This window comes from Streptomyces sp. NPDC058674 (assembly GCF_042716505.1).
Lineage (GTDB): Bacteria > Actinomycetota > Actinomycetes > Streptomycetales > Streptomycetaceae > Streptomyces.
Genome location: NZ_JBHXSC010000059.1, coordinates 1 through 44,923, shown reverse-complemented (window position 1 = coordinate 44,923; position 44,923 = coordinate 1). Strand labels below are relative to the sequence as shown.

Sequence of the window (44,923 nt, the reverse complement as noted above, 5' to 3'; positions counted from 1 at the left end):
AACACCTTCTCCTCCATCGGAGCCTTCCTCCTCGGCGCGTCCACCCTGCCGTTCTTCTACAACGTGTGGAAAACCGCCAAGTACGCCCCCCGCGTGAGCGTCGACGACCCGTGGGGCTACGGCCGCTCCCTCGAATGGGCCACCTCCTGCCCGCCGCCGCGGCACAACTTCGTCACCCTGCCCCGCGTCCGCTCCGAGGGCCCGGCCTTCGACCTCCACCACCCCGAGATCGCGGCCCACGACCCCGGCAAGCACGGGAAGCGCGACATCCTCGACGAACCCGGCGCGGCCACCCATGAGGGGCCCGACGCCGGACGGAGCGTCTGACGGTGGGCGCGGCGGGACGGGCGGGACGGCAGGGGCGGCCCGATCCGCGGCCCCCGGGCGCGCCGAGGCCGCGGCGGGTGGCCCGCAGGGAGGCCGCCGAGGGTCTGGTCCGGCTCGAGGGATACCTGTGGAGCGAGCGGGCCCGGGCCGAGGGCGCCGAGGCGGGCCGTGCCTTCGCCGGTCGGCTCACCTGGCTGGGCCCCGACGAGCAGGCCGAAGTGGCCCGCCACTTCGCGCAGGTGCACGTACAGCTGCGTCGCCACATGCTCGGTGAGGCAGTGGTCCGGGCGCGGGAACTGCGCGGCGAGTACGGCCGGCGCTATGCCCGTCTGCGCCTGCGCCTGGCGGCCCTCTCGCTCTCGGCGGTCGTCGGCGCGGTGTCCGGCGGTTGGTACCTGTGCATGCGATGAGCACCTCGAGCGAAAACGGGAAGTCTGACCCGTTCTGCTTGTGTTTATGTCGGTTTTATGGGTAAGCGATGGGGTGCACACCTCACCTTCGGAGGCCATCATGGCGTCTACTCATCGCGCACCCATCGAAGAGCACCCGGACCTCATGGAGCTGCGGGAGCGACACGACCGCGCCGCCGCCACCCCCCGTGCTCAGATGGTCGAAGCCCTCGCTCTCCTCACCGGCCTCTACCTGGCGGCGTCCCCGTGGATAGCGGGCTTCAACGACTCCGTCACCCTCGCCGTCACCAACCTCATCGCCGGCATCGCCTACATGCTGCTCCTGGGAGGCCTCGGTTCGTCCTACGAGCGCACGCACTCCATGGCCTGGGCCGCGGCGGCCATCGGCATCTGGACCTGCCTCGCCCCGTGGGTCGTGGCGGGCGACGTCGCGCAGACCCGCTCCATCACCAGCAACCTGATCACCGGCCTCATCGCCACCCTCCTCGCCCTCGCTGCCGCATCGTCGGCGCGCGACCGCGCCGACCGGCCGCGCGGCGCCGGGGCGGGCGCACGAGAGCACCGCACCATGCCCGGCGACCGCTGAACGCCGGACCCGCCGCGGAGCCGCCGGGAGAGCTCCTCTCCCGGCGGCTCCCGGTTCCCGGCCCCCTATCGAGCTGAGCGGGCCGAGCGGGCCGACGGGGCCGCGCCGATCAGGCCGGGTTCTTCTGCTGGGGGACACCGGCCGTTCCCGTGATGCCGAGGTGCAGGGCGGCGAGCCCGGCGGCCAGGGCCTCGCGGCTGTCCGAGGACATCGAGTCGAAAGCGCGGGACAGGCTCTCCTCCCGGCCGGCCCGTATCCCCGCGAGGTGCGCCTCTCCTGCCGCGGTGAGCCGGAGGGTGAGTTCGCGTCCGCTGTCCGCGCAGGGATGGCGCTGGAGGAATCCGAGGGCTTCGAGGCGGTCGCACAGTCGGGTGATGGAGGGGGCGGCGGCGTCGAGGAGGTGCGCCAAGGCGCGCATGCGGATGCCCGGATGCCGCTCGACGACGTACATCAGGCGGAGCTGCACCGTGGAGGCGGGGGCGGCCGCGGTGGTCTGGCGGGCGTTCTCCCACATGACGTCGAGGAGCTCGACGATGCCGCTGACGGCTCGCGCCGCGTCCTCATCGGCCCGGTGCGGCCCGGGGGGTGGTGAGGGCATCTGCGTTCCCCTTACGCGAGCGAGTCGTCACGCGAGCGAGTCGTCCGGGGGCGCCGGTCGGACGCCGGCGTCCGGGCCGCTGGACCGGACGGACATCGGTTCCTCCGAAGCGGAGGGTCGTATCCCCGCCGCCGCGGCCGCCGCCGAGCCTGACCGGCCGCCCGCGCCCGCGCCGGTGAGGTAGTCCAGGGTACCGGTGACCTTCAGCATCCGGTCCAGTTGTGCGGGCCGGCCGTCGATGCGCAGGCGGACGCCCGCGGCGTCGGTCAGCCGCCGGACCATCAGCAGCGTCGACAGTCCGCTCGAGTCGACCGCGACAAGGCCGGCGCAGTCCAGGTGCAGCTCACGCAGGCCCGTGACCTCGGCCAGCACCCGGGTGGCGGCGTCGAGGAGAGCGCCCGCGTACTGGTAGTCGAAGTCGCCGCGCAGTGCGATGCGCACACGGTCGTTCGTGTCGACGCGCGTCAGGTCGAGCGGGCTGGAGGGCAGGTGCGTCATTGGGAGATCCCGGCGGAGGTGAGAGGGGCACAGGTCAGGCGCGCGGTGCCGGATCGCAGGACGGCGGCGCGGGGGAGGTCCTTCAACGCGCGGCCGAAGACCTCCAGGGCGGGCAGGAGACGGCCAGGGGCACCCGCCGTGCTGCCGGTGACCGGGATCTCCTGCGGGCTCGTGCGGCTCGCGCAGCTCATGCGGCTCATGCAGTGAACCTGCCCCGCGTGTGGCCGTTCACCGCGCTCAGGAGATTGGTGTGCGGAGCGGAGACCACCACGACGGCCATGTCGTCGTGCCGACCGCTGCCCACCCATTGGGCGGCGAGCATCTGCACGCGCTCCACCACGGCCTCGGCGGGCATGCCGGCGCACTCCGACAGGACCCGGCGCAGGCGCGCCTCGCCGAACATCGCGTCGCCCAGGGGGCCGCCGCGCGCCTCGGTGATGCCGTCGGTGTAGAGGAGGCAGATCTCGCCGGGCACGAGCGTCACCTGTACCGTCTCGGCGGTGACGTCCGGCAGCGCGCCGACCAGCGTGCCGCGGGTGGGCACCTCCTCGACGCGGCCGTCGGCGCGCAGGACCAGGGGAGCGGGATGCCCGGCGCTGGTCAGCCGCAGCCGTACGGTATTGCCCTCGCGGGCGGCCGAGGCCAGCACCATGGTCGCGAACCGGGCGTTGTGCGTGTTCAGCAGCGCGGTGTTGAGCAGGCTGAGCATGCGCAGGTGGTCGTCGGCCATCGGCAGCAGGGCGTGCAGGGTGTTGCGGATCTTCCCCGTCATCACGGCGGCTTCGAGCCCCTTGCCGCACACGTCGCCGAGCACGACCAGCGACGCGTCACCCTCCACGGCGGCGGGGTGGACGTCGTAGAAGTCCCCGCCGATCCGCTCGTGGTGCTGCGAGGGCCGGTAGCCGCCCGCGTACTCCACGCCCGACACCTGGTGCAGGGACGGGGGCAGCAGCTCGCGCATCAGCGTCTCGGTGATCGAGGCCTGCTCCGCGTACAGGCGGGCGGCCGACATCGCCGCGCCGGCGCGGGCCGCGAACAGACGGGCGAAGACCTCTTCGCCCTCGGTGAACGCAGCACTGCTCGCGGCCCGCAGGAGGACCAGGGCCCCCGCGGGAACTCCGTGTCCGGGCAGCGGGGTGATGACGATCGACCCCACCGCGCCGAAGCCCTCGGGGATCAGCCAGGCCGGAGCGGAGGCGGGATCGATCCAGCGGGAGGGGACCGGGGGAACCCCTGAAGGGCTTCCCCCAGCCCGGGCACCTCGTCCGCGGCGGCGGCCACACGGGACATCGACGGTGTTCCGCCGCGCAGACAGGTCACCACCGGGAGCTCGCGGCCGCGCGAAGGCGCGATCACCAGTGCCGCGTCCGCGAGGCGTTCCGCCGCCATCTGAGCCGTGACGTCCATGCAGCGGTCCGGATTGAGGGAGGAGAGCAGGAGGTTGGACGCGTGGGTCAGGAACGCGGTGCGCTCCCGCTCCATCCGCAGCGCCTCACGGGCGAGTCGGTGGTCGGTGTCGTCGACCAGCCACCACACCACCGTGCCGTCGCCGCGGACCGTCGGATGCGCCTCGTACGCACGGTCGCCGACCGGGCCCTGTGCGGGATCCGGACCGGTACCGGGTGGCAGCTGTGCGGGAAGGGGGGACAGGGCGCGGGCGTGCGCGCAGGACAGCCAGGGCGGCACCGCGCCCGCCATCGTCGAGCCGGTACGGACCTGGGGGAAGACCAGGCGGGCCGCGTCGTTGGCGAACACCACGAGGGACCGGGCGTCGGCCACGAGGACGGGGTACGGGCCGCTGCCCCACGGAACGTCCACTGCGGCCGGAGTGGAAGGGGTCTGGGTGGAGTTCACCACACGTTGAGGGCCCGCTGCGCGGACCCCTCACCTCAATTGCCTCGAAGAAGGAATACTTGCCCTGAGGCAACCATCCCCCAGGCGCCCTCCCTCTCGCAACCACGCCCCCTCGGCGCGTCGCCTCGCACCGCTCATCGGACGTCGCCGACCTTCGACCGCGGGACCTGCCACCGCCTCCCAGGGGTCGGCGACCGCGCGGACGGGCCGGGCGTCCCGCTGCGGGAATCCGCCCCCGTGCCTCGGCGCCCAGCGTGTCGTACTCGTGTGGTTCCATGTTCGGGTAGGCCGTACCGGACGGGACGAGGGGCACGCGGCGTGGCGATGGTGCGAGGAGGGGCGGTGCCCCCTGAGCGGGGCCCGCTGGACGGATGCCATTCCAGCGTGGTCTTCTCCGACGACCGGCAGTGGGCCGAACACCTCAGCGCCGTCGTCCGCGGCGGACTGGAAAAGGGCGAGCAGGTGCAGTACTTCGCGGACACCACCGCCCCCGAACGCGTCCTGCGTGCGCTCACCGATCGCGGCATCGACGCGGCGGGGGCCGTGACGCGCGGACAGCTGTCCGTTTCGGTCGCCGCCCAGACGTACCTCGCCGGTTCAGGATTCGATCCGGACGCGACGATCGGACGGTGGCACGACGCGGCGGCTGCTGCCCGCGCCGCGGGGTACCGCGGGCTGCGGGCGATCGGCGAGATGTCCTGGGGTGAAAGGGACATCGTCGGCGCCGACCGGCTGCTGGAGTACGAACTGCGCATCCACCGCGAGGTCTTCGCCCGGCTGCCGTTGACGGGGTGGTGCTTCTACGACCGCCGCCTGATGTCCGAGGCGTGCATGAGTGCGCTGGCGAGCGCCCACCTGACCCACAGGGGGGAACCGTACGCCGCACCGGCACTACGGGTGGCTCCGCTGTCGGACCGACCCGGCCTGCTGATGGCCGGATCGGCCGGATACGACACCCGGACCGCGGTCGCCGCCGCGGCCGCCGTCGTCTCAGGCGCGGCGGACCGGCAGATGGAGCTGGACCTCGCGGCCCTGCGCCACCTGGACGCGGCTTCGCTGGCCGCGCTGGCCGACGCCGCCGCCGGGCGGCCGGGCGGTACGCCCCTGAAGGTCCGGCACGCACCGCCGCCACTGCGCCGCCTACTGCAACTGTTCCCGGAGCTCGATTCCGCGGTGGAGGTCGTGAACCGATGACAACCTACGGGCCGACCTCGGCCGGCCCCGGCCGACAGGACGCCTTCTACCACCCGGCACTGTTCTACGGCACCCAGGACGAGTACCTCGACGGCGTCGGGACGTTCGTCCAGGACGCCCTGGACCGCGAAGACCCCGTGCTGGTGGCCGTGCCGGGCCCACGCCTCCCGCTGCTGCAGGATCGCGTCCAGGGCGACCGCGAGCGCGTCACATGGGTGGACATGCACGAGGCGGGGCGCAACCCGGGGCGCATCCTGTCGATGCTCCAGGAGTTCGCCGACCGCGCCGGGGACGCACCGCGGGTCTCGGTCGTGGGTGAGCCGATCTGGGTCGGGCGCACGCCGGCTGAGGCGTGGGAGGCGACGCGCCACGAGGCGCTCATCAACCTCGCCTTCACCGGGCGTCCGGTCTCCATTCTGTGCCCCTACGACACGGCGCTGCCCGGGGAGGTGCTGGCCCAGGCGTACCGCACCCACCCGGTGGTCGGCGATCCGGGGGCGTACCGTGCCAGCTCCCACTACACCGATCCCCACGAGGTCAGCCGCGACTGCGACATCCCGCTGCCCGAGCCGAAGGACGCCGTCGTCGTCCCGTTCGGCGAACGGCGGCTGGCGTTCGTGCGCGACGAGGCGGACCGCTGGGCGGCCGACGCCGGTCTGCCGCAGGCCCGCCGCACGGACTGGATACTCGCCATCGCCGAGGCGACCAGCAACTCGGTGCGGCACGGCGGCGGCCGCGGAATCCTGCGCCTGTGGTGCGCCGACGGTGAGTTCATCGCGGAGATCAGTGACCAGGGAATGCTGGCCGATCCCCTCACGGGCCGCCGCCGGCCCGACCCCCGGGGGGCGAACGGCGGCCGAGGCGTGTGGATCATGCATCAGCTGTGCGACCTGGTCGAGATCCGAGCGGGAGTGCAGGGGCTCGTCCTGCGCCTGCACATGGGACCCGGGTGAGGCGCGGGAGCTCCCCCGCGACGGACCGCATCCACCCCCGCTGACCCCCGGTTTCAGCGGGGGGCTGCCGCCCGGCGCAGGGCCGCGAGGAGTTCCCGGTTGCTCACGCCCTTGAGCACGTACGCGCACACCCCGGCGCTCATCATCTGCTCGACGGTGCCCCGGTCGTCGTACGCGGAGAACGCCACGATCCGGCTGGCCGGGGAACACCGTGCGATGTCCCTGGCAACGGACGGACCGCCCCCGGGGAAGCGGACGTCCAGGACGACGAGGTCCGGTTGACGGCGGCCGGCGAGCTGCCGGGCTTCCTCGCCGTTGCGCGCGGTGCCCACGACGTGCAGGTCGGGCTGTGCCTGCAGGACCTCGCCGAGGGACTCCAGGAGCATCACGTTGTCGTCACACAGGATCACGCTGAGCGGCGAGCCGGGCGAGCCGGTGCAACCGTCCGGTGGCGCCGCGGTCATGGCGCCTCGTCCGTCGATGCCGATGGCGATGCCGGCGACGGCAAGGGGAGCGGGTTCGGCACCCAGAACTCGACCGTCGTCCCCGTTCCGGGCCGGCTGTGCATGGACCACCATCCTCCCGCCGTCTCGGCCCTCTCCCTCATCTCGATGACCCCGAAGTGATCGCGGGCGCCGTCCCGGGCCGCCGGGGCGCCCGTTCCGTCGTCCACCACCCGCGTCACGATCCCTCCGTCGGCCGACGTGATGCGGACGTCGACCCGCGTCGCCCGTGCGTGCTTGTACACGTTCAGCAACGCCTCCTGGACGATGCGGAAGATGGTGATGGCCGTCTCGGGCGTCGGTTCGCGGTCCAGCTGGTGTTCGAAGGCGTAGGGCATCCCCCAAGAGCCCAGGACGTCGTCCAGGTGACTGGAAAGCCCTTCGACCAGGCCGTGCCTGTCGATCCCGGGCGGATGCAGCCGAAAGGTCAGGCTGCGGAGGCGCCCGATCGCCTCGCGCACCGACGCGTCGAGCCGCTGCAGTTCCGCGGAGTAGGGCTCCGGCACCCGCTCGGCCAGCAACTCCAGCCGCATCGCGGCGGCCACCATGGTCTGGATGGAGTCGTCGTGGACGTCCCACGCGATGCGGCGCCGCTCCGTCTCCTGCGCCTGGACCAGATGGTCGAACAGCCGCCGTCGCTCGCTGAGGGCGTGCTGTGCTGCCCGTCGCTCCGACATGTCACGGGTGACCTTGCCGAATCCCTGGAGTACGCCCTTCTCGTCCCACAGGGGGGTGATGACGACGTTCGCCCAGAACCGGGAGCCGTCCTGCCGGACGCGCCAGCCCTCGTCCTCCAGCCTCCCGTCTGCCACGGCGGTCTCCAGCTCCCACTGCGGCTTGCCCGACGACTGGTCCTCGGGCGGGTAGAAGACCGAGAAGTGCTGTCCGAGGATGTCCGCGGCCCGGTACCCCTTGATCCGCTCCGCCCCGGCGTTCCAACTGATGATGTAGCCCTGGGGGTCGAGCATGAAGATGCCGTAGTCCAGCACCCCCTGCACGAGCAGGGTGAAAGCCGCCTCCGACAGCGGAGCCGCCTCCTTGCGCGCCCAGGTCTGCTGGCCGGGCTCCCGCGTCACGTCAGGAGCCCTTCACGTCGCGCGATCGCCACGGCTTCCAACTGCGAACGCGCACCCAGCTTCTCCAGCACCCGCTGCACGTGGTTGCGCCCCGTGTTGAGGGCGACCCCCAGCTGATCGCTGATCTCCGCGGTGGTACGCCCTTCCTTTAGCAGGTCGAGAGCCTGCCGCTCCCGCGGGGTCAGGTTCGCGCCGAGCCCCGGCGCCCTGCCGGTCAACCGCTCCAGCACGTCGCCGAGCAGGTCCTGACTGAACACCACCTCGCCCGCGGCCACCCGGCGAACGGCGTCCTCCAGCTCGCTCAGGCCGCGGGCCTTCAAGATCAGGCCGGCTCCGCCGGTCTCCGCGACGCGCGCCGCCACCGACCCGCTGCCCTCGCCCGCCAGGACCAGGACGCGCACGCCCGGAACGAGTGCCAGCAGGTCGGCAATGGCGGCGACCCCGTCGCCGTCCGGCAGGCGCCGGTCCATCAGTACGACATCCGGCTCGCACCGGCGCGCGTCGGCCAAGGCCGACGCAACCGACGCGGCGCGTCCCACGATCCGCAGGTCGGGCGAGCGCTCCAGGGCGAGGCATATCGCCTCGGCCACCATGTCGTGGTCCTCGACCACCAGGATTCTGACCGGTCGGCTGTTCGGGGGAGGTGAAGGCATCGGTGCATCCTTGCAGGTGGCGGACCGCACGATCATGCCAGAAGGTCCCGGAGCGGTGACTGCGCGACGGTCGCCGCATCCGCATCCGCATCCGCGTCACGCCGGGTCGGGACCCCGCCGGAAGGCAAGGGCAAGGGCGGGGGCGAGGGCTCCGTGCCGGTGGTCGGGCCTCCCTCGGTGAGGACCTCGCCCGTCCCGGTCAGATCGAGCAGCCGTGCCAACGCCGTACCGATCCCTTCCGCGACGAGGTCCACGCCTGCCCGCAGGGCCGACGTCCGTACCTCGAGCAGGGCGCCCAGGCCGGCGCAGTCGCAGAACGACAGGTCCGTCAGATCGAGGCGGAGACTCGTCGGCCGCTCCGCCAGGCACGCCGCCACCGCGTTCCGGACGTAGGGGGCGGTGTCCCAGTCGAGTTCACCGGCGAGGGTCACGCGCGCGCTACCTGCCTGGACCACGGCGTGCGACGTGAACGGGCAAACGGTCACAGCGTCCCGCACCTCTCCGTGACCGCGCGGCGCGCACCGGCGCAGCGCGGGTCCCACGAGCATTCCTGCGGAAGAGTCCCTGTTGCCAGCTGCCGCATCACTACCCCATAGCGCGAGGACACCAGTGTCACTCTAGTGAATCTGCACTAGAAGCGGAAGTCAACACGGGCCAACGGCGACGCGCAGTTCGGCCCGTTGCCGGCGCGGTGCGGGTCCTGCGGCGGCCAGTACCACCGCGCCTGGCGGCGAATGTTTGCCGCCCAGCCCGTGCAGGGGCGGGCGTGCCCGGACCGTGTGGCAGCCGCGGTCACGGTCTCGGGCGGCGCCGTCCGGCCGCGGCGAGGCGCGACCGGGCGCGGCCTCCCTCCCCACCGAGTGCCGCCTCGCCGGGTAGCAGGCATGTCGGGGACGGTGCGGCTGCACTACCTTCAGGTGCCGACGGCGGTTACGCCGAACATCAGGGTGCGGCGGCTGACGTCGTAGTGCACGGTCGGCGTGTTGCGCAGGAGGTCCTGGAGGACGTCGGCGTCGTCGATGTCGACGGTCAGCACCTCTTCCCAGGCGCCTTCGTCGAGTACGAGTTGCAGGGTGAGGGTGCCTTTTGCAGCGGGCTCGCCGGCAACCCAGCTGAACTGGTAGTGGCTGAGTTGGCGGACCTTGATGCTGTCGTCCGTGACGGGCTGCGTCACCTTGGTCGTGGTGGCTCTGGCCATGGTGTTTCTCCTCGCGTGAATGATGTAGGTGGGGACGGGGCCTCCCCGGGCCCGCGGTCAGCTCGTAGCCGGTGTGCAGGGGTGCGTGACCAGCCCAAGGGTCAGGCCGACGCCTTCCCCGGGCCCGGCGGGTGAGCTCAGCAGCAGCCGGTCGTGGCGCGGTGGTGGCTCGTACGGCGTACGGCGGCCATACCGGTTCCTCCGGCCACTGCGCATGACCGTGTTGCGTTCAGACGTTTGCGTCCTTTCAGACACACGCGTCCCTGCGGTCGCAGGGCAGGGCACCGCAATCAGGCTCAGCGGGATCGGCCGCACCGGCCAGTCGAGACGCGCACATGGCCCAACCCCACCCCGTAAATCCCGGTGACGAGGGCTGCTGCCTGGCAGCCGCCGCCCAAACCAGACCCGTAAGGCCACGGGAGGTCCGGGATCCGGACCGTGCGTCAAGCCGGGTGGATTCGGATTCGGTGCTGTCCGAGCCGCTTCAGGACCCGTCATCTGTGGGCTTCCTGCAATGACGACACGAGCTGCATGTCACCCACGAGGCGCAGCCCGGAGCAGGCGACGTACAGCGGGAGGGGGGACCAGGCCGTGGTCGGGAGCCGTGAGCTGCTTCAGTCAAGCGGGCAGGCGGGCGGCGTAGCGGGTGTGCAGCACGGTCAGGCGGTGTGCAGGGTCAGCCCGTAGCGGCCGAGGATCTCGTTGACGGGCTGGAACCAGGTCTCGCCGCCGGAGGAGCAGTTGCCCCAGCCGCCGGAGGTCACGCCCTGAGCCTGGTCACCGCTGATAAACGCGCCACCGGAGTCGCCGCCCTCCGCGCACACACTTGTCTTCGTCATCTGGTGGACGGCGCCCTGGCTGTAATTGACGGTCTCGTTCTTCGCCAGGACGGCGCCGCAGTGCCACCGGGTGGTGGAGCCGGAGCGGCAGATCGACGCGCCCACGGGCGCCTCGGCGGAGCCGCGTACCAGTCGGTCCGGGACCGTGCCCCAGCCGAGCACCACCGGTACCGTCCACCAACCGCTGTGGACGCTCACGTACGCGTAGTCGTCGCCGGGGAACGAGGAGCCCTGGAAGGTGCCCATGGCAGATCCGTCCCAGCCTCGGACCGCAGCGCCCGCCCGTGCGCAGTGACCGGCGGTCACGAAACCGCCGTGTACGGAGAAACCGATCGAGCAGCGGACGTTCCCGGTGTAATACGGGTCCCCGCCGACGGTTCCGGCGGCGTATGTGCGGGGCGCGTCGGCGGTCTCGGCCGTGGTGACGGGGCCGATTCCGCGTGCCTTCTCTACGAAGGCGCGAACGGCAGGCGCTTCCTGCTCGGCCCGCACGACCGTGATGACGACGCTGTTGGAGCGCGGGTCGACGTGCCAGCCAGCTACGCCGGTGGGTGCGGAAAGCGTGTCCAACCGGGCCTTGGTCCGGTCCAGCGCCGCCTCGGTGTGCCGGACGATCCGGGTGTCGGCGCCGAGCGCACGTACCTCAGCCTCCTCAGTGCGGTCGGTGAGGGCGACGACGAGTCGTTCCGTGGTCGGCTCGTACCACGACCCGCCGTACGCGGCGCCCGCGGCCTGCCGGGCGGGCTTCTCGACGGCAGTGGCGGTCTTCTCCGCACGCAGCCGTTCCTCCGCCTGCGAGGGGGTCAATCCGAGGTCGCGGCGCAGGGCGTCGAGTAATCCGTCCGAGGCGGACGGGGAGGACGGTCGCGGCTCGGTCAGGGGGGCGCCGTTCGCGGTGCCGGCGGAGCCGAGGCTGAGGGCCAGCGTCAGCGCGGCGACCGCGGAACGAACGGGAGCGGTGTGTTTCACGAGACCTCCTGGGGCGGGGCACAAGAAGGTGGAGAGCGCAGACTGCGTTGAGAGCGCTCTCAGTGAGTTGGCGGCTCACAGTAGTCCCGGATTCCTGACAGGTCCATACCAAGGAAGCGCCGCTGGTGGCCCTCTCCGCCCGCCCGCAGGCGCTCGTGGCCCCCGGCGCGATCCGCAGCGCCAGGACACCGGGGGCCTCGAGCCGCCCGTCTCCCACTACCGGCCCCGCGGGCCGTTCTCTGCCAAGCTCGCCCACGCCTGCCACGCAGTCATGACTGCCGGCGCGGCAGGTCAAGGGGTGTCCCGCTCGATCAGTCTCGAGACCCCGCGCTCAGCTGATCCGCGCCTGGCCGAGTGCACGGGCTGGATCGGCCGATGGGGTTGCATGTGGCTTTCAGGCCGCTGATTCGGCCCATTGCCCGTGACGGTGGGGCGGCTGAGGCCGTTGTGGGGATGTCCATGCCGTACTTCTTGCGGCACCTGTGAGTTGAAGGAGATTTCGATGTCGCGTTTCGCCAAGGCCGTAGCCATTGCCGCTGCCGCTGGTGCTGTCCTGGCAGGCGGGGCTGGTGTGGCCGCCGCCGACGCCGCGGCCGAGGGCGCTGCCATCGGCTCCCCGGGCGTCCTGTCCGGCAACGTCGTTCAGGTGCCGATCCACATCCCGGTCAACGTCTGCGGCAACACCGTCAACGTCGTCGGCCTTCTCAACCCCGCCTTCGGCAACACCTGCATCAACAACGGCGGCTCGGACGGTTACCACAAGGCCGACCACCACGGCGAGCACTGACGCCCTCGGTTTCTGGACCGGGCGCGCAAACCGACCCGGTCAGTACCGCCCCGTGTGCCAGCCGCAGAGCACAGCCCGGTACAGACTGGCCTCCCTGCCCTCCAGGGAGGCCAGTTTCATGACCATAGAGTCCTGGCCCGCGATGTTGAAGCGGGCGTATGGGCCGATCGCCCCGCCCCGACCAGCCGCTCGCCTCGCCTCTGTGCCGCTCCTGGGTGTCCTACCGGGTGGAGCACCTGAACCGCCTCGGCGCGGCCGCAAGGCACCGGAGGTCCCCTGTCTGCTACGTCGCTGTAGCTCACGCGCATGATGGTGTCATTCATCAGGAACGGGTCCGGAGAGATCCGAGACGTCTCAGTCCGCCACGGCTGCAGGTAGAAGGCGTGCCAGATGCTCTTAGGGGATGCCGCTGTCATGGTGCTTTCTCAGGAGGGCCGCTGTGAACTTGTTCCCCCTGTCCGGAGCGGTCTCGCCCGTGAGGCCGGCGCCGGCGAGGGCCGTTCGCACCGTCCTGTGCGTTAGCGGGCTTGCTGTGCTCGTCGGCGGGTGCGCTGCGCCCGCAGCCCGGGTGGACGGGGCACGGGCTGCCGCTGAAGCGTCTGTTTTTGGCAGAACGCCCCGGGGCAGGCGGGCGGCATGGACCACTCGAAGGCATCGGTACTCGATGCGTTGGCCGCCTACCACGAAAGCGGCCAGACCCCTTTCACGCCCCCGGGACACAAACAGGGTCGGGGCGCCGACCCCCGTGTCCGGGCCGTGCTCGGCGAAGCCGTTTCCGGTCCGACGTCCTCGCCACCAGCGGCCTGGACGACCGCACGTCCTCTCACGGGATCGTGGAGGAGGCGCAGGCGCTGATGGCCGAGGCCGTCGGGGCGGACCACGCATTCTTCTCCACATGCGGCAGCTCCCTGTCGGTGAAGTCGGCGATGCTGTCCGTCGCCGGTCCGCACGAGAAGCTCCTCGTGGGACGGGACGCGCACAAGTCGGTCGTCTCGGGCCTGATCCTTTCGGGCATCCAGCCCGTCTGGGTCGACCCGCAGTGGGACGCAGAGCGCCACCTCGCCCACCCGCCGACCGCTGAGGCCTTCGAAGCGGCCTTCGAAGCGGCCTTCGCCGAACATCCCGACGCCCGTGGCGCGCTGGTGACCACTCCTACCCCCTACGGCACCTGCTCGGACCTGGCCGCCATCGCAGAGGTGTGCCACCGCCGCGGCCGCCCCCTGATCGTCGATGAGGCGTGGGGTGCCCACCTTCCGTTCCACCGCGACCTGCCGACCTGGGCCATGGACGCCGGCGCCGACGTGTGCGTCACCTCCGTCCACAAGATGGGCTCCGGCCTGGAGCAGAGTTCCGTCTTCCACCTGCAGGGCGACCTGGTCAAAGCCGAAGTCCTCAAGAGCCGGGAAGACCTGCTCGGCACCACCAGCCCCTCAGTCCTCATGCGCCCGGCATTCCGGCGGTCCTGCCGGGCGAGCGTCTCACCGCAGAGGTGCTGCGTTACCTGCGGACCGGGGTGGAGTCCGGCATGGTCGTGCCGGACGCGGTCGACACGGAAGTGACGAGCATCCGCGTACTCCGCGAGCGGTGAAAGAAGTCTTCGAACTCGTTCTCGTAGACCTCAGGGTGGCTGCGGCCGGACGGTTGAGCCGGCCAGCTCCAGCGCGGCACCTCCGACCGGATCCGCAACCGGCGTGTGCACGAGCGCACCGGCGACGAGGTCCGGTCTCCGACGTCAGCCGGGCGAGCTGCGCCGCCACCGCGGAGCGCAACCGCTCGGGCGGGGTCCGCTCCACGAGGGCGCCGAGGTCGAAGTGGCGTACGACGGTGACTGGGTGCCGCGCCTGCGGCACCTCGTCGAGGACCGGCGGCAGCAGCGCGCCGGCCAGTGGCGCCACCGCGTCGTCCGCAGGATCCCAGCTGATGCCGTCGTCCGCCGTCAGACCTGCCACCAGCCGCGCGTAGGCGGCCGTCGAGCCGGGCCAGGGATCACCTCGTGTCCCTGCTTCGCCAGCCGCACCACCCGGGTCCCGCGGGACAGCCGTCCCAGCACCTCGGGATGGCCGAACTGGGCGTCACCGCCCTTCTGCGTGGCGTACGACCACCCATCGCCGCAGGACCCGGCCCCGGACCACCCGGCGGTGCGCGCCGGCGGACAGCCGCGCCTGTTCCCGTCTGCGTCGCGGCCCGGCGGTCGCGCGCACGGAGCCCAACCGGTCCGGAAGCTCCCCGGGGTGGATGCCCGCCACGAACACGATGTCCGGCTGCACGAGCGGTGCGGGCTCGGGTCCGCCTAGTCCGCCGCTCTCGAAGATGAAAACGGCGTATGCCCCGTAGGAGTTCGGGACGGGCGGGGGTGGTTGTGGGGTGAATGTCGTTACCTGTCGGGGGCAACGGGCACCCATAGGCCCGTGACCGGTCCGCCTGAGCGGGGGGCCGGCCCGCACCCGTGCAGGCGAGGACGAAGGAGTACGGCAGATGACGAAGGCTCGCGACATCATGACGGCGGATGCGACGTGCATCGGCGCCCAGGAGACGGTGCTCGAAGCGGCGAAGAAGATGGCCCAGCTGCAGGTCGGCTCCCTGCCGATCTGCGGCACGGACGAGAAGCTCAAGGGCATGCTCACCGACCGGGACATCGTCGTGAAGGTCCTCGCGGCGGGCAAGGACCCGGCCGCGGTTACGGCCGGCGAACTTGCCCAGGGCGAAGCCGTCACCATCGGCGCCGACGACGACGCCGAGGAGATCCTGCGCACGATGGGCGCGCACCAGGTCCGCCGGCTGCCCGTCATCGATGGTCACACGCTCGTCGGCATCGTCGCCCTGGCCGACATCGCCCGCGCCCTGCCAGACACGAAGGTCGGCGACCTGCTTGAGGCGATCTCGCAGAACTGACCGCCCCGCCGCCCGGGCTCTTCGGCGGTGCGACATGCCGGGCCCGCGAAGAGCCGGTCTCCTTCCGGCCCTTCGCCTCGGCCGGCGCCGCCGGCGGGCCACGGCGGATGCGCCTGGTCTCGTGCATGACCGGGTAGCGCCGTGTGGGCCGTGTCCAGTTTCGATCGGCTGTGGCGCGGGGGACGTCTCCCGTCTGGGTGGCAGCTGTGGCGGTTGGCGTAGCCCCGTGCTTTGGCCGGGCGGGCAGCGGGCAGGGATGGCGAGCCGCGGCCCCGAACACCGGCGGCCTGGCGACCACCACCCCCGTCCAGAAGGAGAAGACCATGACTGAAATGTGGAGCTACAACCCGGAGTCGCATTACACGCCCGGCACCAGCCTGGCCGGCTTCAAGGTCGAGGCCAGCGACGGGCACATCGGCAAGGTCGACGAGGCCACCGAGGAGGTCGGCTCCTCCTACATCGTCGTCGACACCGGCCCGTGGATCTTCGGCAAGGAAGTTCTCCTGCCCGCCGGCACCGTCGTACGCGTCGACATGAAGGAGGAGGAGATCCAGGTCAACCTGACCAAGGAGCAGATCAAGAACTCCCCTGAGTACGACAAGGACAAGCACCGCGGCGATGCCGCCTACCGCGACGAGGTCGGCCAGTACTACGGCCGTAACATCGGTATCTGACCCCACGCCGTCGCTGCCGCCGGAGGGCTGCGTCGCAAGGGGCTGAACCGTTGGCAGGACGGTGGATTCCAGCGGGGGACCGGAGGTGTGACCGGAAGCGGGAGCCTGGCAGATCGGACACGCCACGTTGTCCCTGGTCAGTTCCGGTGGATCAGTCTCCCCGCGACGATGGCACCTCCTACCCCGTGATGGCTTAGGAGAGGCCTTACGCCGCAGCGGTCCAGCTGCCCGCGCATGATGTCGGGCATGATGTCGGGAGAGCCGACGACACGGCGCACGGCCGTCTCGTCCAGGACGACCCACAGGGCAGCGTACGGCGTGAGGTACGACCACCTCCGGGCTCAGGCCCTGATCCTGCCCGCGCCCGCCGGTTCGTCACGGCGGGGAAGCCACGGAGCCGCTGGATCGCTCCTCATGACCAACGCGGCCATCCCGGCGACCGGGCTGCGCAAGTCCTACGGCGACACGAAGGTCCTCGACGGCCCGAACGGCGTCGGCAAGACCACCGCCGTCAACATCCTCTCCACCCTCATCACCGCCGACGCCGGCGAACTGCAACGAACTGCACGTAGGCGGCCACGACCTGGCCGCCACCCCGGATGAGGGCACCACCCGGCGGGTCGTCAACTTCCGTCCGTCAGACTCCGGTCGATGACACCGATGAGCCGCGCTCCCGTGCGGTCGGTCCCGCGGCGCCCCTGCTTCGCACCCGCCGAGGCCATTTCCAGCCGCAGCCGCGCCGTACGTCCGCGCAGTGTCAGCGTCATCAACTGATTGCCGAACCACGGTCCGCCGCTGCGCTCCCACCGGATCACCGGTCTCGCGACCCGTCCATGGCGGGCGAGGAGATGCCCGATGCTGTTGGCGAGCCGGCTCCAGCCGAAACGGAATCCGGCCCGTATGGCTGTGGGCACCGAGTTGTGCAGCGGTGAGCAGGTGAACTGGAAGACGCGGGAGCGCGGCTGCTGTCCGGCGGTCCAGACGGGCTCTGCCACATACGCGTGGTGAACGTCCCCGGAGAGCACGCACACCGTCGCCGGGGCGGCGTCGGCCCTCCCCACCTCGGCGATCGTCTCCGTCAGCCTTTCGAACGACGAGGTGAACGCCGCCCAGTGCTCCAGGTCCGCCCGCCGACGCAGCCACTCACCGAAGCGCGCCCAGCGCGGCCCGCGTTCGCCCCGGCAGAGCGCCGCGTGCCAGCCCTCCGCGAAGTGGACCATCGGGGGCAGCAGCCAGGGGAGCGACGTCCCGACCAGCAGGTGGTCGACGCCGCCGGGGTCGTCGAACGCCTGCGTCCGCAGCCAGGCCGCCTCCTCGGCGTCCAGCATCGTCCGGTGCTGCTCCTCGAGCACCCGCGCGGCCCTGGTGTCGACCATCAGCAGCCGGGTACGACCGAAGTCCCTGCGGTAGCTCCAGCGCACCGTCGCCGGGTCGGCGTCGGCGCGTTCGGCGAATGCCCGCAGCACCTCCGTGCCGTCGCCGGCCGCCAGTACCGCCGCGTACACCGTGTCCTCGGCGAGCTCAGCGGGGGAGAGGTTCCCCAGGTGCTGGTAGACCCAGTACGACATCAGGCCGCTGGTGATCCGCTCGTGCCACCAGGGCGTTGCCCTCATGTCGGCCACCCAGGCGGCGCTGGTGTTCCAGTCGTCGATGACGTCGTGGTCGTCGAAGATCATGCAGCTGGGTACGGTCGAGAGCAGCCAGCGCAGTTCGGGGTCGCCCCAGGACTCGTCGTAGAGGTGGGTGTACTCCTCGTAGTCGGCGACCTGGTCCGGCGGGGCGGCGGAGCCGGTGCCGGCGGCCCGCCGATGCCGGGCGATCCAGGCGCGGGTGTCTGCGGACGTCTCGTCCGCGTACACCTGGTCGCCGAGGAAGAGGAGGACGTCCGGACGCTCGGCCTCCGGGTCGGCGGCGAGCCGGGCGGAGAGGGTGTCGAGGACGTCGGGGCCCACGGGATCGGACTCGCCCACGGCAGGCGCCGCCCACCGGCACGAGCCGAAGGCGACCACCGCGCCCGACGCCGGGACCGGCGGCGTGCGGATGGTGCTGGGCGGTTGGGACGAGTCCGCGAGGGGCCACACCCGCTCGCCGTCGAGCAGCACCTCGTACGTCGTGGCAGACCCGGGGGCGAGTCCGGTCACGACCACCAGCGCGTAGTGGTGGCCGACGACGCAGAACGTGGGAGCCGAACCACCGGCGCCGCCCGGGCACCGGACCTCCGCCGTGCACGCCCGGTCGGTCTCGACCCACACCGTCGCGCTCGTGCCCGACTCCCAGTCCACGTGCCGCAGGAGCGGGCCCAGCCTCAGACCGGCCATCGCAAGTCTCCTTCCGGTGCTCCGCACGGTACGGAACGGCCGCTCCGTACAGTACTGAACGATCGCCCGGCCGGTTCCGACCTCGTGGACGGCGTCCGGGCTAAACCTGCGGCTGGTCACCGCCGAGCACATCACGAGCGAACTCGCCCGCCATACGGGCAACGCAGCCCGCGGGTTCACGCCGTGGAGGTAGCCCCCCTCGCTGGGTGGGGTCCCGCCGGGACGTCGGTCACGGCGTTGCCCGGTGCAGGGCCAGGGCGAAGGCGCAGGTGGTGACGGTGAGGACGACGATCGGCGGAGGCGGCAGGAAGAGGGCGGATATCGCCAGGCCGACGACCGAGGCGCCGAGGAGCGTCCACCCGAAGGCGGTGCGCCGCTCGACCAGGGCCGGGGAGTGCCGGGCGGCGAACAGGGCGAGGAGCGCACAGGAGACGACGAACAGGGCCATGACGGAACTCATGCCGTGGACGACGTCGAGGGTGGTGCGTTCCAGTCCCAGCAGCGTGGTGCTCGTCGCCCGCATGGCTGCCGAGGAGGCTTCCTGGTCCGGGCTCGGGTCGCCCCAGGCCGCCGCGGCGACCAGGGCGAGGTGGCCCGCGCCCAGCAGCAGGAAGCCGCCCGCCCCCACCGTGAAGGGTCGCATCGGCCCGGGCTGGGGCGTGCGCCGGAGGACGGAGGGGGCGGTCGCGCTCATGGTGACTCCTCGGGTCGGGCCAACCTCCCTCTACATCCGTAGAGGGGGAGGTGCATCGCACTCTACACCTGTAGAGCCGCGGCGGGTTGCCGGGCCCTCAGCCCCTCCTGCGGAAACGCCCCGTTTGAGCCCGCCCCTCCCCGGTCATCAGATCCACATCCCGACCGAAAAGGCGGCCCGCCGCGGTGTCCGCCACCGGCACCCGAGCGGCCCCACGACAGAACAGACGAGGCCGATGCCCTCCCGCTCCGCCCAGGCCGACCCCGACACCGCCGTCGGCACACCGCCGCGCAAGGTCCTCACCACACGCCTGCTGTACTTCTTCATCCTCGGAGACGTCCTCGGCGCCGGCGTGTACGTACTCATCGGAGAGGTGGCCGCGAAGTCGGGCGGCGCCGTCTGGGTCCCCCTCACGGTGGCCCTGCTCCTGGCGCTCCTGACCGCCGCTTCGTACGCGGAGCTCGCCACGAAGTACCCGCGGGCCGGCGGTGCCTCGTACTACGCCACACGCGCCTACGGGCCCGCCGTCGGGTTCTTCACCGGGTTCTGCATGCTGGCGGCGGGCACGGTGTCGGTCGCGGCGCTCGCCCGGGGCTTCGCGGGCGACTACCTCACCACAATCGTCAAACTGCCGGTCGTGCTCGTCGCCGTCGTCTTCCTCGCCCTCCTCGCGCTGTTGAACGCGCGCGGCATCCGCGAATCCACCCGGGCCAACACCGTCGCCACACTCGTCGAGACGGGCGGACTGCTGCTCGTCATCGTGCTCGGTGCGTGGATCGTCCTCCGGGGCGACGGCGACATCGGAAGGCTCACCCAGCTGGGCACGGACTCCGCCTCGCCCGTAGCCGCGGTGCTGGCAGGAGCGGTGCTCGCCTACTACTCGTTCGTCGGGTTCGAAACCTCGGTGAACGTGGCCGAAGAGACCCTCGACCCGGGGCGGTCATATCCGCGCGCCCTGTTCGGAGCACTCGTCACCGCGGGAGTCGTGTACGCCGCCGTGGGCGCGGCGGCCTCCGCGGCCGTGCCCACCGGCACGCTGGCCGCCTCCGACGGCCCGCTGCTCGAAGTCGTCCACGCCGCCGGCGCCGTACCGCCCCGCCTGTTCGCCTTCATCGCCCTGGTCGCCGTGGCCAACGGAGCCCTGCTCACTGGAATCATGAGCTCGCGACTGGCCTACGGCATGGCCCGGGAAGGGCTCCTCCCCGCGTTCCTCACCCGCGTCCTTCCGGCCCGGCGCACGCCCTGGGCGGCGATCGCCGCGACGACCGCGGTGTCCGCGCTGCTCGCGGTCACCGGTGAGATCGACGTCCTGGCCGGCACGCTCGTCCTTCTCCTGCTGGCCGTCTTCCTCATCGTGAACACCGCGGTCCTCGTCCTGCGACGCGACCGGTCGGCGGCCCCCGCCACGACCCACTTCCAAGCGCCCACGGTCGTACCCGTCCTCGGCGCCCTCTCGTGCGTCGTCCTGGCCACACAGATCGAGGGGACCGTGTGGATCCGGGGCGGGGTCCTGATGGGCGTGGGAGTGGCGCTCGGCCTCCTCGTGCTGTGGCGGCGGCGCCGCGGGGCGGCGCTGCCGGACGGGCCGCCCCGGCCGGAGGGCGACCACTGATCCGCGGGGCCCGTCCGGCAGGCACCGAAGACGACGCGGACTCCTTCCGCGGTTCAGTTGCCCGAGCGCAGACGGGCCGTCCTGGCCGCACGGCGCTTGGCAGCGCGCCGCTCATCCTCGGTCATGCCGCCGCAGATGCCCATGTCCTGGTTGCCGTCGAGGGCCCACTGAAGGCACTCGGCCATCACCGGGCAGCGGCGGCACACCGCCTTCGCCTGCTCGGCCTGGACCAAGGCCGGACCGCTGGTCCCTATGGGGAAGAACAGCTCCGGATCCTCTTGCCGACAGGCCGCCTCGTGACGCCAGTCCATGGCCGTGCCTCCATTCAGGTTGCCGGATGATTCCCCGCTCGCCTGACCGGCATCGGCCGATCCATGCGGGAGGGAGGCCAGTTGTCCCGTCTTTCTTGTTTTGGCCGACCGCGGCTTCTATTGCGTTGCGCGCGGGGTAGGCGGGTCCCATGTTCACCCATCGACGTGTGCGTACGACCGTGGTACTCCTGCTCAGTTGGGCAGCGCTGACAGGAGTGGAGAGGTGGGGCGAGGACGCGTCCTGGCGGGCGGCCCTCTTCAGCGGACTGCTGTGGGCCGCCGTGGTCACCGGAGCCTGGTGGTTCGCCGAATGGACCCAGATCCGCCCCCGGGGCACCCGGCACGCACGCGGTACGGGCACCGCTGCCCGCCCGTACACGGCTGTAGCGGAGGACGACCACGCCCTCTCGGACCGGCAGTCGGCGCCCTGAGGCAGGCGACCCCGTCCGAGGCACCGTCCTGCGTCCCCGCCGCGCCCATCTGGAACCGGGTCGGATGCCACGGCCGGGCCTAGACTGACTCCGGCGGAAAGGTCCGTGATGTCGCGGCCCGAGCCCTGCGGTCCCCGGCCGCGTACGACCCGGCCATCGACACGTGGCGAAGGAGATGCGGCTCCGTGCAGACCTTCCTTCCCTACCCTTCGTTCGAGGCGTCGGCGCAGGCGCTTGACGCACGGCGGCTCGGCAAGCAGCGGGTCGAGGCCGTACAGGTCCTGCGGGGGCTGATCGTCCCGGGATACGGATGGCGCAGGCACCCCGCGGTGCGGATGTGGGCCGGCTACGAGGAGGCCCTCGTCCGGTACGGCCTGGACATGTGCCGGGTGTGGACGGACGAGGGCCGGTCCGACACGTGCTCCACGACCCTGCTGAAGGACTTCCGGACGTGGCTGCCGGGAGGGAGCGTACGCACCCAGGAGGAGTTGGCGGCCGACGGGGACCTGCCGCCCTGGCTGGGCACAGCGGACTTCCACCGGAGCCACCAGTCCGCCCTGGTCCGCAAGGACCACGCCTTCTACCGCGACCGCTTCCCCGGCGTGCCGGACGATCTGGCGTACGTATGGCCCGGCTCCGACCGGGATTCGCAGACCTGACCGGCGCCGGCGTGCTCGGCGGACCGCCGGCGTCGGCGCAAGCACCGCGGCCCCGGGCTTCGGCCGCGCGGGTTGCGGTGATACTGATCGGGGCATCAGCCCCGCCGTCGGGCGCCGGCCGCGGGTGCGGGCCGGACCGGCGGAAGTGCACCTGCGTCGACGTCTTCGAGGGGAGCCGTTCATGACGACGGCGAAAGACCTGTTCATCATTGCCATGGACTCGGGATCGAAGCATTCCGTCGGCCAGGGCGACCTGTCGCTCGCCCTCGCGGGAGCCGAGCTGATCGATCTCATCGGCGCGGGAGCCGTCGCCGTGGACGGCGACACCATCGTGCCGGGCGAGGGGCCCGCGCCGGACGACCGGCTCGTGGGCGAGGCTGCGGCAGGTCTCACGCGGCAGCCCCCCTACGAGCGGGTCGAGGACTGGTTGTGGCGCCGGGGCCGAGACCTCTCGGCCGCGTACCAGGCCGGTTTGGAGGAGGACGGCGAGCTGACGCGGAAGCGGAGCGGCCGGTCGCCCTTCGGCTCGGCACGCGTGGAACCGGTCGATACGCCCGCGCGCCGCCGGGCAGCCTCCCGCTGGGAGGAGGCGGAACCCGTCCTGGCCGCCCTGGCCTCGGCCGTGGGCATCGACGGCGGACGGCCGGACGACGAGCCCGGCTTCGACGACGAGGGGGTGACGACCGTGGTGGCCGCCGTCCACGACGCGGTGATGGAGCTGGAAGCCGTACGCCAGCGGCGGTCCATCGAGAACGCGGCCTTCGCCAACCTCTGGCGCGGACCGTGAACCGGCTGCCGTAGGCCCTCCGGCCCGGCCGACGCGAGGCGAGAGAGACGGCCGGGGCGCGCCACGGCCCCGCTCAGTGGGAGGGTCCCTTGCCCTTCCTGCCTTTGGCCTTCCCCGGGTGGTCCTTCGATTTTGCCGCGGGAGGACGTGCTACCGGATGAGCGCTCACCGGCTGCCGGATGTCGGCGCCGGCGGGGGCGGTCGACGGCGGGGGGTGCGCAGTGGCCGACGACGCCACGGCTGTCGGCTGCGGGCTTTCGGGCACCGGCGGTGAGGACGGCTCGGGCCGGGGGGCTGCCGCCTCGGCCTTCTCCTGCGCGGGCGTCTGGTGGCGGAAGGGGGTGGGCGGCGCTGTCTCCCCGGCCGGAAGACCACCCAGCAGCAGCGTGCAGGCGCCGGCGACGCTCGCCACCGTGAGGCCCAGCACGGCCGCACGCCGACGGGTCGGGGCCCGCCGCGCCACCGGTGCGGGCGGCTGTCCGCGCCGGGCGGCATGCCGGGCGGCCGCGTGGGACGGCAGCGGTGAGCGGTGAGTGGAGGTGTCCGAGCGAGCTCCGTTCCGAGGGGCGGGGAGCGGCCCGTCGGGACCGGACCGCTCGGGCCGGCCCGTAGGCGACCGCGTCGGCCCGGCCGTGCTCGCGGTGACCGTCGTGCCCGCCCCGGACGAGGCGGCCGGTGCGTGCGCGACGTCCTGCAGGAGAAGGTGGACACGGGCGGCGTCGGGGCGTGCCGAGGGTTCCGGGTCGGTCATCGCCGTGAGCAGCCTGCCGAGGCCGTCCGGCAAACCCGCGGGCACCCGGGGCGGGTGCAGCAGGTGGGCGGTGCCCACCTCCACGGGCGTCCCCTGGTACTCGCGGTGGCCGGTGAGTGCTTCCAGGAGGGTCAGCCCCAGGGCGTAGACGTCGCCGGCCGGACTCGCGCCGTGGCCGAGGAACTGTTCGGGTGCCATGTAGGCGAGCGTGCCGACCAGCGTCTCGGAACCGCTGCGGGACCGGTCGTGGACGGTCCTGGACAGCCCGAAGTCGGCCAGGCGCGGGGAACCGTCGTGGTGCAGGAGGACGTTGGAGGGCTTCACGTCGTGGTGGACGATGCCATGGGCGTGGACGTGGTCCAGGGCAGAGGCGAGGTCCACGCCGAGCCGTGTCACCTGCACGGAGTTGAGCGGGCCGGCGTCTATCCGGGCCCGCAGGGTGACGCCGCAGATGAGTTCCGTGACCATGAAAGCGCCCTGGCCGTGGCGGCCGGCGTCGTAGACGGTGACGAGGGCGCGATGGGAGAGCCGGGCCAGGGTGCGTGCCTCGTCGCAGAAGGTCTCGGCGGTGACCGTGTCCGTGCCGGGGCGGAACACCTTGACGGCCACCTCGCGCCCCAGCACCTCGTCGGTGCCGCGGAAGACGTCCGCCGTACCGCCGGACCCTATGGGGGAGTGGAGTCGGTAGCGGCCCGCCAGCAGGGCATCGCCGTCGAACTGTGCTCCGTACGCGGGGACGGTCCGGGCCGGCATGCGGGGTCCTCCTCGACTCGCGGGCAGTGCCGCCCGCCTACCCGACGGGTGGCGCACTACACGCCGGCCACAACGGTGCGTCCCTACGCGGCCATCTCACCGGGATGCCCGGCGCCGCCCCGCATCGCCTCCGATACCGTGCCCCATACGGGGAGCCTGCTGTGCGACAGGAGCTGGCGCCTGGCCTCCGGAGCGGAGGCGACGAGGTCCAGGGACGCCCCGAGCTCCCGGCACCAGCGTTCGACGCGCAGAACGATGCTCAGGCTCACCGGCCCGACCGGAAGGCCGGCCATCTCCACGACGACCTGCCGGGGCCGGTACCCGCGCAGGAGTTCCTCGATCTCCCGCAGGGCCGAACCGCGACTGCTGACGTCGAGGTCCTCGTGCAGGCGGATGGTCAGAACACCGCTGTCGACTGCGTGGGTGACTACCACTGTCGGCCCCCTCCGGACGCGCTTGATTGGCTACCCTTCAAATGCCCCGAATCCGAGCCTCCACACCCCGCAATCGGCGATGCCGGAGCGCGTGTTCCTTGGATAGTGGGACATGCCGCTCTCCGGCCACGACTCAGGGGGTGTCGCCGTCCCAGAGGAACGAGCCCTCGGGGTCCACCTCGGAGGGGCTGTAGAGCGCACGCCCGCCAGGGCCGAACAGGCCGCGATCGGTGGCCAGGAGCACGCCGTCGGCCCGCTCCTGGTCGGGCAGGTTGGTGACGTCCAGGAGCTGGCCGTCGAGAGGACCGCCGGTCAGTCTCACGTACACCCGTCCCGGGGTCGGCCTGACCCAGTGGCCTTCGTCACCGCAGTACACCCGCTCGTCCATCGTGCTCATCCCGCCTGCCTGCCCTCCCCGGGAGCCGGGCCCCGTAGGCAGGTGGACCTGCGCGTGCCCGCTCCCGGGCGAACGCCGCCAGGGTGGCGGCGGCCCCGCTTCCGGAAGCCATCCTCTCACCAGGTCCTGTCGTCGAAGTAGCGCCGGTCAGGCCCGCGGTGTCCGGCGCCGCGCACCGTTGGCGGCGGTCCCGCGGCCCCCGCGCGGTTCCTGCCACTCCTCCGGCCCCGGTTGATCGTCTCCCGCCGGGGTAGCGGAGCGGCATGGCCTCCGAGAACACCCCCGCCCCCGCGACCCGTTACGCGCAGCCCGAGATCGACGTGCCGTCGCTGACCGCGGTGCTCGACGGCGAGTACGCCGAGATCCGCGACCTCGTCCGTACCAACCTGGCGACCTACGCCTCCGTCCTCGAGGAGGCCGACGAGCTCGGCATCGACGCGTTCCGCGAGCGGGTGCGGGAGATCGTCGTCAAGATGGCCGCGACGGGCCAGACCGGGATGGGCTTCCCCGCCGCGTACGGCGGGGGCGGCGACGTGGGGGCCTCGATCGCCGCGTTCGAGACGCTGGCCTTCGGCGACCTGTCGGTCCTGGTGAAGGTCGGCGTGCAGTTCGGACTCTTCGGCGGCGCGATCCTGCACCTGGGCACCGGGCGCCACCACGACGCCTACCTCCCGGACCTGATCACCGGGGAGCTCATGGGCTGCTTCGCGATGACCGAGACCGGGCACGGCTCCAACGTCCAAGCGCTCGGCACCGTCGCGACGTACGACGCCGCGAACCGGGAGTTCGTCATCACCACCCCCGACGACCAGGCGCGCAAGGACTACATCGGCAACGCGGCCCGCCACGCCGAACTGGCCGTCGTCTTCGCCCAACTGGAAGTGGACGGCCTGACCCGGGGCGTGCACGCCTTCGTCGTCCCCCTGCGGGTCGGCGGCGAGCCGGCGCCCGGCGTCCGGATCGAGGACGCCGGCCGCAAGATGGGGCTCAACGGTGTGGACAACGGCCGCATCTGGTTCGACGGCGTGCGGGTGCCGCGCGAGGCACTCCTCAACCGGTTCGCCGACGTCACCCCCGAGGGCGCCTACGAGAGTGCGATCGACGACCCGAACCGGCGCTTCTTCACCATGCTCGGCACCCTGGTCCAGGGACGGGTCAGCGTCGCCGGCGCCGGGATCAGCGTCGCCAAGGTCGCCCTGGCGGTCGCCACGAAGTACGCCGTGCGCCGGAGGCAGTTCGAGGCGGCCGCGGGCGCCGGGGAGCAGGTGCTCCTGGACTACGGCCTGCACCAGCGCCGCCTGCTGCCCCTCATCGCCCGGACGTACGCCCTGCACGTCGCGCAGGACGACGTGCGGACGCAGTTGCACGCGGTCTTCTCCGACATCGAGGACGACGCGCAGGCGCGGCGCCGGCTCGAATCCCGGGCGGCTGGCCTCAAGGCGCTCGGCACCTGGCACGCCACCCGGGTCGTCCAGGAGTGCCGCGAGGCGTGCGGCGGCGCCGGCTACCTCGCCGTCAACCGGTTCGCCGCCCTCAAGAGCGACAGCGACGTCTTCACCACCTTCGAGGGCGACAACCACGTCCTGCTGCAACTCGTGGCCAAGGGGCTCCTCACCGATCACGCGAGCGAGTTCGAGGACCTCGACCAGCTCGGCATGGTCCGCTACGTCACCGGCCTCGCCGTCGAGACGGTCCTCGAGCGGACGTCGGCCCACAAACTGCTCGAACGGGTGCGCGACCTGCTGCCCGGTGGCGACGAGTGGGACCGGGAGGCCGGCCTGCTCGACTCGGAGTACCAGCTCGCCATGGTCCGCTTCCGCGAGGAGCACATGCTCGCCGGCCTCGCCCGGCGGATCAAGCACGGGATCGACCAGAAGCGCGATCCCGGCACCGTCTTCTCACAGGTGCAGGACCACGTGATCGCGCTCGCCCGGGCGCACGTCGAGCGGCTGGTGACGGAGGCCTTCGTCGACAAGGTGCGCGCGCTGCCCGAAGGGGGCGAGAAGGCGGCGCTCGCCCTGCTCTGCGACCTGTTCGCCCTGTCGACGATCGAAGCGGACCGCGCCTGGTTCATGGAGCACGGGCGGCTGACCGTCCAGCGGTCCAAGGCGATCACCCGCGAGGTCAACGACCTCTGCCGCAAGGTGCGGCCCCTCGCGGTCGACCTCGTCGACGCGTGGGGCATCCCGTCCTCCGTGCTGCGCGCGCCGGACCTCGTGGGCTGACCCGCCCCGCAGGCCGCTCCCCGGGTGCGCCGCCTTCGACGACGCCTGCAGGGAGCGCAACGGCGCCGGCACGGGTCCGGTCGGCTGACAGCCCCGCTCGCCACCAGGGGGACGAAGCGGTGTGTGGGCCCGCAACGTCCCCTTCGTGCCCGACAACTCGTCGGCTCTGCCAGCCGATTACCGCACCACATGCCGATTGTGGTGTGCGTCACCTGCCGTGAGAGTGGGCGCCCTCACGACAGGAACGAGGAGCCATGAGCACGGATACCGGTGCGGGCGGCCGCGCGGCCGCCAGCGCAGATTCCACCGGCACGCCCCCGGGCACGGCCGACACGCCGGGCACAGGCGACACGCCGAGCACGGCCGGCGGCCCCCCGGTCCAGCGACTCAAGGCCAACTCCGTCGGCCTGGTCGGCGTCGTGTTCATGGCCGTGGCCACCGCGGCCCCCATCACGGCGATGACCGGCAACCTTCCCATCGCCGTCGGCTTCGGCAACGGCGTCGGCGCCCCGGCCGGCTACCTCTTCGCGACCGTCGTGCTCACCGTCTTCGCCGTCGGCTACGTGGCCATGGCCAAGCGGATCACCGCCGCCGGCGCCTTCTACGGATACATCTCGCACGGGCTCGGCCGGATCGCGGGCATGGCCTCCGGGATGCTCGCGGTCCTCGCGTACATCGTCTTCGAGGCATCGATCGTCGGTGTCTTCTCCTACTTCACCAAGACGACCGTCCACGACCAACTCGGCGTCGACCTGCCGTGGATCGCCTACGCGGCCGCCATGCTGGCGATCACCGCCGTCCTCGCCCACTTCGACATCAACCTCACGGCCCGGGCCCTCGGCGTGATGCTCGTCGCCGAGATCGCCGTCCTCTTCGCCGTGGCCACCGCCGTCCTGATCGCCGGAGGCGGCCCGGACGGCATCCCGATCGAACCGGTCAACCCGAGGAACGCCTTCACCGGCGCCTCCGCCGGACTGGGTCTCTTCTTCGCCTTCTGGTCCTGGGTCGGCTTCGAGTCCACCGCCATGTACGGCGAGGAGTCCCGCGACCCGAAGCGGGTCATCCCCAAGGCGACCCTGATCTCCGTCGTCGGTGTCGGCGTCTTCTATATCTACGTGTCCTGGATGACCATCGCCGGCAACGGCCTCACGGCATCCGTGGAACTGTCCGCCTCCGCCAGTCCCCTCGACCTGTTCTTCGCACCCACCCAGACCTTCATCGGCGCCTGGGCCGTCGACGCCTTCCAGTGGCTGCTCCTCACCGGCTCCTTCGCCTGCGGCATGGCCTTCCACCAGTGCGCCGCCCGCTACCTGTACGCCATCGGACGCGAGGGGTTCCTGCACCCGACCCTCGGTCGCACCCACGCCGAGCACGGCTCCCCGCACATCGCGTCGCTGGTCCAAACGGCCATCGCCACCGCCCTGGTCGCGCTGTTCTGGCTGACCGGCCAGGACCCGTACATCCACCTCTACACCCTGCTGGCGATCCTCGGCACGATGGCGATCCTCATCGTCCAGACCCTGTGCTCCTTCGCCGTGATCGGCTACTTCCGCAAGAACCACCCAGAGGACCGGCACTGGTTCCGCACCTTCACGGCGCCCCTGATCGGCGGGATCGCCATGGCGGCCGTGGTGGTCCTGCTGCTGGTCAACATGAAGACCGCGGCCGGACTCGCCGCGGACTCGTTCTTCTTCACCCTCATCCCCTGGATCGTCGGCACCGTCTTCTTCGGCGGACTCGCGCTGGGCCTGTGGCTGAAGGTCAAGGCCCCCCACCGCTACGAGATCATCGGCCGCGTGGTCCTCGAAGACGCCGCCGAGCGCACCGATGCTCCCGCTCCCTCCTCCCCGCACATCTGAGAAGGAGTCACCGCCATGGCCCGTACTCCCCTGATGCACGCCCTGCGCAGCCTCGCTGCACAGCGCGCCGCCGCCGAACGCCTGCGCCTGCCCGTCGCCGACGTCCGCGGCTCCACCCGCCGCCAGCTCCTCGGCCGCGCCGCCGCGCTCGGCCTCGGCACCGCCCTCGCCTCCTCCACGGGCGCGAACGCCCACGCCGCCGAGGCACTCCCCGAGAAGAGGCCCCTCACCCCCGCCCGCGTCGCCGTCGTCGGCGCCGGCATCTCGGGCCTGACCGCCGCCCTCACCCTCAAGGACGCGGGCGTCGCCTGCACCCTCTACGAGGCGAACCCCAGCCGCGTCGGCGGTCGCATGTGGAGCCAGCGCTCCCTGTGGGCGTACGGCCAGACCTCCGAAATCGGCGGAGAGCTGATCGACACCAGCCACAAGAAGATCCTCGAACTGTGCCGGCGCTTCGACCTGCCCACCGAGGACTTCCTCGGCGGCGGACCCAACGGAGCCGAGGAGGTCCTCTGGTTCGACGGCACGTACTACCCGCGCGCACGGGCCGACGAGGACTTCAAGCCCGTCTACCAGGCCTTGCGCCGCGACCTCCAGAACGCCGGGGAGGTCACCTGGAACTCCTCGACCCCCGCCGGGACCGCCCTGGACACCATGACGCTGTACGAGTGGATCGAGACCCGCGTTCCGGGCGGGCACAGCTCGCAGCTCGGCCGCTTCATCGACGTCGCGTACACCGTCGAGTACGGGGCCGACACCGACCGGCAGTCCGCCCTCGCGCTCGTCCTGCTGATGGGATATCAGCCCAACCCCGGCCACTTCAACGTCTGGGGCCTGTCCAACGAGCGCTACCACATCACCGGCGGCAACGACCAACTCCCGCACGCTATCGCTCAGTCCCTGCCCGCCGACTCGCTCCTGACGGGCCGGGAGCTCATCGCCGTGCGCGTCGCCTCCGACGGCACCCAGACCCTCACCTTCAACGACGCGGGCGCCACCCGGACCGTCATCGCCGACCACACCATCCTGTGCCTGCCCCTGCCCGTCCTCCAGCGGATCGACGTCACCGGAGCCGGCTTCGACCCGCTCATGAAGAACCTGCTGCGCGACGCGCGCATGGGCCACTGCACCAAGCTCAACATGCAGTTCAGCAGTCGTCCCTGGCGCGGCGCCGGCCCGTGGCCGGGCGTGTCGGCGGGGGACTGCTTCACCGACAGCGACGTCCAGCAGACCTGGGACACCACCAAGGTGCAGCCGGGCCACGGCGGCATCCTGCTCCAGTACGGCGGCGGCGGGCTGGCCGGCTCCCTCACCCCGGCCACGCCCTTCGCCACCGACTCCGATCCGTACGTACGCGCCCTCGCGGGCCGGATGCTCACCGGCATCGACGCCTTCTTCCCCGGGACGAAAGCCTCCTGGACGGGGCGGGCCCAGTTGTCGGCATGGCACCGCGACCCGTACGCCCTCGGCGCCTACTCGTACTGGCCAACCGGCTACCTTCACCGGTACGCCGGGTACGAGGGCACCGCGCAGGGCCGCGTCCACATCGGCGGCGAGCACTGCAGCTACGACTTCCAGGGGTTCATGGAGGGCGGCGCCACCGAGGGGGAGCGCGCCGCCAGGGAGGTCATTGCCGCCCTGATGTGAGACGAGGCGCTGCCGCCGCGCGGGGCCGGGCGGCGGCGTCGTCACCGGGCGGCGTCGTTGCCGGGCAGCGTGTTGATCGAGGCACCGGGTAGAAGCGCTGTCGAGCCGATTCGACACCGAGGAGGAAGTCAGCTGATGAAGACTCATCCAGAAGGCCACCCCGCGCCGGACGTCGTGCCCGGGGATCAGAAGGTGTGCACGTGCCGACCCGCGACGGACGCGGCCGACCCGGCGAGGGAGGGCCGCCCCCCGCACGAGAACATCTACCGGGGCGAGGACTGAACCGCCCTCCCCAGGCCAGGGCGCCCCGGCCGTCACCACCAGTAGACGGGGTAGCGGGCACTGCCGGAACGGGCCCGCGAGAGGGCGCAGGCGACGAGGACGAGGAGCAGGGCGGACCCGGCGAGCAGCGGTACGAAGGTCGCCGGGTGGGGCGAGCTCACAACGATGACGACCGTGGTCGCGCAGGCGGGGGAGTGCGGGCTGCGGGCCACGGTCATCAGGGCCAGGCCGATCCCCGCCGCCACGGCCGCCACCCAGGGGGCGCTGCCCAGGGCGGCGAGGGCCGCATATCCGACGGCGGTGCAGATCAGGTGGCCCACGAGGACGCTGCGCGGCTGGGCCAGCGGCAGGCCGGGGACACCGTGGACGATCGCGGCGGAAGCCGCCAGCGGCGGTATCAGGACGGGTTCGTGGACCAGGGCACCGATGGCGACCAGTGCGAGCATGACGGCGGTGGCGCCGCCGGCGTTGTGGAGGGCGGCCCCCGGAGTCATCGACGCGGGGGCGCGACCGGCGATGCCCGGCCGAGTACGGGAGGGCGGCCTCTCGACCGCCTCCGCGGCCACCCCCAGTGACTGTTCGGCCGATGGCCCCGTGGATCCGTACCGGTCTGGTGTGGAGTGTCTCAACGTACCCGTCCTTCGGAGATCTCGCGGTCCGCAGGGAGGAACAGCGGCCCGCGCCGCACCCGTACGACGGAGGGGTCTACCCGGACCGGTCGCGGATCGCCCCGGAGCAACGAATAGCGGGAAACGGCGGGCAGTTCCCACGTCTTTCAGCAGCCGCTTAAACGAAGACCGTCCCCTCGTTCTATGCATCGGGGACGGTGCCGGACCGCGGGCGGCGTGCCGGGGTGAGGCACGGCCGGGACGGGACGCGCGCCCCGCAGTGAGTCAAGAGGGCGTGTCGCGGTGTCAACAGCCTTGACGAGTACGGGAGATGGCGAGTAGATGGGCACGGCGCGTTCCGTTTAAGTGATTCCTGAAAGAGATGGGTGCGCCACTCCGATCCAGGATATTCCTTTCTCCGAGGGTGATCCGCGGTCGATCCGAGGGTGATCCCCACCGTCGCACGGGAGTCCGGGCGCCGGTCACCCAACTCCTGGAGGAATGTCATGCGCCGTCGTCTCGTCCCCGTCCTCGCCGCCGCCGCGGCCGGCGTCCTCGCCGTCGCCACCCCCGCCTCCGCCGCACCCGCGGACAAGCCCCAGGTGCTGAGCAGCTGGACGCAGACGAGCGCGGCCAGCCACAACTCCTGGGTCGCGGCCCGCGGGAATCAGGGGAACTGGTCGGCGTACGCCTTCGACTGGACGACCGACTACTGCTCCAGCTCGCCCGACAACCCGTTCGGCTTCCCCTTCCAGACCTCCTGCGCCCGGCACGACTTCGGCTACCGCAACTACAAGGCCGCCGGCTCCTTCCCGGCCAACAAGTCCAGGCTGGACGACGCCTTCTACGCGGACCTCAAGCGGGTCTGCGCCCAGTACTCGGGCGCCAAGAAGACCTCCTGCGACGCCACTTCGTGGACCTACTACCAGGCCGTGAAGGCCCTCGGCGTCTCCCCGGAGAACACCCTGGTCGGCTGACCCGGCACGCCGGACTGCCCGCAGGCCCCGGCCTGCCGGGCAGTCCCGGCTCAGTCGCGTACGGGTCGGGCCGGCGCAGCGTCGGGAAAGACAGGGCGCGGGCGGGTCTCCAACAGGACCCACACCCGGCGGCCGTCCTCGGCGGCATCGGTGCCGCAGCCGGCGGTTCCGGTGACGGCGGCGATCCGGGGAAGGAGCGCGTCGTCCTCCGGGGCCGGTCCGCGGCGGTGGCTCAGGACGACGATCAGAAGCATGCCGTCCTGGTCGGCGGCATGGACACTGATGCGCCGGCCGTGATCTGCCACAGCGGCGCCGACCAAGAGCGCGGTGCACCGGCCGATCGTGTCCTCGTCCGGATGCCGGTAGCCCCAGGCGCGCACCGCCTCCACGATCCGGGAGGCGGCCTTCCCCGCTGCCCACCGGTCCGCGGGAACGGTCCAACTGGCCGCGCGCCGGTTGCGTACGGTCATCCGCGCGCGCTCCCGCGTGTCCGCCCGGCTGCCGCCGCCGGGAGCGGGCAGCGGCGGCGCCTCGCCCTCCGCGTGCGGGGCGCCGCGGCCCTTCGCGCGCGGGTCACCGGGGCCTTTCGCGCTCTGGGGTGCCTCCACCCTGCCCTCCCTCACCCGGCCGGTCGATCCCGTCCGCGCCCCATCATGGCAGGGGCCGAACGGCGGGACGGCCGAGTCGGGCATACCCGATAACCCGTCAGTCGACCCCGCCCCGGCGGAAGAAGGCTCGCCGAACCCCGCGACTCAGCGGCGCAGCAGGGCGCACACGAAGTCCTCCTGCACGTGGCGGACCCGCGCCAGGAGGTCGGGGTTCAGGGTGAGCGAGGTCTGCGTGGTGAGGGAGAAGGTGAGCGAGCGCCGCCCGTCCGCGGTGGCCGCCACCAGCTGCGTGTAGCCCGGCGTGTTGCCGGTGTGGCCGTACACCACCCCGCAGCGCGTCGTGTAGCGGTAGATGGCCAGGCCCGCGTCGGTGCGGCCGGGGCCGGGGGGCTGGGAGAGCGCGCCGGGGATGAAGGTGAACTGCTGTTCACGGGTCCTGTTCGAGATGAGCCCGCCGCCCGCGTAGCTGCGGATGAAGGCGGTCAGGTCCTTGGGCGTCGAGACGATGCCGCCGGCGGCCCATGCCCCCGAGGCACTCACGGCCTCGCTGACGTCGACGGGCTCGGCCGCCGGGGCGAGCTGGTAGCCGTGCAGGTAGGGCGCGGGCAGCCGGTACCCCCGGGGCAGGCTCGTCCGCTCCAGACCCAGCGGCTCGTACACCAGCTCGCGCAGGAGTTCCTCGTACCGGCGTCCGGTGGAGGCCTCGGCCATCAGGGCGACGGCGATGTTGTCGGAGTTGGAGTACTGGTAACGGCTCCCCGGGCGGAACGCGAGGTCCTCGTCCGCCACGAACTCCAGCAGCCTCCGGGGTTCGAACCGGTGGCGGGGGTCCTCGGAGACGATGTCGATGAAGCCCTGGGATCCCGAGTAGTCGGGCAGGCCGCTCGTGTGGTGGAGGAGTTGACGCAGCGTCACCCGGTGCCAGGCGGCCGGCTGACCGGGCAGCACCTCGCCGATCGTGTCGTCCAAGTGGAGCCGGCCGCGGTCGACCAGCCGGAGGGCCACCGCCCCGCTGAAGGCCTTGGCGACACTGGCGATGCGCATGTGGTCGCTCGCCTTCGGCGGCCGGCCGCTCTCGATGTCGGCGACCCCCGCCCGGTAGACCTCGGTGCGGTCGTGGTCCCGGAGTACGGCGATGACGCCGGGGGGACCGCCGGGGGCTCCGACCAGATCCCGCAGCTCCTGCCGGAGCGCGGCCGTGCGAGCGGGGTCGCGGCCGTCTCCGGCCTGCGCGGCCTGCGCGGGGTGCGCCAGAGCACCCACCACGGCGCCGCACACGGCGGCGGCCGCGGCCAGGAGCAGCGACGAGCGGAGCCGGCGGTCGTGACCGTACGTGCGTGGGGACAAGGGAGTACCTCCAAGGGGTGCGGGGCGCGGTGGACCACGATGGCAGCACCCGGTCCGCGCACCACGGCGACGCGGCCGCCGTGCGGCCGCCCGTGGCCCGTCCGGCCCCGGATGCGCTGCCGGGCCCGGCCCGCCGTCCCGCTCCGCCGTCTCAGGACTTCGGAGCGATGATCTGTGCGATCCGGAGGAAGAGTTCGGTCGCGTGGTCCTCGTCCAGGGTGGCGAACGACCGGTTCATCTCCACGACCACGGTGGCGCGGCTCTCCGGGTCGTGGAACATGGCGGTGTTGTAGCCGAGGATCGTGCCGTTGTGCCCGAGCCACCCGTTGAAGGAGCCGATGCCGAGCCCGTACGCGACCCGCACCGGTTCGGTGGCGATCGGTACGAGCCGCAGCCGCTCCCGCTGCAGCTCGGGGGTGAGCAGCTTGCTTCCGGTCGCCAGTTCCCGGGCCCAGACGCGGAGGTCCACGAGGTTCGAGAGCATCGCTCCGGCGCCCGCCGCGTAGGCCGGGTTGGAGCGCGTGGTGTCGACCATCCTGCCGTCCGCCGCGGCGGTGTACCCCGAGGCGAAGGGCGCCGGGACCGTGGAATCCGTCGGATAGGTGGTGGCCGCCAGTCCCAACGGCCCTGTGATCTCGTCGCGCATCCACTGGGCGAGGGGCTTGCGCCCGACCTTCTCGACGATGTCGCCGAGCAGTACGTAGTTGGTGTCCGAGTACCTGACGCCCTTGCCCGGAGCGAAGTCCGGGGCGTGCCGCCGCGCGATGTCGAGCGCGTCCTGCGTGCGGAACGGGGCGTCGGGGTGCTCGGTGTACCGCTTGAGCCAGGCCGGGTCGTCGGTGTAGCTGTAGATGCCCGCCGTCATGTTCAACAGCTGTCGGACGGTGATGTTGCCGCCGTTCGGCCAGCTGACGTACGCGTCCAGCGGGTCGTCGAGGCTCAGCCTGCCGTCGCGGACGAGTTGCAGCACGGCCGTGCCGGTGAAGGTCTTGGTGATGCTGGCGATGCGGACCCTGTCATCGGGAGCGATGGGCTTCTTCGTGCGCAGGTCCGCGGCTCCGACCGCGTAGCCCCACGCGCCCCGCCCCGGAACGTTCACGTCCACGCGGACGCCGGGGACCTTGTTCGCCCGCCAGGCCGTGTCGACCGCCTCCCGGAGCCGGCGTTCGACGTCGGCCGGGAGCCGTGCCCCGGCCGGTGCCAGTACCGTTGTCGCTCCCGTGCCGGTGGGCGCGGTGGCGCTTGCGGAGGGGCCCATGACCTCGCGAGAACCGCCGGGTGTGCACCCCGCCGCCACGCAGGCGAGTACGAGTACCGCAGCGCCGGCCCGGGTGACCGTCGGCCGAACCGTCCGTTCCACGTACGTACGCCCTCTTCCGTGGTCGATATGTCGCATATGTCCGCGACCATAGTCCACGATCGCCGCGGCCGGCCGGGGCCGCGAGCGCGGAGGGGTGATGCGGAGGAAGGGCGCGGCCGGGCCCCGCACACCGGCGCCGAGCCCGTGCGGGATCAGCGCCTGATCGTGACGGGACCGTGCCTGACCTGCGCCGGGACCGTGCCGGATCAGCGTCGGGTGAGGCCGCTGGTGATACGGCTCCACGCGGAGCGGGTCGCGCCGAAGCCGCTCTCGTGCACCCAGACGTGCGTGCAGCCGGGGCACTGGAGGTGGAGCAGGCTGCCGGTGTTGGTCAGCAGGTAGCGCCAGTGCTCCGAGCAGGCCCGCCGCTCCTCGCACGGTGCGCACCCGCGCGTGTCGTGGCAGTTCGGGCAGGCCGCCCAGGCGCGGCGCCCGATGTCGGCCTGCGGGTCAAGCGGCAGCACGGCCGCCTCCGCTTCCGGGGAGTACGCCCGCCGCCACGAGGTCGTCGTAGAGGCGCTGCTGTGCGGTGTCGAGGCCGGAGTACAGCAGTTCGTACGCCGCCTCCTCGCCGCGCAGCACCTCGATCGGGTCCCAATCGGGCCCGAGCGCAGCCATCACCTGGGCGCGGCGCAGGACCTCCTGGGAGGTGAGGTCGACGGCGAAGTCGACCAGCTCGGCGGAGGCCGGGGACGCACTGGTGGGGCCAGTGGGGCCAGTGGGGCCTGTGGGAGGCGTGGGGCTGTGCGGGCTCATGAAGCCGAACTTAGGTATGCCTTCCTTCTCCGGTCAAGGGAGGGTGGGCGGAGTCACAGCCGGTGGCGGTCGCGCCGCACGGGACTGGGGCCGTTGCATGCGTAGTGCTCGGGCTCAACGCCGCGGGCGCCGGGCGCCGGCGCCCGCCGCACCCACCACCGCCGCCGGAGCGGCCGAGCCGGTGTGCACCCCCCGCCCGTCCGTCCGCTCAGCGCCCGCTGGTGTCCCGGTCGGGGTCCGGGCTGCCTACCTCGCGGAGGGCGTACGCACGGTACCGGGGGAGTGGTCGAGGGTGAACAGACCTCCGTCCGGGTCGCGCACGGTGAGCAGGTGTTCCGAGCGGGGCCGGATGTCGTCGTCGGTGATGGTGCCGCCGTGTTCGAGGACAGCGGCCTCGGCGGCCCGGAGGTCGGGGACCTTGAAGTGGGCGAGCCAGCGGGGCCGTAGCTGGGGCTTCGGGGAGGCGCTCTCGACGGGCCCGCTGTTCAGACGTGCCACGGCCTGCCCGTCGTGGCGCAGGACGACCTGGTCCTCCTCGTAGGAGACCTCGCAGTACCCTTCGCCCTTCTCGGCGGCCCACTCCAGTACGTCGCCGTAGAAGAGAGCGGCGTCGAACGCGTTCTTCGTGTGGAGCTCGAGCCAGGCGGGAGCCTCACCGTCGCCGACGCGCCACTCGGACAGGACCCGGCCCTCCCAGATCCCGAAGGACGCGCCCTCGAGATCGGTGGCCAGGGCCGCCCGGCCGCGCGGCGGGTAGGAGACCGGACCGACACCGACGGTGCCGCCACGGGCGCGGATGCGGGCCACGGCCGCGTCGGCGTCGCCGACGGCGAAATAGGCGGTCCATGCGACCGGTACCGCGAATTCACCCGCGACGGCACCGATTCCGGCAACCGGCACCCCGTCCAGCTCCGCGACGCAGAAGCCCCGGCCGAGCCCCGTCGTGCGGAAGGTCCATCCCAGCACGGCGCCGTAGAAGTCCTGCGCCGCCCGCAGGTCGCGCGCCATCAGGCTCAGCCAACACGGTGCGCCGACCACGTCCGCCGTCATCTGCACGACGATCAACCTCCCACCTCTCCGCCCGTACGCCTGCCCGGGTGAGCGGTTGACCCACCTGGACCCGGACCCGGCGTCGCGGCGCCCCTGCACCGCGCGGCGGGCTTCCGCCCGGCTGGTGTCTGCCCGCCCGCGCCGTGTCCCATGCCGCACTCGCGCATGACCGGCCCCATGCCGCGGCCGGGCTCGACTGCCGGCGGAGGGGGTCTGGGTGAGCACCTGCACGGAGGAGGGGAGGTGCGGCAGGTGCTCACGCGCGGCGGCCGGGGCCGCTCACCGGGCCGACCGCCACCTCCAGCGTAAGGGCAGCGGGCGCGATGCGGCATCGTCACGCGATGCGGCATCGCCGTAGGGCGGTCGTGGCCGCTCACGTGCGGTGCGGGGTCAGTGCGCGGAGCGCGCTGCCACCCGCCGCGGGCCCGGGCCGGCCGGAACGGCCCGGTCGGTGCGGTGGCCAGTACGGCGGCGGTTCGGCGACGAAGCGAACGCCGCGCGGGGACGGCGGTGGCTTCGCGCGGTGGAGCCTTCGGCAGGCATGGGGCATGCAGGTGTGGGGGCATGCAGGCATGCGGGCGTGCCGAAGGGGCAGTCCCTGATCAGGACCAGCGGAGGCGGTGGTGATCATGACGGGACCGGGTGGGAGCCCGGGTCGCGGGCCCATGACCGCGGAGGGCCCGACGGCAACACGGCAGGCCGCATCACCGGTGAACTCGCACAACGAGTGGGACCCCCTCGAGGAGATCGTTGTGGGGCGGCTCGACGGCGCGACGATTCCGGCCAGCCATCCTGTGGTGGCGTGCAACATCCCTCCGTGGGCGGCGCGCCTCCAGGGACTGGCGGCCGGCCGGAAGTACCCCCGCGTCCTGATGGAGCGGGCGCAGGACGAGCTCGAGCAGTTCGTCGCCCTGCTGCTGAGCCTGGGCATCACCGTCAGGCGCCCGGACGCGGTGGAGCACCAAAAGCGCTTCAGCACGCCCGACTGGGCCTCACGCGGCTTCTGCAACACCTGCCCCCGCGACAGCATGCTCGTGGTCGGCGACGAGATCATCGAGACGCCGATGGCCTGGCCGTGCCGCTACTTCGAGACACACTCCTACCGGCCGATCCTCAAGGACTACTTCCGGCGCGGTGCCCGGTGGAGCGCAGCGCCTCGCCCGCAGCTGACGGACGAGCTGTTCGTGCCCGACTTCACGGTCCCCGGCCACGACGAACCCCTGCGCTACATCCTCACGGAATTCGAGCCGGTGTTCGATGCGGCGGATTTCGTGCGCGCCGGCCGGGACCTGTTCGTGACCCGCAGCAACGTCACCAACCGGATGGGCATCGAGTGGCTTCGCCGGCACCTGGGGCCGGGCTACCGCATCCACGAGGTGGAGAGCCGCTGCCGCACGCCCATGCACATCGACACCACCCTGCTTCCGCTCGCTCCCGGCAAGGTGCTGATCAATCCGGAGTACATCGATCCCGACCGCCTGCCGACGGCTCTGGCCTCCTGGGACGTCCTGGTCGCGCCCGAACCGGATCCGATCGGCCAGCGCCTGCTCCGGTACACCTCCCTGTGCGGCAAGTGGCTGAGCATGAACGTACTCATGCTCGACGAGCAGCGGGTGGTCGTCGAGCGCCACCACACCGGGATGCTGCGCGCGCTGGAGCGGTGGGGGTTCGAGCCGATATCCAGCGATCTCCTGCACTACGCCCCGTTCGGCGGATCGTTCCACTGCGCCACGCTCGACGTGCGCCGTCGGGGTTCGCTGCAGTCCTACGCATGACGGTTATGGTCCTATTTCGGATTATTCGTCATTAAATGTAGGGGTATGCGGTGCGTGGAATTCCCGTTGCTCTCACGTTGCTGGCCACTCTTCTCCCCGGCTCGTACCTGGGCTGGCACGCCGTCTCGGCCGGGCACCAGCCGGTGGGCGGAGCCGGCCGCGGTACGAACGTCCTGGTGGTGGGCATCGACAGCCGCGCCGGAATCTCCGCTGCGGAGAAGCGCCGCCTCCATGTGGGCGGCGAGGGGTGCAACTGCACCGACGTGATGATGCTCGTGCACCTCTCCGCCGACGAACGGCGGGCGAGCGTGGTCTCCATCCCCCGTGACTCCTACGTCGAGTACGCGGACGGCACTGCCCGCAAGGGAAAGATCAACGCGGCGTACAAGATCGGCGGAGGCCCCCTCGCGGTGGCCACGGTCGAGAAGGCGACGGGTCTGCACATCGACCACTATCTGGAGACCGGCTTCCTCGGCTTCGAGCAGACGATCGACAACCTCGGCGGCGCGACCGTGTGCGTGGACGCGCCGCTCAAGGACGAGAACTCGGGCCTCGACATCGGAGCCGGCCGCCACCGCACCGACGGAAACCAAACGCTGCGCTACGTCCGGGCCCGCCACGTCAATCTCCGGCCCGGTGACCTCGGCCGTGTCCGCCGCCAGCAGCACGTGGTAACCGATTTGCTGGAGCGTCTGTCCGCCGACGGGGCCCTGTCAGGTCCGGTCAGCACCGCGCGGACCGTCCGTACGCTGCTGAAATCCGTCCGCACCGACGAACGCACCAGCCTGGACGACCTGGTCCGGATCGGCTCGGCACTCGGCCGTCTGCGTGCGGACCGGACCGAGTTCGCGACGGTCCCGATCCGGATCTTCGACCACCGCGTCCCCGGAGTGGGTTCCACCCTGCTGTGGGACGAGGTCCGCTCCGCGGCGCTGTGGGACGCTCTGGGCGCGGACCGCCCGATCACGGGCGACGCTCGTATCCAGCCCGCCCTGGAGACCCCGGCCGTGACGAATCCGGCGGGCATCGCCGTCCGCGTGGACGACGCCGCCGTGGCCGCGGCACTGCGCGCCAACGGGTTCGTCGTCACCGACACGTCGCAGTCCGCGCCGACGGTTCGCCCCGCCGGGCCGCCGGTCATCCGGTACGCGGCCGACAGGAAAGAGGACGCGGCGACCCTCGCCGCCGCTCTGCCCGGAGCTCGTCTGCAGCCGGTCCCAGGGCACGGGCCGTTCTTCGATGTCGCTGTCGGCGCGCAACCCGTCGACGTCAAGACCGTCACCTTCGACCGCAACTTCGCCGACGGCGCACCGGTCACGGCGGACCGTCTCCGATGCGCCGTCCCGCAGGACCGGCCGGACGCCGCCCCCGCGCTCGCCCGTCGCTGAGAGCACACAGAACCGCACGGACACCGAGGCCACCGCCCGCCGGGCTCGCGGCCGCAGGGGAGAGCGCACCCGGGAAGGTCCGCCGACCAGTCGCAGGGACGGGGACACCCGCGGGCCTTCCACGCTCAGGTGGACGCGTCCTGTTCCTCGCCGACGGCCCAGTGGCGGGGAAGGAGCAGGGCGGCAACGAGGCCGATGAGCCCGACGCCGGCCAGGGTGAGCATCGCTGCTGCGTACGCGTGGCTGGTGAGGCCGGCGACGAGGATGGTGCCGGCCACCGCTGTACCGAGGGAGGAGCCGAGGTTGGACACGCTGCGGGACAGACCGGAGATCTCGCCCTGCCGCTCCTCGGCGAAGCTCGACTGGACGATGTTGACCGAGGGGGTGAGCATCACGCCGAGTCCGAGGCCGATGAGGAGCAGCCCGGGAGCGAACGCCCAGGGGCTGGGGGAGCCGCCGACCACGACGATTTCCCTGGCGCGGACCCAGCGGAAGAAGGCGGCCAGGAAGAGCGCGCCCAGGGCGAGGAGGACGAGCATCAGCCAGCCGTTGTCGTCGGCGGCCAGGATGCCGGTGACGACCAGGACGAGGCCGACGGCGGACAGGACGGTGTCGAACGGTCGTGTCGAGGTCCTCGCTGATGGCGTTGATCATCACGTTCATGTTCGAGCCTGCGAAACTGCAGATGAACTGGGCGAGGGCGAGCGGGGCGATGACGCGCCGCATGGCGCCAGGGGTGTTCGTGGCGGGGGTGGGGTCAGTCATCGGTGCCGCCACGTTCCGCCGTGTCGAACGACTCGTCGAGGGCGACGGCCCGGGGGGCGTGCACCACGAGTCGATCGGTGCGTCGGAGGACACCGACGCGGCGGTATGGAGACCACCGACCATCCCGTGATCGGCGATAGCCGGGTGGGTGCCCATGCGGATCTCCCGTCGTCGTGAGAGCCGTGGCGGGCTCCGGGACCGGGACCGGGACGAGGACATCAGGGCCTCGGAAAGCCTCCAGACCGGGAAACCCGGACCCGACACCGCCCTCGCGTCCGAAACGGGCCCACTTGTCCGGCCGCTCGATCACACCTCGGACGAGAGGCGACCCGACCGTGCCCGCACTGCACCACTGCTCGTCATGCCTTCGGGCATTCTGCCCGGAGATGTCCGGCAAAGCCCGGATGCCGCGCGAGACCGTTCGGGGTCGGGGTCGGGGGCGGGGTGCGGGAGGGGAGGTGCCGCGAGCCCATCGGTGCGTGCCGATGCCGGCGGCGCGGCCGGCCGGACCCGGGTCAGGGGGCCGACCGCGCCACGCCGGAGCACACCGGAGCACACCGCAGCATCAGGCGGTCGACGGCGCCGTCCGGTCCGGGGAGGGCTGGAGCGCGGCGTACGTCACCGACCCCTGCCGGTGCTCCTTGGTGACGAGCCCCTTCTTGGCGAGGCCTTCCAGGGTGTTGCGTACGGCCTGGACGGAGACGGGGCGGCCTGGGTTGGCCCGGCCGAGAGCGCTGGCGATTTCGCCGACCATGCGGGGATCGGTGGCGGCGGCCAGGAGGTCGAGGACGAGTTCGCGTAGCGGCGGTACCGCGGCCTGCACGGGTGTCACCTCGGCGGCCTTCCCGGCTGCCGCGGTGGCGGCCTTGCGCGTGGCCGTCCTGCCTGTCGCGGAGGTGGGGGCGGCTGCCGTGGCGGACGCGGGCGTGGCGGAGTCCTTGGCGGTCGGCGTCTGTGTCTGTGTCTGGGCCTGCGTCCGCGAAGACGTTGTCTTGCGGACGCGGGCCGCAGTGGTCACGGCGGGCTTCTTCCGGCGCCTGGGCGGAGGGACGGCGGAGACGACGGACGGGGCGTCAGGGGCGGCGGCCTCCGGCGGAGTCGGGGTCAACGTGTCCTGGAGGCCTCGGAGCCAGCCTTCATCGGACTTCAACTGGGCCAGGCGAGCGCTGAGTTCAGAAATCTGTGTCGTCAACCCGTCCTGCTCCCTGCGGTTGGCCTCCAGGTCGGCTGCGAATCGCTGTGCGTACAGGTTGTGAATGGGTACGGCTTCCAGCTCGTGGGCCATGGCGGCTCGCTCTCCTCGTACCTGATGTGATGCGTCGGCGGGACGGAATCCCCGCAGAGGGAACCCTTCGATCCGATGCCCTGCCGAGGCGTCCCCGTGCGGGGCCCGTATCTGACGCGGCACTGACAGAAACGATCCGTCGGTTGTTGGGTCACGCAATCCATGCCACGGGTGCTCCTCCGGTTGATGTGGTGGGGCGCCGAGGGGATGCCGGCCCGCCGGCCCGTGGGCAACGGGCCGACGTCATGGCATCCGGCTGTCCGGGGTGTGTGCGCGGGCACGATGACGGCAGACTTGACGCTCGGGCCCTGCGCATCGGGCGTATGGGCAGGTCGTGTTCAAGGGGTGGACAGGTGGAATTCGGTTCGGTGGTCATCGCGGTGGCGGGGGTCGCGGGCACGCTGGGAGCGTCACTTCTGACCCAGCGAGGTCTGGAGCGGGCCAAGCGCCGAGAGATCGAGCTCGTCCGCGGATACGAGGAGGGTCGTGAGAGTCATGCGTTGAGGCGTAACTGCTACGCCGAACTCAACAGGGATGCAAGGCAGTTCAACACGGCACTCAACCGCTATGTGCACATACTGAGGGAACGAGGAGTGCAGGACGCAGACCTCGCTGCGCTCGACGCCGCCAAGGACAGTCATCGAGACCGGTACTCAGAGGCACAGATGATCGCCCCCGACGCCGTATTGGTTGCGGCACGGGACGTCAACCAGGCCCTGAACGCGGTCTACGGTCAGCTCAGGCGCCTCGAACGCGATGCCGTCGCGTCCGGCGAGACACTGGAGGGCGCGGCCCAGGCCCAGAACGAGGTGTGGGAACGGATCCGGGTGATGAGGACCGCCATGCGCCGGGACCTCGGCGTGTCGCCCGAGGAGTGACCCGGAGCGACCCGGAGTGACCCACTAGTGGCCCGGGCCGTCGACGGGTCAGGGGGGCCGGCGGGGCCGGCTATGCGCTGGTGCCGTACGGCGGGGGTACGGGGCGCGGGTGGTCGGTCGCGCTGCGGAGGAGATCCGTTTCCGTGGTGGCGGTTCCGGTGTCCTGCCCCATGAGTGTCAGCTGGTCGCGGTACCGGGCCAGTGCGGTCGTGAGGAGGTCGGTGCGCTCCGGCTCCAGCGCGCACATGCGTCGAGCGGCGGCTACGGCCTCGGCCCGCAGGGCGAGGGCAACGCGAGGTCGGTCGCTGAAGTCCTGGCGGCTGTACTCGTACAGCGCCTCTGCCAGCGGCGGCAGGTACGCGAGCGGATTCACGTGGACGAGGATCCGATAGGCGGCTACCTGCTGCCGGACCGGAAGCGTTCCCGACCCGAGGAGGGCCACTCGGGCTCGGAGTATTGCGTCGTGACTGAGGTGCACCGTGTGATCCATGAGGGTGATTCTCAGAGCCGCACAGGCCCCCGAACAAGGAAAACCGGCTGTGCCCTTCGTCCTACGAAAACACCCTCTGACCTGTCATGATGGATACGTATTCACCCTCGGCCCCGCATTCCGCGGCCCGTCGCAGGGTTCGACCTCCTCCCGTCGTGACTTTCCGTCACCGCCCCCGTTTGCCGGGGAGGCAGGGCGGTGAGCGCGAGTGATGCGTTCATTCGGTTGGCCGCGCTGGGGGCGCCGCTTGGGTGGTGGCGGGGGAGGATGCGGGCATGGCCTGTCGGCACCGTCTGGATGGGGTCCGTGTCATGTTCTGTGGACGTGGTCGTAGTCGTCGTCACCGCCGTGGTGGTGCTGTGGGTGTGTTGGCGGGAGTGGTGGCGGTGTTGTTCGCCGCTTCGGCATGCTCGGGTCTGGGGCGGAGCACGGTGGGCATGTTGAGCTTCAGGGGTCACGATTCGC

General features: G+C 71.8%; 46 protein-coding genes and 3 pseudogenes. 23 read left to right on the top strand and 26 right to left on the bottom strand.

Annotation, left to right across the window (positions count from 1 at the left end):
* From ACFWU6_RS25830 to ACFWU6_RS25820, 3 genes and pseudogenes are all read left to right on the top strand, one after another.
* Window positions 1-327 (top strand): annotated as a pseudogene (locus ACFWU6_RS25830) (cytochrome ubiquinol oxidase subunit I); the annotation flags it as partial.
* A 77-nt stretch (window positions 328-404) separates the two neighbouring features.
* Window positions 405-737: a hypothetical protein gene (locus ACFWU6_RS25825; RefSeq protein WP_383983309.1), complete on the top strand. Its 333-nt coding sequence runs from the start codon at window positions 405-407 to the stop codon at window positions 735-737.
* 100 nt (window positions 738-837) lie between these two features.
* Complete coding sequence (locus ACFWU6_RS25820) at window positions 838-1,323, top strand: SPW repeat protein (protein WP_383983307.1); 486 nt, start codon at window positions 838-840, stop codon at window positions 1,321-1,323.
* A 109-nt stretch (window positions 1,324-1,432) separates the two neighbouring features.
* On the opposite strand, the gene ACFWU6_RS25815 is transcribed toward ACFWU6_RS25820, so the two are convergent.
* The 4 genes and pseudogenes from ACFWU6_RS25815 to ACFWU6_RS25800 all read right to left on the bottom strand — a co-directional run bounded on the left by ACFWU6_RS25815 (window position 1,433) and on the right by ACFWU6_RS25800 (window position 4,117).
* A complete protein-coding gene (locus ACFWU6_RS25815) occupies window positions 1,433-1,921 on the bottom strand; it encodes a MarR family winged helix-turn-helix transcriptional regulator (protein WP_383983305.1) in 489 nt (162 codons plus the stop codon).
* Between the two features lie 27 nt (window positions 1,922-1,948).
* The gene (locus ACFWU6_RS25810) at window positions 1,949-2,419 is read right to left on the bottom strand and encodes an STAS domain-containing protein (RefSeq protein ID WP_383983303.1); all 471 of its coding nucleotides are present in this window, start codon (window positions 2,417-2,419) and stop codon (window positions 1,949-1,951) included.
* Entirely contained in the window at window positions 2,416-2,619 is a 204-nt protein-coding gene (locus tag ACFWU6_RS25805; protein ID WP_383812285.1) for a hypothetical protein, read from the bottom strand. The genes ACFWU6_RS25810 and ACFWU6_RS25805 overlap by 4 nt, the downstream gene beginning before the upstream one ends.
* Window positions 2,616-4,117 (bottom strand): annotated as a pseudogene (locus tag ACFWU6_RS25800) (PP2C family protein-serine/threonine phosphatase). The gene ACFWU6_RS25805 and the pseudogene ACFWU6_RS25800 overlap by 4 nt, the downstream one beginning before the upstream one ends.
* A 498-nt stretch (window positions 4,118-4,615) precedes the next feature.
* On the opposite strand from ACFWU6_RS25800, the gene ACFWU6_RS25795 reads away from it, so the two are divergent.
* Both ACFWU6_RS25795 and ACFWU6_RS25790 read left to right on the top strand, forming a co-directional pair.
* On the top strand, window positions 4,616-5,467 hold the full coding sequence (locus tag ACFWU6_RS25795; RefSeq protein ID WP_383983301.1) for an MEDS domain-containing protein: 852 nt from the start codon (window positions 4,616-4,618) through the stop codon (window positions 5,465-5,467).
* Window positions 5,464-6,420 carry an anti-sigma factor RsbA family regulatory protein gene (locus tag ACFWU6_RS25790; protein WP_383812282.1) on the top strand — a complete coding sequence of 319 codons (957 nt, stop codon included), beginning with the start codon at window positions 5,464-5,466 and terminating at the stop codon, window positions 6,418-6,420. The genes ACFWU6_RS25795 and ACFWU6_RS25790 overlap by 4 nt, the downstream gene beginning before the upstream one ends.
* Before the next feature lie 53 nt (window positions 6,421-6,473).
* On the opposite strand, the gene ACFWU6_RS25785 is transcribed toward ACFWU6_RS25790, so the two are convergent.
* The 6 genes from ACFWU6_RS25785 to ACFWU6_RS25760 form a co-directional block, all read right to left on the bottom strand.
* The gene (locus tag ACFWU6_RS25785; RefSeq protein WP_383812280.1) at window positions 6,474-6,884 is read right to left on the bottom strand and encodes a response regulator transcription factor; all 411 of its coding nucleotides are present in this window, start codon (window positions 6,882-6,884) and stop codon (window positions 6,474-6,476) included.
* Entirely contained in the window at window positions 6,881-7,999 is a 1,119-nt protein-coding gene (locus ACFWU6_RS25780; RefSeq protein ID WP_383983299.1) for a PAS domain S-box protein, read from the bottom strand. The genes ACFWU6_RS25785 and ACFWU6_RS25780 overlap by 4 nt, the downstream gene beginning before the upstream one ends.
* The gene (locus ACFWU6_RS25775; protein WP_383812276.1) at window positions 7,996-8,652 is read right to left on the bottom strand and encodes a response regulator; all 657 of its coding nucleotides are present in this window, start codon (window positions 8,650-8,652) and stop codon (window positions 7,996-7,998) included. Before ACFWU6_RS25775 ends, ACFWU6_RS25780 begins: the two co-directional genes overlap by 4 nt.
* Window positions 8,653-8,684: 32 nt before the next feature.
* Window positions 8,685-9,200: an STAS domain-containing protein gene (locus ACFWU6_RS25770; protein WP_383983298.1), complete on the bottom strand. Its 516-nt coding sequence runs from the start codon at window positions 9,198-9,200 to the stop codon at window positions 8,685-8,687.
* Window positions 9,201-9,565: 365 nt separating this feature from the next.
* Window positions 9,566-9,850: a hypothetical protein gene (locus ACFWU6_RS25765; RefSeq protein WP_383812273.1), complete on the bottom strand. Its 285-nt coding sequence runs from the start codon at window positions 9,848-9,850 to the stop codon at window positions 9,566-9,568.
* A gap of 659 nt (window positions 9,851-10,509) precedes the next feature.
* Window positions 10,510-11,658, bottom strand: a complete 1,149-nt coding sequence (locus ACFWU6_RS25760) for a S1 family peptidase (protein WP_383983296.1) — start codon at window positions 11,656-11,658, stop codon at window positions 10,510-10,512.
* A gap of 502 nt (window positions 11,659-12,160) precedes the next feature.
* On the opposite strand from ACFWU6_RS25760, the gene ACFWU6_RS25755 reads away from it, so the two are divergent.
* From ACFWU6_RS25755 to ACFWU6_RS25735, 5 genes and pseudogenes are all read left to right on the top strand, one after another.
* Complete coding sequence (locus ACFWU6_RS25755; protein WP_383812269.1) at window positions 12,161-12,445, top strand: chaplin; 285 nt, start codon at window positions 12,161-12,163, stop codon at window positions 12,443-12,445.
* 527 nt (window positions 12,446-12,972) lie between these two features.
* Window positions 12,973-14,004, top strand: a complete 1,032-nt coding sequence (locus ACFWU6_RS25750) for an aminotransferase class I/II-fold pyridoxal phosphate-dependent enzyme (protein ID WP_383983294.1) — start codon at window positions 12,973-12,975, stop codon at window positions 14,002-14,004.
* 916 nt (window positions 14,005-14,920) lie between these two features.
* Window positions 14,921-15,337: a CBS domain-containing protein gene (locus tag ACFWU6_RS25745; protein ID WP_383804507.1), complete on the top strand. Its 417-nt coding sequence runs from the start codon at window positions 14,921-14,923 to the stop codon at window positions 15,335-15,337.
* A 323-nt stretch (window positions 15,338-15,660) separates the two neighbouring features.
* Window positions 15,661-16,011: a PRC-barrel domain-containing protein gene (locus tag ACFWU6_RS25740; protein ID WP_383804505.1), complete on the top strand. Its 351-nt coding sequence runs from the start codon at window positions 15,661-15,663 to the stop codon at window positions 16,009-16,011.
* Window positions 16,012-16,425: 414 nt separating this feature from the next.
* Window positions 16,426-16,609 (top strand): annotated as a pseudogene (locus tag ACFWU6_RS25735) (ATP-binding cassette domain-containing protein); the annotation flags it as partial.
* 25 nt (window positions 16,610-16,634) lie between these two features.
* Here ACFWU6_RS25735 and ACFWU6_RS25730 read toward each other — a convergent pair.
* The gene (locus tag ACFWU6_RS25730) at window positions 16,635-18,329 is read right to left on the bottom strand and encodes an alkaline phosphatase D family protein (protein WP_383983292.1); all 1,695 of its coding nucleotides are present in this window, start codon (window positions 18,327-18,329) and stop codon (window positions 16,635-16,637) included.
* 229 nt (window positions 18,330-18,558) lie between these two features.
* The gene (locus ACFWU6_RS25725) at window positions 18,559-19,023 is read right to left on the bottom strand and encodes a hypothetical protein (protein ID WP_383983290.1); all 465 of its coding nucleotides are present in this window, start codon (window positions 19,021-19,023) and stop codon (window positions 18,559-18,561) included.
* Between the two features lie 235 nt (window positions 19,024-19,258).
* Between ACFWU6_RS25725 and ACFWU6_RS25720 the strand changes: the two genes are divergently transcribed.
* Complete coding sequence (locus ACFWU6_RS25720; RefSeq protein ID WP_383983288.1) at window positions 19,259-20,635, top strand: APC family permease; 1,377 nt, start codon at window positions 19,259-19,261, stop codon at window positions 20,633-20,635.
* 53 nt (window positions 20,636-20,688) lie between these two features.
* On the opposite strand, the gene ACFWU6_RS25715 is transcribed toward ACFWU6_RS25720, so the two are convergent.
* Window positions 20,689-20,946 carry a WhiB family transcriptional regulator gene (locus tag ACFWU6_RS25715; protein ID WP_383804499.1) on the bottom strand — a complete coding sequence of 86 codons (258 nt, stop codon included), beginning with the start codon at window positions 20,944-20,946 and terminating at the stop codon, window positions 20,689-20,691.
* A gap of 167 nt (window positions 20,947-21,113) precedes the next feature.
* On the opposite strand from ACFWU6_RS25715, the gene ACFWU6_RS25710 reads away from it, so the two are divergent.
* From ACFWU6_RS25710 to ACFWU6_RS25700, 3 genes are all read left to right on the top strand, one after another.
* On the top strand, window positions 21,114-21,377 hold the full coding sequence (locus ACFWU6_RS25710; RefSeq protein WP_383804497.1) for a hypothetical protein: 264 nt from the start codon (window positions 21,114-21,116) through the stop codon (window positions 21,375-21,377).
* Between the two features lie 185 nt (window positions 21,378-21,562).
* Complete coding sequence (locus ACFWU6_RS25705) at window positions 21,563-22,036, top strand: MSMEG_6728 family protein (protein WP_383804495.1); 474 nt, start codon at window positions 21,563-21,565, stop codon at window positions 22,034-22,036.
* 181 nt (window positions 22,037-22,217) lie between these two features.
* Window positions 22,218-22,823 (top strand): GPP34 family phosphoprotein, encoded by a 606-nt coding sequence (locus ACFWU6_RS25700; RefSeq protein ID WP_383983287.1) that lies wholly within the window; start codon window positions 22,218-22,220, stop codon window positions 22,821-22,823.
* A gap of 73 nt (window positions 22,824-22,896) precedes the next feature.
* Here the strand turns inward: ACFWU6_RS25700 and ACFWU6_RS25695 are convergent, their stop codons facing one another.
* The 3 genes from ACFWU6_RS25695 to ACFWU6_RS25685 form a co-directional block, all read right to left on the bottom strand.
* Window positions 22,897-24,327: a protein kinase gene (locus tag ACFWU6_RS25695; RefSeq protein WP_383983285.1), complete on the bottom strand. Its 1,431-nt coding sequence runs from the start codon at window positions 24,325-24,327 to the stop codon at window positions 22,897-22,899.
* Between the two features lie 83 nt (window positions 24,328-24,410).
* On the bottom strand, window positions 24,411-24,761 hold the full coding sequence (locus ACFWU6_RS25690; protein WP_383804489.1) for a hypothetical protein: 351 nt from the start codon (window positions 24,759-24,761) through the stop codon (window positions 24,411-24,413).
* Window positions 24,762-24,894: 133 nt separating this feature from the next.
* Window positions 24,895-25,158: a hypothetical protein gene (locus ACFWU6_RS25685; RefSeq protein ID WP_383804487.1), complete on the bottom strand. Its 264-nt coding sequence runs from the start codon at window positions 25,156-25,158 to the stop codon at window positions 24,895-24,897.
* Between the two features lie 263 nt (window positions 25,159-25,421).
* On the opposite strand from ACFWU6_RS25685, the gene ACFWU6_RS25680 reads away from it, so the two are divergent.
* The 4 genes from ACFWU6_RS25680 to ACFWU6_RS25665 all read left to right on the top strand — a co-directional run bounded on the left by ACFWU6_RS25680 (window position 25,422) and on the right by ACFWU6_RS25665 (window position 31,171).
* Window positions 25,422-27,383, top strand: coding sequence for an acyl-CoA dehydrogenase (locus tag ACFWU6_RS25680; RefSeq protein WP_383983283.1), 1,962 nt, complete (start codon window positions 25,422-25,424; stop codon window positions 27,381-27,383).
* 425 nt (window positions 27,384-27,808) lie between these two features.
* Window positions 27,809-29,242 (top strand): APC family permease, encoded by a 1,434-nt coding sequence (locus tag ACFWU6_RS25675; RefSeq protein ID WP_383983313.1) that lies wholly within the window; start codon window positions 27,809-27,811, stop codon window positions 29,240-29,242.
* 15 nt (window positions 29,243-29,257) lie between these two features.
* Window positions 29,258-30,889: an FAD-dependent oxidoreductase gene (locus ACFWU6_RS25670; protein WP_383983281.1), complete on the top strand. Its 1,632-nt coding sequence runs from the start codon at window positions 29,258-29,260 to the stop codon at window positions 30,887-30,889.
* Between the two features lie 135 nt (window positions 30,890-31,024).
* Window positions 31,025-31,171, top strand: a complete 147-nt coding sequence (locus ACFWU6_RS25665; RefSeq protein ID WP_383804481.1) for a hypothetical protein — start codon at window positions 31,025-31,027, stop codon at window positions 31,169-31,171.
* 32 nt (window positions 31,172-31,203) lie between these two features.
* Here the strand turns inward: ACFWU6_RS25665 and ACFWU6_RS25660 are convergent, their stop codons facing one another.
* The gene (locus tag ACFWU6_RS25660) at window positions 31,204-31,737 is read right to left on the bottom strand and encodes an HPP family protein (RefSeq protein WP_383804479.1); all 534 of its coding nucleotides are present in this window, start codon (window positions 31,735-31,737) and stop codon (window positions 31,204-31,206) included.
* A 548-nt stretch (window positions 31,738-32,285) separates the two neighbouring features.
* Between ACFWU6_RS25660 and ACFWU6_RS25655 the strand changes: the two genes are divergently transcribed.
* Complete coding sequence (locus ACFWU6_RS25655; RefSeq protein ID WP_383804477.1) at window positions 32,286-32,756, top strand: phospholipase; 471 nt, start codon at window positions 32,286-32,288, stop codon at window positions 32,754-32,756.
* Between the two features lie 50 nt (window positions 32,757-32,806).
* On the opposite strand, the gene ACFWU6_RS25650 is transcribed toward ACFWU6_RS25655, so the two are convergent.
* The 6 genes from ACFWU6_RS25650 to ACFWU6_RS25625 form a co-directional block, all read right to left on the bottom strand.
* Window positions 32,807-33,364, bottom strand: a complete 558-nt coding sequence (locus ACFWU6_RS25650) for a hypothetical protein (protein ID WP_383983279.1) — start codon at window positions 33,362-33,364, stop codon at window positions 32,807-32,809.
* A 144-nt stretch (window positions 33,365-33,508) separates the two neighbouring features.
* Entirely contained in the window at window positions 33,509-34,711 is a 1,203-nt protein-coding gene (locus ACFWU6_RS25645) for a serine hydrolase domain-containing protein (protein ID WP_383983277.1), read from the bottom strand.
* Between the two features lie 151 nt (window positions 34,712-34,862).
* The gene (locus ACFWU6_RS25640) at window positions 34,863-35,969 is read right to left on the bottom strand and encodes a serine hydrolase domain-containing protein (protein ID WP_383983275.1); all 1,107 of its coding nucleotides are present in this window, start codon (window positions 35,967-35,969) and stop codon (window positions 34,863-34,865) included.
* A gap of 308 nt (window positions 35,970-36,277) precedes the next feature.
* Window positions 36,278-36,535, bottom strand: a complete 258-nt coding sequence (locus ACFWU6_RS25635) for a hypothetical protein (protein WP_383804469.1) — start codon at window positions 36,533-36,535, stop codon at window positions 36,278-36,280.
* A complete protein-coding gene (locus tag ACFWU6_RS25630; protein ID WP_383983273.1) occupies window positions 36,522-36,827 on the bottom strand; it encodes a DUF6400 family protein in 306 nt (101 codons plus the stop codon). The genes ACFWU6_RS25635 and ACFWU6_RS25630 overlap by 14 nt, the downstream gene beginning before the upstream one ends.
* A gap of 246 nt (window positions 36,828-37,073) precedes the next feature.
* Window positions 37,074-37,877 carry a VOC family protein gene (locus ACFWU6_RS25625; protein WP_383804511.1) on the bottom strand — a complete coding sequence of 268 codons (804 nt, stop codon included), beginning with the start codon at window positions 37,875-37,877 and terminating at the stop codon, window positions 37,074-37,076.
* Window positions 37,878-38,542: 665 nt separating this feature from the next.
* Between ACFWU6_RS25625 and ACFWU6_RS25620 the strand changes: the two genes are divergently transcribed.
* Window positions 38,543-39,652: an amidinotransferase gene (locus tag ACFWU6_RS25620; protein WP_383983271.1), complete on the top strand. Its 1,110-nt coding sequence runs from the start codon at window positions 38,543-38,545 to the stop codon at window positions 39,650-39,652.
* Window positions 39,653-39,729: 77 nt separating this feature from the next.
* Window positions 39,730-41,040, top strand: coding sequence for an LCP family protein (locus tag ACFWU6_RS25615; protein ID WP_383983269.1), 1,311 nt, complete (start codon window positions 39,730-39,732; stop codon window positions 41,038-41,040).
* A gap of 125 nt (window positions 41,041-41,165) precedes the next feature.
* Here the strand turns inward: ACFWU6_RS25615 and ACFWU6_RS25610 are convergent, their stop codons facing one another.
* Window positions 41,166-41,624, bottom strand: coding sequence for an MFS transporter (locus tag ACFWU6_RS25610; RefSeq protein WP_383983311.1), 459 nt, complete (start codon window positions 41,622-41,624; stop codon window positions 41,166-41,168).
* Between the two features lie 56 nt (window positions 41,625-41,680).
* Between ACFWU6_RS25610 and ACFWU6_RS25605 the strand changes: the two genes are divergently transcribed.
* A complete protein-coding gene (locus ACFWU6_RS25605; protein WP_383983267.1) occupies window positions 41,681-41,935 on the top strand; it encodes a hypothetical protein in 255 nt (84 codons plus the stop codon).
* A 435-nt stretch (window positions 41,936-42,370) separates the two neighbouring features.
* On the opposite strand, the gene ACFWU6_RS25600 is transcribed toward ACFWU6_RS25605, so the two are convergent.
* The gene (locus tag ACFWU6_RS25600) at window positions 42,371-43,090 is read right to left on the bottom strand and encodes a hypothetical protein (RefSeq protein ID WP_383983265.1); all 720 of its coding nucleotides are present in this window, start codon (window positions 43,088-43,090) and stop codon (window positions 42,371-42,373) included.
* A gap of 353 nt (window positions 43,091-43,443) precedes the next feature.
* On the opposite strand from ACFWU6_RS25600, the gene ACFWU6_RS25595 reads away from it, so the two are divergent.
* Window positions 43,444-43,968: a hypothetical protein gene (locus tag ACFWU6_RS25595; protein WP_383983264.1), complete on the top strand. Its 525-nt coding sequence runs from the start codon at window positions 43,444-43,446 to the stop codon at window positions 43,966-43,968.
* Window positions 43,969-44,038: 70 nt separating this feature from the next.
* Here the strand turns inward: ACFWU6_RS25595 and ACFWU6_RS25590 are convergent, their stop codons facing one another.
* The gene (locus tag ACFWU6_RS25590) at window positions 44,039-44,341 is read right to left on the bottom strand and encodes a hypothetical protein (RefSeq protein WP_383983262.1); all 303 of its coding nucleotides are present in this window, start codon (window positions 44,339-44,341) and stop codon (window positions 44,039-44,041) included.
* Between the last annotated feature and the right edge of the window lie 582 nt (window positions 44,342-44,923).

Coding starts and splice junctions, on each gene's coding strand:
- ACFWU6_RS25820 (WP_383983307.1), top strand. CDS start 838: ATGGCGTCTACTCATCGCGCACCCATCGAAGAGCACCCGGACCTCATG.
- ACFWU6_RS25815 (WP_383983305.1), bottom strand. CDS start 1,921: ATGCCCTCACCACCCCCCGGGCCGCACCGGGCCGATGAGGACGCGGCG.
- ACFWU6_RS25810 (WP_383983303.1), bottom strand. CDS start 2,419: ATGACGCACCTGCCCTCCAGCCCGCTCGACCTGACGCGCGTCGACACG.
- ACFWU6_RS25805 (WP_383812285.1), bottom strand. CDS start 2,619: ATGAGCCGCATGAGCTGCGCGAGCCGCACGAGCCCGCAGGAGATCCCG.
- ACFWU6_RS25790 (WP_383812282.1), top strand. CDS start 5,464: ATGACAACCTACGGGCCGACCTCGGCCGGCCCCGGCCGACAGGACGCC.
- ACFWU6_RS25785 (WP_383812280.1), bottom strand. CDS start 6,884: ATGACCGCGGCGCCACCGGACGGTTGCACCGGCTCGCCCGGCTCGCCG.
- ACFWU6_RS25775 (WP_383812276.1), bottom strand. CDS start 8,652: ATGCCTTCACCTCCCCCGAACAGCCGACCGGTCAGAATCCTGGTGGTC.
- ACFWU6_RS25770 (WP_383983298.1), bottom strand. CDS start 9,200: ATGCTCGTGGGACCCGCGCTGCGCCGGTGCGCGCCGCGCGGTCACGGA.
- ACFWU6_RS25765 (WP_383812273.1), bottom strand. CDS start 9,850: ATGGCCAGAGCCACCACGACCAAGGTGACGCAGCCCGTCACGGACGAC.
- ACFWU6_RS25755 (WP_383812269.1), top strand. CDS start 12,161: ATGTCGCGTTTCGCCAAGGCCGTAGCCATTGCCGCTGCCGCTGGTGCT.
- ACFWU6_RS25745 (WP_383804507.1), top strand. CDS start 14,921: ATGACGAAGGCTCGCGACATCATGACGGCGGATGCGACGTGCATCGGC.
- ACFWU6_RS25740 (WP_383804505.1), top strand. CDS start 15,661: ATGACTGAAATGTGGAGCTACAACCCGGAGTCGCATTACACGCCCGGC.
- ACFWU6_RS25730 (WP_383983292.1), bottom strand. CDS start 18,329: ATGGCCGGTCTGAGGCTGGGCCCGCTCCTGCGGCACGTGGACTGGGAG.
- ACFWU6_RS25725 (WP_383983290.1), bottom strand. CDS start 19,023: ATGAGCGCGACCGCCCCCTCCGTCCTCCGGCGCACGCCCCAGCCCGGG.
- ACFWU6_RS25720 (WP_383983288.1), top strand. CDS start 19,259: ATGCCCTCCCGCTCCGCCCAGGCCGACCCCGACACCGCCGTCGGCACA.
- ACFWU6_RS25715 (WP_383804499.1), bottom strand. CDS start 20,946: ATGGACTGGCGTCACGAGGCGGCCTGTCGGCAAGAGGATCCGGAGCTG.
- ACFWU6_RS25700 (WP_383983287.1), top strand. CDS start 22,218: ATGACGACGGCGAAAGACCTGTTCATCATTGCCATGGACTCGGGATCG.
- ACFWU6_RS25695 (WP_383983285.1), bottom strand. CDS start 24,327: ATGCCGGCCCGGACCGTCCCCGCGTACGGAGCACAGTTCGACGGCGAT.
- ACFWU6_RS25685 (WP_383804487.1), bottom strand. CDS start 25,158: ATGAGCACGATGGACGAGCGGGTGTACTGCGGTGACGAAGGCCACTGG.
- ACFWU6_RS25680 (WP_383983283.1), top strand. CDS start 25,422: ATGGCCTCCGAGAACACCCCCGCCCCCGCGACCCGTTACGCGCAGCCC.
- ACFWU6_RS25675 (WP_383983313.1), top strand. CDS start 27,809: ATGGCCGTGGCCACCGCGGCCCCCATCACGGCGATGACCGGCAACCTT.
- ACFWU6_RS25670 (WP_383983281.1), top strand. CDS start 29,258: ATGGCCCGTACTCCCCTGATGCACGCCCTGCGCAGCCTCGCTGCACAG.
- ACFWU6_RS25665 (WP_383804481.1), top strand. CDS start 31,025: ATGAAGACTCATCCAGAAGGCCACCCCGCGCCGGACGTCGTGCCCGGG.
- ACFWU6_RS25655 (WP_383804477.1), top strand. CDS start 32,286: ATGCGCCGTCGTCTCGTCCCCGTCCTCGCCGCCGCCGCGGCCGGCGTC.
- ACFWU6_RS25640 (WP_383983275.1), bottom strand. CDS start 35,969: ATGGGCCCCTCCGCAAGCGCCACCGCGCCCACCGGCACGGGAGCGACA.
- ACFWU6_RS25630 (WP_383983273.1), bottom strand. CDS start 36,827: ATGAGCCCGCACAGCCCCACGCCTCCCACAGGCCCCACTGGCCCCACT.
- ACFWU6_RS25625 (WP_383804511.1), bottom strand. CDS start 37,877: ATGACGGCGGACGTGGTCGGCGCACCGTGTTGGCTGAGCCTGATGGCG.
- ACFWU6_RS25620 (WP_383983271.1), top strand. CDS start 38,543: ATGACCGCGGAGGGCCCGACGGCAACACGGCAGGCCGCATCACCGGTG.
- ACFWU6_RS25605 (WP_383983267.1), top strand. CDS start 41,681: ATGGCGTTGATCATCACGTTCATGTTCGAGCCTGCGAAACTGCAGATG.
- ACFWU6_RS25600 (WP_383983265.1), bottom strand. CDS start 43,090: ATGGCCCACGAGCTGGAAGCCGTACCCATTCACAACCTGTACGCACAG.